Below are 55,968 nucleotides of genomic sequence, written 5' to 3' on the forward strand. Positions count from 1 at the left end.
GTTTCGGGATCGATTATGCCGATAACTGGGGGCATCGGGGAGCAACCCATTCGCTGGCTTTCGCCGCCGCTTTGGCCCTATTGGCGGTCGTGCTAATCCGCCCACAGCGCTATTTTCTGGCAGGTTTTTTCCTGTTTATCGCGATGGCGTCACACGGGTTGTTAGATACCCTGACAAATGGAGGATTGGGTGCGGCTTTGTTCTGGCCGTGGGATGAAACCCGTCATTTTGCGCCTATGACGCCCATCGCAGTGTCACCCATCGGCATATCGGATTTTATCTCCACACGTGGCATGAAAGTGTTACAATCGGAAGCTATATGGATATGGATGCCGCTGGTTATTCTGGTGACTATAGTCCTGGGTTTGAAGCAATGGAGAGCAAGATGGTTACGGCAAAATGGAACGGAGCAGTAATCGCGGAAAGCGATGATACCGTGGTGGTTGAAGGTAACCATTATTTTCCGCGGGACGCTGTAAAGGCGGATATGCTGACAGACAGCGACACGACCAGTTTTTGTCCTTGGAAAGGCACAGCTTCTTACCATTCTTTGGTGGTCGATGCTGAAACGAATCCCGACGCTGCCTGGTATTACCCGGAACCAAAAGAGGCCGCGAACGAGATCAAGGACCGAATTGCTTTCTGGAAGGGCGTGGAAGTATCCCTTTGATGTTTGGACGTATCTTTTTACCGCTTTTGCTGTTGGTCAACGTGAGTGCATGCAGTCCGCAATCGGAGAATAGTGACATGTCAGTCAAACCTGCACCGACATTATCCGGTCAGCCAGCCATTGTGATCGCGCATCGCGGCGCTAGCGGTAACGTAGTGGAACATACGTTGGAGGCCTATCAACGCGGGATTGATTACGGCGCTGATTTTATCGAACCCGATTTGGTTCTGACAAAAGATGGTGTGCTGGTTGCCAGGCATGAGAATGAAATAAGCGGAACGACAAACGTGGCTGACAAGCCAGAATTTGCTGACCGTAAAACTACGAAGTCCATTGATGGACGGGACTATACTGGCTGGTTCACAGAGGATTTTACGTTCGCAGAACTGAAGACCTTGCGCGCCAAAGAGCGGTTGCCGGACGTGCGGCCTGAAAACATGAAATATGATGGTCAGTTTGAAATTCCGACTTTTGAAGAAGTGCTAAAGCTGCTCAAAGCGCATGAGGCGAAAACAGGCGAGCGGATTGGCGTTTATCCTGAAACCAAACATCCATCATATTTCAGTTCTATTGGATTGGCGCATGAGGAACCGATGCTAGCATTGCTCAAGCAATATGGTTTTACCGATGCTGATGATCCCGTATTCATTCAGTCTTTCGAAGTTGGCAACTTGCGGGCGCTCAACGCAAAGACCAAGATTCGTCTGGTTCAGTTGGTCGCCGATCAGGGCGGCCCTTTTGATCTACCGGGTATTCGTTACACAGACATGGTCACGAGCAATGGTCTGGCGGAAATAGCCGAATATGCCGATGGAATTGGGCCATCCAAAAACCTCGTGATTCCGCGCCACATGTCAGGGCGTCTTGAAAATCCGACGAGCCTTGTTTCCGACGCTCACAAAGCAGGGCTTGTGGTGCATCCGTGGACGTTCCGCCTCGAAAATATATTTCTGCCCACCGAGCTTCAAGGTGGCGATACAGCATCCGCCAACGGCGATATCAAGGCGGAAATAAATACCTTTCTTGCGACGGGCATTGATGGATTGTTCAGTGATAATCCGAGAGAGGCATCTCAGGCCGCCGATCAGCTGCTTGCGGAATAATGACGCCGAACAGTGACCGCATAGATGATTACCGACACCGCCATTAAAACGGTCCCAACGATGAAGGGAGCGCCAGGAAAGTAATATCCCTGTTTGTCTGCATAAGCGCCAAATATGCCAGTCATCATTACTGGGCCGAAAATTGACGTCAGGCTGATCATGCTTGCTATCGCACCCTGTAATTCGCCCTGTGCATCCTCCTCTATACGCGTGCTCATCATCTGTTGCATGGCCGGAAAGGCGAAGCCGCTAGCGGCGCCAATAACGATACCAAGATAGACGAACCCGCTGGACGGGGCGAAGGCGAAGCAGAGATAGGCGGGCATTCCGAACATCAGGCTGATCAAGGCCGTCCGTCTCTCGCCGAAGCGCAATATCACGGGACCGGTTAAAACACCTTGGACAAGGGCCAACAATATTCCGAACAGCGCTACGCTGAACCCAATTTCCAATTTGCTCCAGTCGAATCGTTCGATCAGCCAGTAAGCCCATACGGCAATCTGGGCCTGGGCAGCCAGTTGGAGTACGAATATCGTGGATAAAAAACCGATTACCAACGGCGTTTTGGACATTTGCATGACGCTACCCAACGGATTGGCGCGCGTAATAGAGAAGCTTCTGCGCTTTTCCGGAGGCAGCGTTTCTTTGAGAATCATGATGCCAACGGCCGTGCCAACAAGCGCTAATATCGACGCAGCAATAAACGGCAGGCGATCTCCATATTCACCCAATATTCCGCCAAGCCCCGGCCCGATGACAAAGCCAAAAGCGCCTGCGCCGCCCAATATTCCGAAAAATTTTCCGCGTTCTGTCGGCTTTGCAACATCCGCCACACAGCTGTTCGCTGCCGCCCAGCTCGCACCCATGATACCGGAAATGATCCGGCCGATGAATAGCCAGACCAGATCAGGGGCCCAGGCCATGATCGCATAGTCGAGTCCCAGCAGGAATAATGTTGTCAGCAATACAGGTCGCCGGCCGAAACGGTCGCTCAAACCGCCGATCACTGGAGCAAACAGGAATTGCATCATTGCGTAAGCAAAGAGCAACCAACCGCCAATTTCTGCAGCACGGTCAATGGAGGCGCCGGTCAGATCGGTGATCAGCGAAGGCATGACCGGAAGTATCAAGCCGATTCCCATCATGTCGATAAACACAATGAACGCGACGAACAGCAATATGGACTGCGGCTTTCGGGCCGATGTCATAGGGAATTCCAATAGTTTGGAGGTGGAATGTGAAGGTGAGTCGCGAGAGACCTATTTGATGCCGCATTTTCCGAATAAACGCAACGCTGGCCTTATTGCATTGTGGGAGTTATGTATTCTGTCATGTCTACAACATTCACACTCGACACTTCGACCAGCCGTGCCAATCCGACTCCTAAACCGTTGAAACGGTTGACGGTTCCGGCCGTTCAACGCCGAAAGTTTGAGGGCAAAACGGAAGAGCCTTTGGTCATGTTGACCGCCTATACCGCCCGTACAGCCCAATTGCTCGATGCGCACTGCGACATGCTTCTTGTGGGAGATTCGCTCGGCCAGGTGATTTACGGTTTGCCGTCCACTTTACCGGTTACCCTTGATATGATGTGTAATCATGGCGCTGCAGTTGTGCGAGGGAGCTATCACAGTCTCGTTGTCGTCGATATGCCGTTCGGTTCTTATGAAAAATCACCGGAACAGGCGTTTGAATCAGCTAGCAGGATCATGGCGGAAACCGGATGCGCAGCGGTGAAGCTGGAGGGCGGCCAATCGATGGCTTCCACTATTTCTTTCCTGTCGCAGCGCGGCATTCCAGTTATGGCGCATATTGGTCTGACACCACAGGCCGTAAACGCACTAGGGGGTTATGCTGCAAGAGGCCGCACTCAGGAAGAGCATGAAAAGATCCTCGCAGATGCCACCGCGGTGGCCGATGCCGGTGCCTTTGCGATGGTTGCTGAAGGCGTGCTGGAGCCGATTGCCATTTCCGTGACCAAAAGCGTTGATGTACCGGTGATCGGCATAGGGGCTTCTGCCCAATGTGATGGTCAGGTGCTGGTGACAGAAGACATGTTGGGGATGTTCGAACGCACCGCGCGTTTTGTGAAACGCTACCACAATATTTCGGAAAATATCGAACGGGCTGCAGAAAGCTATGCAGAGGAAGTTCGAAACCGCAGTTTTCCAGGCCCTGATCAACTTTATCAACCGAAAAAATAGTATGAAACCCGTGTTTTAACAACCAATTGTTCAGCATTCGAAAATGGACGATATATTTGGACTTTTCATGAGCCATCGCTAAAGGACTAGCGATGAATTTTTGGGAGGTACATAGATGCTTCCTGCTGAAGAATAGAGATTGAAGGAGGCCAGGTTGGCCAAAGACGACAAAGATACCCCGGAAGAACAATCAGACCGTCAGGAACAGGTGTTCATGCGTGAGGTGGATGATGCTGTTCGAGAGGACGATCTGAAAAATTTCGGGCGCCGTTATGGCATCGGAATTGGTGTGGCTGTCGTCGTTGGGCTGGCATCGCTTGCCGGATGGATATTCTATAACAACAGTCTGGAAGAGGAATCCGGGCTTCGCAGTGAGGAATATGTTGCCGCTATCGATAGCGTGAAGCGTAATAACCTAGATGGTGCGGCAACGGCGTTAGAATCGCTGGAAGAAGCGAATCAGGAAGGATATAAAGCTGCGGCGAAATTGATGCAGGCGAATATTGCGCTGGAGAAACAGGACGCGAAAGCTGCCATTGCCGGGTATCAGGCGATTGTAGCTGATTCAGAGCTACCACAACCATTTCGTGATCTTGCGCTCATCCGTCAGACGACAGCTGAATTTGACACGCTGGAACCGCAGGCAGTGATCGACCGGCTGAAACCGCTCGCGGTGCCAGGCAATCCATGGTTTGGCAGTGCCGGTGAAATGGTTGCGTTGTCCTATTTGAATTTGGAAAAAACAGATCTGGCGGGACCGCTATTTGCGCAACTTGCGAAGGATGACAATGTGCCACCAACGATCCGGTCACGTGCTTTGCAGATGGCTGGAGTACAAGGGATAGATGCGGTTGAACTGGATACCGATGGTGAAATTAATCCCGCCGCCGAAATAGCAGATTCGGCAGCGAGTGAGGGAGAGACAGAGTAATGATTTCGGTTAAGAACAAGCATATTTCGAAGTTTTGTGCTGGACTGTTAGCTGTTTCCTTATTGTCCGGTTGCGCCGTTTTGGGTGGTGGAGACGACAAGAAAAAAGACACGCCGACTTTGGGCAAACGGACTAATATCCTGACCGGCGAAAGTGGAGCGGAAGTAGATCCAGCCTTGGCCGGTATCTCTGTTATCGTGCCGGCACCTCGCGCAAATACTGACTGGGCTCAATCCGGCGGAAATGCTGGAAAGTCGGTGGGACATATAGCGTTGGGTTCTGCCTCAACGCGTGTTTGGACCGCTGATGTGAGCGGAACCAACAAGCGGGAGCGTCTGGCTGCTGCCCCGGTGGTGTCGGGTGGGCGTCTTTTCGTTGTTGATACCCAGGCTATGGTGCATGCATTTGATGCCAAAACCGGTGCAAAAGTCTGGTCGACGCAGATCGAAGTACAAAGCGATGGCAAACCCTCTCGCTTTGGTGGCGGCGCTAGCGCCGCAGGTACGATGGTCTATGCCACCAATGGCGTTGGTGATGTCGTTGCATTGAATGCAGCAGATGGAAGTCAGGTCTGGAAAGTCCGGCCAGCGGGTCCGTTGCGCGGAGCACCGACGATCTCCAATGGTAATGTCTATGTCATGACTCAAGATAACCAGATTTATGCACTGAGTCAGGCTGATGGTGCGGTGCAATGGAATGAGGCTGGGACTGTTGGTCTGGCCGGTATCTTTGGTGTTGCTGCACCCGCAGCGGCGCAGGGCACGGTCATTGCCGGCTATTCATCCGGTGAGTTAACGGCCTATCGCTATGAAAATGGACGTAATCTGTGGAATGATGCGTTGGCGCGGACCAGCATTTCAACATCTGTTGCTACCCTGTCGGACATTGATGCTGATCCCGTCATTGATCGCGGACGTGTTTTCGCATTGGGGCAGGGCGGCCGGATGGCGGCTTACGAACTGGTCACGGGACAGCGTATCTGGGAGCTGAACATCGCTGGCATCGCAACTCCTGTGGTTTCCGGAGAATGGGTATTTGTGCTGACCGATGATGCGAAGCTTTTGTGCATCGCCCGACCGACCGGAAAAGTGCGGTGGATCAGTCAATTGGCGGCCTACCGCAACGAAGAAAAGAAGAAAAATCCGATCAACTGGACCGGCCCGGTATTGGCTGGCAATCGCCTGATTGTCGCAAGCACCGAAGGCGATCTGGTTTCTGTCTCATTGGAAGAAGGCAGCAGCACGACCTTGTTTGATCTGAAGCAAGGCGTATCCCTGCCTCCAATCGTAGCGGACGGAATGCTCTACATATTAGACAATAGCGGCCGCATTTCGGCGTTTCGCTAAGGATATCAGATAAGGAACGGGAACGGCTCCATGCTGCCCAATATTGCAATTATCGGGCGGCCCAATGTTGGCAAGTCTACGCTTTTCAACAGGCTCGTTGGCAAGAAGCTGGCGCTTGTCGATGATCGCCCTGGCGTGACACGTGACCGACGTGAGGGCGTAGCCAATCTGCTGGGGCTAGAGTTCAACATTATCGACACTGCCGGTTATGAAGATGAAGATGCAAAGAGCCTTCCCGGACGGATGCGACATCAGACGGAAATGGCGGTTTCCGGGGCGGAACTGGCCTTGTTCGTTATCGATGGTCGAGCGGGTCTGACACCGCTTGACGAAGAAATTGCCCGCTGGTTGCGGGGTTCCAAAACGCCAGTCGTATTGTTGGTCAACAAAGCCGAAGGCAAGGCTGCAGAATCGGGAATTTTGGAAAGTTATTCTCTGGGCTTTGGCGATCCGATTGCGCTGAGCGCAGAACATGGTGACGGCATTGCTGATCTGTTTCAGGCAGTGCGTCCTTATGTTGAGGCCTTTGAGGCCGCAGCACAGGACGAACCGGTTGATGAAGCGGCTCCCCTTAAATTGGCCATCGTGGGGCGACCCAATGCGGGTAAATCGACATTGATCAACAAGATGCTCGACGAGGACCGGTTGATTACTGGCCCTGAAGCGGGGATAACCCGTGATAGTATCGCTGTCGAATGGGTCTGGCATGATGATGCGCTGACCGAGGATGAAAAGCTTGATGGCATTGAACCGGATCGGCGGGTCCGGTTGATTGACACGGCTGGCATGCGCAAGCGTGCCAAGGTCAATGACAAGCTGGAAAAACTGTCGGTCGCCGATGCCAAGCGGGCGATAGATTTCGCTGAAGTCGTCGTGCTTCTGCTTGATGCCACAAAAGGACTTGAGGCGCAGGATTTGCGTATTGCTGACCAGGCTATTCAAGAAGGACGCTGTCTGGTCATTGCGATCAACAAATGGGATGTCGCGGAGGGGCCGAGCAAGCTCTTCAACGGCATTCGTGCGGCTCTCGATGATGGTCTGGCACAGGTACGAGACGTGCCGCTCATTGCTGTTTCTGCTTTTACCGGCAAAGGAATCGACCAGCTGATGAAAGCGGCATTCAATATCCGGCGGATTTGGTCGCAGCGGGTTGCGACGGGAAAACTCAACCGCTGGTTTGAAGATGCGATAGAGGATAATCCGCCACCGGCACCGGGTGGAAAGCGGATCAAGCTACGTTACATTACGCAGGCCAAGACAAGACCACCTTCATTTGTGATTTTCGGAACGCGTGTGGATGACTTGCCAGAAAGCTATCGCAGATATCTCATCAACGGTATCCGCCGCGAGCTGGGTTTTGGCGGTGTGCCGGTGCGGCTGATCATAAGATCTCCCAAAAACCCATATCATGATAAAGATTGATAGCTTGGTTCATTCTATCAATTCCGCGCTATGGTTAATTTTTTTTCCATGCTGATAACCAAGTCTTTACAGTTTGGGTTCTAAACTATCCCCTAGAAATATGTTTCTATTGTTTCTCTTAGGGATATGATCTTTGACGCAGCTTGATAGCGAACTGATTGACTGGGCGGTCTATAGCGAAACGCGATCTTCGCTTGGGCCTGATTTTGTACGCATATTAGGCTATTTCCGCGAAGATGGAGCGCAATCGATCGTCAAGATCGAAGCTGCTCTACGTGCCAAGGACGCAGCCCAGGTCGTCATGCCGGCGCACAAGCTAAAAGGAGAGTCGCTGCAATTTGGCGCGATCCGGTTGGCCGCTTTAGCCGAACTCATCGAAATGACCGCGCGGAAATGTGTTGAGCATCAACAGACACCGGACGAAATAATAGAGCAGGTTGTTGGCTTGCGCCCCCTGTTTGAGGAAACAATGCCAATATTGGAGCATGAAACGAGTCCGGTAGTACAGCGCCAGCCTGCGGAGGCTGGACGCCGTTCAACCGGTCTTACCAACCATCTCGGCTAGGGCTGAATGATTTACTCCGCCGGTTCTGACTGCAACTGGACATAGTTTTCGATGCCCATGCGCTCGATCATGTCAAACTGCTTCTCCAGCGTGTCGACATGCTCTTCCTCGCTCTCAAGAATTTCAGCAAACAAATCGCGCGTCACATAGTCGCGCACTTTTTCGCAATATTCTATGCCATCTTTTAGAGGTGGCAGTGCTTCGTGCTCCAGCGCCAAATCGGCTTTCAGGATTTCTTCCACAGATTCGCCGATTTTCAATCGACCCAGTAGCTGGAAGTTGGGCAGGCCATCGAGGAACAAGATCCGTTCAGCCAGCTTGTCGGCATGTTTCATCTCGTCGATGGATTCTTCATATTCAAACTTGGCCAATTTACTGACGCCCCAATTGTCGAGCATCTTGCTATGTAAGAAATATTGGTTGATCGCCGTCAGTTCGTTTTTCAGCGCTTCATTCAAATAATCAATGACCTTTGCGTCACCCTTCATGGCGTATTCCTTTTCGGTGGGTAAATCTGTTAGTTAGCGCTATACACGAGCGCAGCCCTGTAGGGAAGGGCTTGTTCCCAAGAAAAGCCAATTATTTCAATGATTTGATAAAGAGAATGCTAAGCGGTCGCAACTTCGTTTTCGATAATGGTTCGCGCAAACGACAGGCATTGGCCGCATTTTGGTTTCCGTCCGAGTTCGGCATAGACTTCGCTCGGCTTCTCAGACCCGTTGCGCACCGCAGCTCGCAGGTCTTTTTCCTTTATCGCATTGCAGACACAAACAACCATATGGGCTCCTTACACGACTCGTATAAGGCTAATGAGAATAGATCGCAATAGCAAAAACGCACTTGTTTAAGATCTGTTGATTTTCAATGGTTGAGTCTCCAACCGTGACAGCGATCTCCATAGCCATTCCAATGGACCATAGCGAAAGCGCATCAGCCATGGTTTGGACCAGAGCAGCATGATAATCCACGCGCTGGGCACGAACAGGTAGAGTTCGGCACGATCTATCTGACCATAAAGACCCAGGCCCCAGCCGTAAAAGATAAAGGTCATCAATATACTGGTGCCGATATAGTTGGAAAAAGCCATGCGTCCGGCGGCTGCGATCCGGTGCAGCAAGGGACTGTTGGAGAGTGCCTTGATCAGCAAAATGAATAAGGCCGCATAACCAATTGTCATCATCAGGCGCGATGGCATCGACCAGGCCATACTGCTGTTAAAGTCGATCAGCGGATCGAATTGATTTAATATCATCAAGGCCGCCAATGGAACCAGCAGCAAGAGGCCCATGAACGTGAAACCGATGCCGAATTTCTTATAGCGCGCTGTTTCCCATTCACCGGTCATGAAGCGTTTTTTGTAAAGCGCCATGCCGATCATCATGAACGGCAGAGTTTCTGGAAAACTCATCAACACCATACCGATTGGACCCCACCAGTGTTCGGCGAGTTTGTCCGCAAATATAGTTGTGTAACTACCCTGATGAATGGCGATATCTTTGGTCAGTGCAGATGCGCTGGTCGCGATGTCTTTCATTGCCTCCTGATATTCCATGTCCATGGCGGAACCGGGCCCAGCCTCTATTGCAAGAGCTTGGAGGTAGATCAGGCTGCCCGTGAACAGCAGAAAGACTACAAACCCTACGCAATAGATGAGCAATCCAATACGGATGAGCCGTTTGCTGTCCCAATGAGCCATCAGGAATGCGACGCAACCGATTATGGCATAGAGAAACAGGATATCGCCCCACCAGATCAGAAAATAATGCGCTAAGCCAAATAATGCCAACCAGAGCATGCGCGAATAGTGGACCTTCGCCGGATTTTCTCCTTTGGCTTGAGCGCGCTCGATGACCAGCATCATGCTCGCACCAAACAGAATGGTGAACAGCCCCCGCATCTTACCATCGATGAAGAGGAAAGACAGCAACCAGGCGATGACATCTGGTGTGTCCGTACCACCGTAAACGGAGGGGCTCATATAAGCCATTTCCGGCATGGAAAAGGCGATAATGTTCATCAGCAATATACCCATGACAGCAAAGCCGCGCAAAGCGTCCAGGGTTAAATAGCGTGTGGTTTCCGGGGCGTTCATTTTATCTCTTTCGCTGGATCAACCAGAATGGAATAGATATTTTCAAAGCCAGCTGGCAATTTGATCCAGCGGTTTTTTATATGTCGCATGAACGGGGATAGTGGCATCTGAGGCAGGCTTGCCGACCACCAGTACCATCATTGGTTTCTCATTGGCAGGCCGCTCGCAAAGCTCGTTTAGAAACTTCATTGGATTGGGCGTGTGGGTGAGGGTAGCGAGACCAGCATCATGTAGCGCGGTGATCAGCATGCCGGCGGCAATACCGACGCTTTCGTTGACATAGTAGTTTTGCTTCATCTCGCCGGGCATCATGCCGCCCTTACGCTGACCGAATATGACAATAAGATAGGGCGCTATCTCGAGAAACGGTTTGTCCGCATCGGTGCCGAGCGGTCCAAGTGCTTCCAGCCACTCGTCGCTGGCTTTGTTTTCGTAAAATTCTCGCTCTTCCTGTTCGGCGGCTTCGCGCAGCGCCTTTTTCTTGGCCGCAGACTCTATGACAGCAAAATGCCATGGCTGATGATTGGCGCCATTTGGCGCAGTGCCAGCAGCCAGTAATGCATTCTCGATCACAGCACGCGGAATGGCTTCATCACTGAAATAGCGGCAAGTGCGCCGCAATTTCAGGCTGTCATAAAAAGCTCTGGATCGTGTGACGCGTTCCTCGTCGGAATAGTCCGGTAGCTCGGTATAGGGCAGGGTATCATGGGGTTTCATCGCTGATTCCTTGGCGAATGTCAAATTTCAAAGTTCACACAAATCACACTCGATTTTGCCGGGCAAGCGCGAGCCGGATTGGTCTGCGCTGTCATAGCCATCAGCTGCATGGTAGGAAAGAAAATATCATTATTGACATTAATGTCAGTAGTCGTTATCAAGCTTATAACAATAGACAATAAAGCGATTCTTTTTATGACGACTTCTTCCCAAGCCATCTCTCCAGCGGATATGCCTCTTCTCAATCTTGAGCATTCCACGCCGGGCATCCGTCCGGTCAAGGCGTTTCGTCATTTCCGTAACCTGATTGCGGACAAGGAAGATACGGCGGAAGTATTCCACATTATTGAAGCGCTGGCGGGCAAAGCCTTTGTTCGTAATGCCAAGCGCTTTTTGAAAAGTCCGCATGCGCAGGAATTGATGGAGCGCAATGTCGATTTGCCAACCATGCTAGATAACCATGACAAGCTGCGGGAGCTTCCTGCCGACAGTCTGGGGCAGGCCTATGTTCGTTTTATGGAAAAAGAAGGCCTGACCGCTGCCGGACTGGTGGCTGAGTTTGACCGCTACGGCGCGAACTATGAAAAGCGCAACGATGTTACCGAATGGTTTGGCGACCGGATGCGCGATACGCATGATTTGCTGCATGTCCTGACCGGCTATGGCCGCGATGCTTTGGGCGAACAATGCGTGCTGGCCTTCACATATGGTCAGAATCCCAATCTTGGAATTCTATTCATTGCTTATGCCGGTGCACTGGAAATGAAGAAGCAGGCACCGTCCGATGCTCCCGTCCTGAAAGCCGTTCGCGAGGGGCAAAAACTTGGTAAGGCGGCCAAGAGGCTGGCTTATTATGATATTGAAAAGATACTGGCCATGCCGCTCGACGAAGCACGGGCCTTTTTGAATATCAGTGAACCGGTCTATTACAAGCAAGCCCATGCCGCTTATGAAGCGCAGGGAATTGATCCCTATAACTTGTTGGGTCAGCCTGCATAGGATTGAAAGGGCCACTATTGTGCGGCTTCAATTTTTTTGACCAATATGTCGTAGCCTTTGACGGAGCTTCCTATCTCCATCTCCGCTTTGTTCAGTCTTTCTGATGACTGCATGACTTTTTCTTCCAGCTGATTGGCGCGTGACCTGATTTGCGGATTGGTTCGGGACCATGTTCTCAGATCAGAAAGCGTCTGGTCGATCGCCTCTTGTGCGGCGGCAACTTCTGTTTTGGCGGCCTCGGCCTGATCGCGAACCTCTTTGGCTTGTAATTCAACCTCAATCCCGAATGCGCTAAAGCGGCCAATATTTGTCTTTCCCAATTGTTCTCCAAATTCGATTGGGAAGAACAGGAAAAAAACCAATATTCCCAAAACACACAAGTCGCGAATCAGCGTCAGTGCATTCTTGCCGATCTCTGTCCAGTGTAGCTCAGTCATATCACTGTCCTGTTGTTGATGTGATTACCCACATTGCTCTTAGGTGCTCTTTTGCTCTGGCATATTGCGAATTATCAGTTTTTGCCGCCGATCAGATGTTATAAATCCCCCATTGTGATCGGGCGGTGTTTAAGCGATAAACAATCCGGGTCGTCCGATTTTTCAAACCTTTGCGTTCAACGACGGGCCGCCGGTTGTGAGAGGGGACAAGATCATGGAGATACGGTTTTTATCCATTTTGATCGGCGCTGTGCTGCTGTCGAGTTGCGCCGAACACCGGCTCGTTGTGCAGCGCCCGAACCCTGACGGTGAACATGCGATAGTGAACAGCAAGGCCTATCTGCTTCCCCGGGGCCAGCCACGCAACGTTGCCGATTGTCAGACCAACCTGATCGATGAGGTGCGGGTAAAGACAAACTTCGGGCAATCGTTGATCACGGTGCTGACTTTGGGTTTCTATCAACCCGCTACCATCGAATATTACTGTGCCAAAGTGCCTTCAGATGAAGGTAGTACCGACGAATAGTCCGCGACATTCAGCCGGACGGGAGAAACATGATGTCCCCCAATCAAATCCAGGTGAACAATAATATTGAATGGGTGAACCATCACTTCAATATCAAGGTACCGATTGCCAAGCGGTTGAGAGTGCATAATGAAAACCCAACCCGTGCCTCCATGTCGGGAATGCGGGCAACGGCAGCGCGGTTGCAGGGGATTATCGCTGACGCCTTGCAGGCTGGAGTGCAAATACGAGCTTGCGGATCCCGCTGGTCCTTCTCTGATATACCGGCCGTCAAGGACGGTTGGGTAGTGGAAACTGCCAATCTCGACTGGACATTCAAGGTTGGATCGAATGATGTCGATGTGAACAGCGCCACGTCGGTCGATGACCTGTACCTGGTGCAGTGCGGGACCAATATTTCCAAGATTAACGAGCGGCTAGAAACCAAAACGCGTCGTCGTGCGCTGCGGACATCGGGGGCGAGCAACGGTCAGACCATTGCCGGTGCGATCGGAACTGGCGTCCATGGTTCGGCGATTGACGTGGGCGCGATGGAGAGCGAGGTTGCTGGTATCCAGATTTTGACGGCCAACCAGAATCTTTGGATCGAACCGGCCAGAGCACCCGTGATGACGGCAAACTTCGCGGGCAAGCTTGGCGCTACACTGGTCCGGGATGATGCCAAATTTGATGCTGCGATTGTCAGCCTCGGTGCTCTTGGTATTGTCCATAGCGTGATGCTGCGTTCTACAGGACGCTATCTGCTCAACTCGTCGCTGCTCCATATTCCCTATGGCCAACTGCAAGGCGCGCTGAACATGCTGGATTTCAGGGGGTCAGGTTTGCCGGACCAGACCCGTAGGCCTTATTTTTTCCAGGTAATCCTTGATCCCAACAAAATGGACATTGGGTATACGACGGTGCGCTACAAAGAATTGTGTCCGCCGGGATACCGACCGGATTATAACCTGAAATCCGAAGCAGAACCGGGAACCGATCTACCGCGCCTGATTGCATCGGCGATCAAGATGTTCCCGGACCTGCGCAATACGGCCACGAGCTTGCTGATCCAGGCAGAGTTGAAGGTGCGTTCCGACCGGCCGCATGAATGGCGACTGCCCGGCGAAACCTATAGTTTCACCAGTGCGCGAGAGGGGATTGCGAGTTCCGGTTTTGCTGTGCCGATTGCGCAGGTAACAACCGCGCTTGAAATTATGCGTCAGGCGTTTCTGGTCCACAAAAGCGCGCCTGTAGTGTTCACATGTCGCTATGCGCAAAAGTCGCCCGGTATGATGGCATTCACGCGCTATGATCCATGCTGCGTAATTGATATTGACGGCATCGACACGCCTGCGACGCGCAAGCTGATTACGCTGGCCGGTCAGCGGCTGGAGGCGGCAGGGATGCCGTTCACCCAGCATTGGGGGAAGATGCACGACCTTACCAAGGCGCGCGTGCGGCGCGGCTATGGCGGCAGCGTGGATCGCTGGAATCAGGTGCGCAATTTGCTGTTGCCCGACGCGGCAGAGCGCGATGCGTTTTCGTCGCCATTTCTGGATAGCGTCGGCTTGAATGCTTGAGCGGCTAGTCTTTCATCCAGTCGCGGAAGAAACTGTCGCTGGCTTCGCGGAGGTTGGCGACAGGAACAGCCTGTCCGTTCAAGACAAGCGCATCGCCTTTCACCCTACCGATTTTGGTGAATGGCACTTTTTCTGGATCTAGATCATCCTCGTTGCGATAGGTCACAATGTAGCGGCCTTGCGCCTCACTAAAGGCAAAAGCGCTGGTCATATCTTGGACTTCCGCACCCAAATTGCCTGCTAGCGCCATCTCGGCTAGCGCGACGGCAAGTCCACCGTCGCTGACATCATGAACAGCCGTCACTTTACCATCCTTGATCAACTGCCTGACCGTACGGCCCGTCAGGCTTTCATCTTTCAAATCGACCGTTGGCGGAGCTCCGTCTTCGCTACCATGAATTTCTCGCATCCAGAGCGATTGGCCCAGCTCCTCATAGTGGAAACCAATTGTAGCGATGTAATCGCCATCATTCTTAAACCCAATAGTCATCATTGTATCGAGATCATCAATCAACCCCACCGCGCCAATAGCAGGCGTCGGCAAAATCGCATGGCTCACACCATCGGCACCGGTGGTCTCGTTATACAGACTCACATTGCCGGACACGATTGGCATATCCAACGCTTCGCAGGCTTCGGCCATGCCTTCGATACAGCCGACAAATTGCGCCATGATATGCGGCTTTTCAGGGTTGCCGAAATTCATGCAATCGGTGGTCGCGAGCGGTTTGGCTCCGACAGCGGTCAGGTTGCGATAGGCTTCGGCGATGGCTTGTTTGCCGCCTTCGACGGGATCGGCCTTGCAATAGCGCGGCGTGCAGTCGGTGGTGATGGCGAGGCCCTTGTTGGTGCCATGCACACGGACGACAGCGGCATCGCCGCCCGAACGCTGTGCGGTGTCAGCGCCAACCTGACTGTCATATTGCTCCCAGATCCAGCGGCGCGAGGCGAGGGCGGGGCTTGCCATCATCTTGAGCAGGTCCGCACCAATATCGGTGCTTTCAGGAATATCACCCAGCGGTTTGGTGGCGACATGTGCCTTATATTCTTCCTGGGTCAGATGCGGCCGGTCATAAAGCGGAGCATCATCGGCGAGCGGGCCAAGCGGAATATCGCACACGGTTTCGCCTTTGTGGGTCAACACCATGCGGCGGGTGTCGGTCACTTCGCCAATCACGGCAAAGTCCAGTTCCCATTTGGTAAAGATCGCCTCGGCCATTTCCTCACGGCCGGGTTTCAGGACCATCAGCATGCGTTCCTGGCTTTCGGACAGCATCATTTCGTAAGCGGTCATCTCTGTCTCGCGGCACGGCACCTTGTCCATGTCGAGAATGATGCCGACCTCGCCATTGGTCGCCATTTCTACGCTCGAGCTAGTGAGACCAGCTGCGCCCATATCCTGAATCGCGACAATTGCATCGCTTGCCATCAATTCAAGACAGGCCTCGATCAGCAGCTTCTCCGTAAATGGATCGCCGACCTGAACGGTAGGGCGCTTCTCATCGCTATCGTCGTCAAATTCGGCACTGGCCATGGTCGCACCATGAATACCGTCGCGGCCGGTTTTCGATCCGACATAAACAATCGGGTTGCCAACACCGCTAGCGGCTGAATAGAAAATCTTGTCCGCATCAGCCACACCGACGGTCATCGCATTGACAATGATATTGCCGTCATAGGCTTCGTGGAAATTGGTTTCACCACCGACGGTTGGGACACCAACACAATTGCCATAACCGCCAATACCAGCAACCACGCCTTTGACGAGATGCTTCATCTTCGGATGTTCTGGCCGTCCGAATCGTAACGCGTTCAAATTGGCCACAGGACGCGCGCCCATGGTGAAGACGTCGCGCAAGATTCCGCCTACGCCAGTTGCCGCACCTTGATAGGGCTCAATGTAGGACGGGTGGTTATGGCTCTCCATTTTAAAGATCGCGGCCTGGCCGTCGCCAATGTCGATTACGCCCGCATTTTCACCCGGACCGCAAATCACCTGAGGGCCTGTCGTGGGCAGTTTCTTCAAATGCAGGCGCGAGCTTTTGTAGGAACAATGCTCGGACCACATGACCGAGAATATTCCAAGCTCGGTGATATTCGGCTCGCGGCCAAGCGCGTTTAATATGCGCTGATATTCCTCCTCATTGAGGCCATGTTCAGCGACAATTTCTGGTGTAATTTTTTCAGCGGTGCGCGAGGATGTCTGTGTCATGAAAACCCTTTAACGAGCCGTCCCGATTCCGCCTAGTGCGAATTATCAGTTTTGCAGAACCCATTGCATTTAATGCGTGAACATGGTTTCATAATGAAACTGAAATAGGTCGATGGCTGGAGCAAGTTATGGGAAAAGTGGTTTTGGTTATCGGTGCTGGTGATGCCATTGGTAGCGCGATCATGCGCGCTTTCGCCGACAAGGATTATACCGTTTGCGGCGCACGGCGCGGTGGCGAGAAGCTTGATCCGCTTGTCGAGGAACTCCGCAGCGCCGGTAAGCAGGCTCATGGTTTTTCCTGTGATGCTCGCAAGGAAGATCAGGTGGAGGCCTTGTTCGCCGATATCGAAGCCAATATCGGCCCGCTGGATTGCGTGGTGTTTAACGTCGGCGCCAATGTGCCGATGACAATCCTCGACACCAGCGCGCAGAAGTTTCTGAAAATCTGGGAAATGGCAACCTTTGCCAGTTTCCTTTCAGGACGTGAAGCAGCGCGCGTCATGACCAAACGTGGCCATGGTTCGATCATCTTTACCGGCGCAACCGCCAGTATGCGCGGGGCGGCGGGATTTGGCGCCTTTGCCAGCGCGAAGGGTGCGCTCCGCAATATGGTGCAAAGCCTTGCCCGCGAAATGGGCCCGCAAAATATTCATGTCGCCCATGTCGTGATTGACGCGGCCGTGGACACCGATTGGATCAAGGGCATGCTGCCGGATTATGAGGAGCGCAAAGCCAATGACGGCGTCGTCAATCCGGATGATCTGGCACAGAATTATGTGATGTTGCACGAGCAACCACGCAGCGCCTGGACTTTTGAAATGGACGTTCGGCCGTGGGCTGAAAAATGGTGATGACGCCGTTCTCGCGCACAGGCACAATGATAAGGAAACCCAGATGACCAAGACGATTGAACTTGTTTTCGATTTTGTAAGCCCCAATGCCTATCTGATCTGGCACCCGCTAAAGGCATTGGCCGAGAAACATGGTGCAAAAATTGAGGTGCTGCCGGCATTTCTCGGTGGAATGCACAAGCTAACCGGCAATGCGCCACCTTTTATCCGTGACGCGGAAGTAAAGGGCAAGAACGCCTACGCGATGCTGGAAATGAACCGCTTCATCGCCAAACATGGCATGACCAAATTTCAGATGAACTCGCATTTCCCATTCAACACCATAAGTTTGCAGAGGATGCTTGTCGCGCTGGAACCAGAGAAGCGCGCAACCTTTATCGAAACATTGCTGCCTGCAATTTGGGAAGAGCAGTTGGATGTTACGGATACAGAAGTGCTTGGTAAAATCCTTGCAGAAGGCGGTTTTGATGCGGAGGCGCTTTTCGCAAAGACACAGGATCCGGCAGTCAAACAGGAATTGATGGACAATGTCGAAAATGTTGTCGGGCGAGGTGCATTCGGCATTCCGACCATGTACATTGATGGTGAGATGTATTTTGGTAAAGAGCGTTTGATGCAAATTGATGAGCAGTTGGCAACGTGATCTTGACGCCGAGTCGAGGTTTTTAGGGGAAAACCAGCTTGTCAGAGCGACGCGAACATGCTGAAGAATCCCGCATGGAATCCCCTTGCAAAAAAATCTGCGCGATAGATGCGCCGAGCGGCCTTTGCGTGGGTTGCGGCCGCACCTTGTCAGAAATCGGGGAATGGGCATCCGCCACCGCAGACCGTCAGCAGGAAATATTATCGCTGCTTCCCGCCAGGATGCAGGATATTGGTAAAACTACCGACCAGTGATAGCCACTATGGGGCCATCAAATTCCTATTGATATACTGATGCAAGGCATCAACAAAGACACGGGTCTTAAAGGGAAGGTGTTGCCGGTTTGGGTAAACGGCATAAATCGCCCGATCTTCGTTTTTCGTCCTGTCTGTAAGAATGGGTTGCAGCTTTCCCGTCGCTATTTCGGAGTAAACCAGAAAGTGCGCCAGGCGAGCGATCCCCATACTTTGTAATGCAGCGGCTTTTACTGTGAGGCCAATGCCGGAAAAAATGCTGTTGACGCGGACAGTTTGTGCTTCATCGCCACCATCAAACGTCCATTGATCGTTTGTTTGACCTTTGGCGTGGATTGTCAGGCATCGGTGGTCGAGAAGGTCAAGCGGTGTGACTGGAGTTTCGTACTGTTCAAGATACTCCGGTGAAGCACAAACTACCCAAGGATCATCAATCAGTTTGCGTGCGATGAACGAGGTTTCCACAGGGCGTTCAAATAGCAACGCAACATCAACTCTTTCGTTCAACAGATTAATCCCGCCATCGCCTTGTAGCAGCATAACCGAAACTTCCGGATAATCCCGCGAGAATGTCTTGAGAAATGGCACCAGGACTTGCAACGAAAGCGCATCGGAGGCAGCGACGCGCAATACACCTTTTGGCACCGTGCTCATATTCCGTGCCGTGTCTTCGGCATCTTCGATGGCAGTCAGAATATTCTCGCATCGCTCAAACAAGGCGTTTCCAGCTTCGGTGAGTGATAAGGTACGTGTTGTCCGGTTAAACAGCCGGACGCCGAGCCGGTCCTCAAACCGGCTTATTTTTTTACTGACGCCGGATGAAGTCAGTCCAAGTCTGCGGCCCGCTTCAATGAAGCTGCCTGACTGCACGACTTCGGTAAAAACTGACATTTCGTTTATCGGGTACATGGTTGACAGCTGTCGCCATTAATGAATTATTGTCAACAATAATATTCCATAAAGTCCATTTATTCCGTGTAAGAAAAGCCCTATCTGACGGGCGATGAAGTGATCTGACCATAATGCAGCAAATGATTGTCATGATCTTCGCAGTAACCTTCCGGGTTGCAGTGAACGGCTCGGCCTTCCGCCCCCTACCGGCCGAGCCAATTCACTGCTGAAAAATTGATCAAAGAGATGGTGATCAGACCGGCTGACCGCGAACAGATGGGTAGGAACAGAGCATGGAAGACGAAGTGATTGCCTTGATAAAATCAGGTATGAAGCTGAAATGCGGGCATTGCGGACAGGGAAAGCTTTTCAGAGGCTATCTGAAATTTCATGACAATTGCCCAAACTGCCGCCAGGATTTAACTGTAGCCGATACGGCTGATGGCCCCGCCTTCTTCGTAGGTTTTTTCACGATGATTGTTTTTGCACCGATAATTTTGGTGATGGTTCAGTCGGCCGATACCATATTTGCGAAGATATTGGCTTTCATCATAGGCATCGTGCTGTGTTCGCTCGTTTGTCTGATCCTGTTGCCACCAGTCAAAGCGATATTGCTAAATTTGCAGATCAACTACGATTCTGGTGAGGGAAGCACTGATAAATAGCTAGTTTCTGGACGCCAGCATATTGGGGACAACATCCGGCCTTAGGCTTTCACGAACCTTATCACCAGATAAGCGGTTAGCGCAGCTGTCACACCTGTCGCGAACGTGCCCCATGCGATGTCATAGAGGGTGATTTTGGTCGACCACACCTTAAGCACTGCCTGACTGGTCAAATCATAAGTCGCATAGGCAATGCCACCGAATAGGGCGCCGTTAAGCAATGCAGTAGTCCATTGGCCATTTGCAAGTGCGGGTTTGACGCCAAACCATATGATCCCGAACAGATAGATCAGATAGAAGGCTAGTGCTGGCGCTTTGCGAAACTCGTCTGCCATGATTTCGCCGATCACTGGGCGATACAGACTATTCGCCATATTGCTGAGCCACAGGAAATCGAGGATGCCGAAAATGACGGCTGCGATAATATAGGCGATGACAAATTGGGTCATAGTGCTTCCTGTTTGTGGACTTTAATTCCTAGGCGTGTTTCAGTGTCCGTGTCCTGCTTACAAATGCCGCGGCAACCGATGCGACGGCGAAAGCGATCAATGCGGTTATCATCATTGTTTGGTCAGCGGCTTCCGGTTCGGGAGCAAACCAGTTAAATAACTGAAAAGCGAGCAGCAATATGGCCAGAAGTACTAAGGCCAGTTTAGACAGTGGAGCAGTTGATCGTGTTCGAAATACATAAAATGCAAGAGCACCAAAGGCGAGTATTAGCTCAAGCGGCATGGCGATGGCCGGATAGTTCCAAAGTCCGAAACCCAGATTGGGCGGTGATCCTGCCAATGTGAGATCCGGCGCATGTACCAGTAGATCGAGCAGCCAGTGGGACAAGACCACAAGGCCGCCGATGATGGCTCCGGTTTTGTTGCGGGTGATCAGCCAGATGAATAATGCAAAGCCCAAAGCCCAAACACCGCTGCCAATCAAGCTGTGTGTATAGGGCATATCGTATAGATCCAACGGGTTCATAACCGTCATCCCAGGCGTGATCCGGAAGTTTTCGATGCCGAAAATCGCTAGTCCGAAAAAGCCGAAATCGACAAGTTGCCCCGCAACAAACAATGTACCGAGGCCTGGTGCCTTTGGATGGGTTGCGGCGATCATTGCCGGTGCGTAGTGCCCGATAAACATAATGTTCTCCCCTGTTTTAGGAGACCGTAAACTTCATGCTGAAAAATAGCCAGATTGGGATCAGAATATCGAAACTGACGAATTTGAGCTTTCGAGGCCTTGACCGAAACCCAAAGCACCGTCATTGGAATGGCCATGAATGAAAGTGCCCAAAACATGTCGGACGACACAGCAGATTTGAATTTTGAAGATGCACTCAGGCGTCTGGAAGATATTGTCAGAAAACTGGAGAGCGGCGATGTACCGCTGGATCAGTCTATCGCACTTTATGAACAGGGCGAAAAGCTTCGCACACTTTGCCAGAAACGTTTGGAAGACGCCCAAGCAAAAATCGAGAAAATCACCCTCGACCGTGATGGCAAGGTTAAAGGCGTCACTGCCTTTGACGAAGACTGAAGGTGCCTGCCAATAACAATCTGGACCTGCAGCAGGAAATGAACCGTGTAGCAGCAGCGGTCGATAAACAGTTTGATCTGCTGCTGATGGTGCCGGATGATGCGCGCGCACAGCTTTTTGAAACAATGCGCCATGCTGCGATAGGCGGCGGTAAAAGACTGCGGCCGTTATTGGTTGTGGCAACATCGCGCCTGTTCAATGTCGATGAAACTTGCGCCTTGCGGGCTGCGACAGCATTGGAAGCATTACATGTCTATTCGCTGATACATGATGACTTGCCCTGCATGGACGATGACGATTTGCGGCGCGGGAAGCCGACTGCGCACAAGGCGTTTGGCGAAGCGCAGGCTGTTCTGGCAGGGGACGCGCTTCATGCGCTGGCATTTGAATTGCTGGCGGATGACGCTACCCATAGCGATCCGTTTGTTCGGGCCGAGATGGTAGCTTGTCTGGCCAAAGCGGCCGGACCATCAGGCATGGCGGGAGGACAGATGATGGATCTTGTCGCTGAAACCACGACATTTGATTTGCCGACTGTCACGCGATTGCAGCAGTTGAAAACAGGTGCACTTATAAGTGCCTGTGTCGAGATTGGTGCCATATTGGGCCGCGTCCCGGTTGAAGGGCGGACGGGATTGCGAGGCTATGCTCATGATCTTGGTCTCGCTTTCCAGATTGCCGATGACATTCTGGATGTTGAGGGTGACGAAGCGGTTGCTGGAAAAGCGCTGCATAAAGACGAAAAAGCTGGCAAACAGACTTTTTTGAGTCTGATGGGACTGGATCGTGCAAGGGACCAGGCGCAAATGCTGGTCAATCAAGCCAAGTCGCATTTAAACGGCCATGGTGAGGAAGCCAATTTGCTTCGTGCCATCGCAGAATTTACGGTGCAGCGGGACCGCTAGTCGCGGTACCAGTGAACCAAGGGGGAAGGTAATATGAGAGTTGGTGTTTATCCTGGGACTTTTGACCCGGTCACACTTGGGCACATGGATATCATTCAGCGCGGGACGCGACTGGTAGACAAATTGGTAATTGGTGTGACAACCAATCCTTCTAAATCCCCCATGTTTTCGCTCGAAGAACGGCTGGAAATGGTTCGCCGCGAAACAGCTGACTTGGGTGATGCGGTGGAGGTGGTCGCGTTTAATGCATTGCTGATGAAGTTTGCCCAAAAGCAGGGTGCCAGCGTGATCGTACGCGGGTTGCGGGCCGTTGCCGACTTTGAATATGAATATCAAATGGCCGGCATGAACCAGCAACTGAATGATCAGATTGAAACGGTATTTCTGATGGCCGATGTCTCCTTGCAGCCAATTGCATCTCGTCTGGTGAAGGAAATCGCTGTTTATGGCGGCGAAATTCATAAATTTGTATCGCCCAAAGTCTGTGAAGAAGTAGTCGCCCGAGTGGCAGAAACTGGCTTGAAGGGCGAACAATAAGCGGGCAATGGAAAGATGAAAATCGGATTTTGACAAGCAGTTCATTGCGGCGAAAGCATATCTCGTCCAATAGGCAGCAATATTATGATTGGGCGGGCAGATAAGCACCGCCGAAATGACCAAAGAATAGGTGAGTAGTTTAATATGCTAAGCAAATATATTGTTTCCCTTTTTGCTGCCGCCATGATCAGTACTGGCGCAGCGGCACAGGAACAAGCGGTGCCCGCTGAACCGGCTCCGGCGTCTGTGCCGGCAGAGGAAAATATCCTACATTTGGACTTGTCCACCGGCGGACGGGTCACAATACAGCTATATCCAGCCATGGCCCCCAACCATGTAGAACGGATCAAGACGCTCACGCGGCAGGGTTTTTATGATGGGATTATTTTCCACAGAGTCATTGAAGGCTTCATGGCTCAAACCGGAGACCCTACCGGTACCGGTACAGGGGGGTCAGAGCTGCCTGACCTAGAAGCTGAATTCCACGCATTTCCCCATTTGAGAGGCGTAGTATCCATGGCTCGGGCCGAGAGTGAAGACAGTGCGAATAGCCAATTTTTCATTGTATTTTATCCGCGATTTGCTTTGGACAAAAAATACACGGTTTTCGGCCGGGTCTCTGCCGGCATGCAATATGTCGATGCGATCAATCGCGGCGAGCCACCAGCGAGCCCGAGCAGGATTTTGCAGGCTTCAATTGCGGCTGACGGCAAAGCACCGCCAGCGCCTAGGTCTTTTGCGCCAATAGCTGAAAAAGAGATCACGATCGACGACCTGAACGCGCCGATTAACCCCTAGGCTTTCTCTATGCGCGTTGATCTTTTTGATTTTGCGCTTCCGCAGGAAAATATCGCGTTAAGACCCGCCGTGCCAAGAGACAGCGCTCGTCTGTTGCGCGCTTGCGGGCCAGAGCAATTGTCCGATCATCTCGTCTCCGAACTACCAAATCTGCTGTCAAAAAACGACATATTGGTTTTCAACGATACCAAAGTAATCCCGGCTCAGCTGGAGGGGCGTCGCGGCGAGGCGAAGATAGGTGCGACATTGCATAAGCGCGTCGACCTGAGGCGTTGGCAGGCTTTTATTCGTAACGCCAAAAGACTGAAGATTGATGATGTCATAGACTTTGGCCAGAACGTTCTGGCGCGGGCCGAAGAAAAATATGACGACGGGAGTTTCCTGCTCCACTTTCTTGGTGACGAACCTGTCGAGCTTCTGCTGGGAAGAGCAGGGAGCATGCCGCTGCCGCCTTATATTGCGAGTAAACGTGACATCGATGAACGCGATGCGGAAGATTATCAGACAATGTTTGCCCGTGAAAAAGGAGCCGTCGCGGCACCAACGGCTGCGCTGCACTTTACCGACGGTTTGATGAAAGCCTTGAGCGAGGTTGGTGTGGGTCAAGAAACACTTACTTTACATGTTGGCGCAGGAACGTTTCTTCCGGTGAAAGTGGACGAAACTGATGATCATCGGATGCACAGTGAATGGGGTCGGATCGATTCTGACGTGGCCGATCGTCTCAATCAGGCGCGGCAGAATGGTGGCCGCGTAATTGCCGTCGGAACGACCAGCTTGCGCTTGTTGGAGAGCGCGACCGGAGAGGATGGCATCATTCAGCCTTTTGCCGGGGACACCGACATTTTTATCACGCCCGGCTATAAGTTTCGCGCCATTGATGGCCTGATGACCAATTTCCATTTGCCAAAATCAACTCTGTTCATGCTGGTCAGTGCGCTGATGGGGCTTGAGACTATGCAAGCGGCTTATGCCCACGCGATTGCGCAAGGGTACCGATTTTATAGTTACGGGGACTCAAGCCTGCTGCTGCCAGATAAGAGTTAGTTACCTACTCGCCTCGGCTTTCCTGTCCAGCAGCCGTGTTCGTTCTCTTTTCAGTGCTTCTAGGTTTGCAAAATCTGGTTCAGTAATCTTGGTCGTCTCAAATAGCATGATCGAACTGTCAACACTGGCGAGCGCGGTGTCATAATCATCCCGCTTTTTGGCGATAGACGACTGGATCAGATTGGCAAGAAACAGGAGCATGTCCTGCATTGGATATTCCCTTTTTCCAGCAAGCGCTTCTATCTTTTTCGCAGATTGTATTGCGTCATCATATTCCGCTTCCAGACTAGCCTGATATTCCTTGGAGCCGCGATATTCTGGTTTCTCCCGCATCAAAGCGCGTCGAGATCGTCGGTGATCACGGGCAATTTCCTTCGCTTCTCTATAGGTCTGAAAACCTTCAAGTAACGGCCAGCAATTATAGAGCGCAATCATCATCGCTTCACCTTCGGTCGCCTCGCAGCTTCGCAGGTCATCCCGATGCTTTGCTTCTATGACTATGGTTTTGGGGTCCGTGCTCATAATGCGCCTCAGAACACTGACATCTCGTTTCTCTGGTGCGGTTACTTGCTCAGTTTGATCTGTTTCCGAGCCAGATACTTGTGAAGGGAGTTGAGAAGATGGCGGCATATTAGGAAAAGAGGAAGTCTCCGGTTCGGCCTCCCGTGCGGACACTTGGGCAGGAAGAATGGAGGCAGCAAATAGTGCCCAGGTAAGGCGGATTGAGATTTTTTTCATGAAGCCGACCCTCAGTGTCTGCTTCATTATAGTCAAGCGCGAATAGCGGTGCTGAAAGAAAAAGGGCGGCCCCAAAGGAACCGCCCTTTCAAAATCTGATATGCTAAAAGCTTAACCCTCAGCAGCTACCGGCACTGGCGGATCATTGTCGGCCACTTCGGTCAGCGAACCGCCTTGGGGCTCACATTCGCCTGCTTCTGTATATTTCCAGGCATTGCCCTGATAATCAACAACCGATGTACCGGCACAGCTTGTACCTTCGCCAGCGGCACAATCATTTTCGCCGGCTTTGGCGATACCGAAACATTTTTCTTTTTCAGCGGCCGCAACTTCGGTGACTTCTTCACCTGCTGCTTCGGCGCCTTCTGTTGCTTCGCCGGCACCGCCGGAACAGGCGGAAAGAGCTGCAGCTGCGATCAGCGCAGTTGCCGCTGAACCTAATTTCTTTGTCTTCGTCATAAAATACTCCCGATTTTGGTCTTTGAAAAACTGCTACCATCCTGCACAGTTATTGAGGGATTCGTACAGAACGGCCCTTTGGTTACACCATAAGGCAAAAAACGCAAAATTCTTTGTTTTTTCGAACCTTAGTTCGCTGATTAGGATGATTTTAATGGCCGACCGTTTTTCTTTTTCGATCGACGCCACGGATGGAAAGGCGCGTACCGGAAAAATTACGATGCAACGCGGAGATATCCGCACACCGGCGTTTATGCCGGTCGGTACGGCGGCCACGGTCAAGGCTATGAAACCCGATACGGTTCGTGCCACCGGCGCGGATATCATCTTGGGAAACACCTATCATCTGATGTTGCGACCGGGTGCAGAGAGAGTGGCAAAGCTCGGTGGTCTGCATAAATTTATGAATTGGGAACGGCCCATTCTGACCGACAGTGGCGGCTATCAGGTGATGAGTCTCTCTGATCTTACGAAGATGAGCGAAGATGGCGTGGAGTTCCAGAGTCATCTGGATGGATCCCGCCATATGCTTACACCGGAGCGGTCGATGGAGATTCAGCGGCTGCTTGGCAGCGACATCGTCATGGCGTTTGACGAATGCACCAAAAATGGCGCGACCCGAGAGGAAGCCATGTTGTCTATGGAGCGTTCCATGCGCTGGGCCAAACGATCCCGCAATGGCTTTGACAGCGGCCAGGATCATGCAGCAAAGGCAGCGCTTTTCGGAATCCAGCAAGGATCTCTCGACAAGGATATCCGTGCGGCTTCAGCCCAGGCCCTCATCGAGATCGGCTTCGATGGCTATGCCATTGGCGGACTGGCCGTAGGAGAGGGGCAGGAGGCGATGTTCGATGTTCTCGATTACGCGCCGGGCCAACTACCCGAAGATAAACCGCGCTACCTTATGGGTGTCGGCAAACCGGATGATCTCGTCGGCGCAGTGGAGCGCGGAGTGGATATGTTCGATTGTGTGCTGCCCAGCCGGTCTGGCCGCAACGGGCAGGCGTTCACGGCCAGCGGGCCGATCAATATTCGCAACGCAAAATTTGCCGAGGATCTGAAACCATTGGATACAGACTGCACCTGCTCGGTTTGCCAGACTTACAGCCGCGCCTATCTACATCACTTGATCCGGTCCAAGGAGATATTGGGCGCCATGCTGATGACCGAGCATAATATTGCTTTTTACCAGTCGCTTATGGCCGGAATGCGAGAGGCTATTGCAGGTGGCGCTTTTGCGGCCTTTGCCAGCAACTTCCGGGGGAAATATCTTCGGCAATGATCAAAGGCCTGCCTGAACCCACCAGCCTGAAAGAAGCCATGAAGCGTGCGCAGGACCATGCGCCCTATCTGTGCATGGCTATGGAGGTTCAACCCGAACTTACGGCATTGCTGGATGGAGAGGATTTGAATGCCGCCTTTGCATTTGTAAAGGAGGCGGGCACCGGTGCTGAAAATGTTCGCCAGAAGCTAAGGCGGGAGAAGCGGGCGCTGGCACTGACCTTGGCAATTGGTGATTTGGCGGGACAGTTAAGTTTGACGGATGTGGTCACGCAACTTTCGGATTTTGCTGACCGATCACTGGATGAGGCGTTAGCGGATATCTATGCTACTCGCTATCCGGATGCCGACGCCGCTGGTTTTGCTGTCATTGGTCTGGGAAAGCATGGCAGCCGGGAACTGAACTATTCATCCGATATCGATCCGATTTTTATCTACGATCCGGAAAAAATCCCCACGCGTGGCCGCGAAGAACCAAGTGATGCCGCGCGCCGGATTGGTCAGCAATTGGTCGATGCGCTGAATACCCGGGATGCCGATGGCTATGTTTTCCGCGTCGACATGCGGTTGCGCCCATCGCCGGAAGTCAGTCCAGTCGCATTGCCCGTTGAAGCCGCGATCAGCTACTATGAGTCCAGCGCGCTTGCTTGGGAGCAGGCGGCGTTTATTCGCTCGCGATTTGCGGCCGGTGACGCGGACTTGGGTCGTTATTTTCTGGAGACAATCAACCCGTTTATTTGGCGGCGTTCGCTGGACTATGGTGCTATTCGGAATATTGGCGCGGTTTCGGTGCAAATTCGCGACCATTATGCAGCTGGTCAAAAATTCGGGCTCGGCTATGATCTGAAGCGCGGGCGCGGTGGTATCCGGGAAGCCGAGTTTTACGCGCAAATGCACCAACTTATTTTTGGCGGACGCGAACCGGAACTGCGGGTGCCAGCAACGCGAGAGGCGTTAAGCGCATTGGCGGATGCTGGAAGGATCAAAGCAGACAAGGGCTCGACATTGTCTGAATCCTACGAACTGTATCGCGTCATCGAACATCGCCTGCAGATGGTCAATGACCAGCAAACCCATAGCCTACCTGATGATGAGGCTGGGATGGACCGAGTGGCGAAGCTTCATGGATTGGATCAGGGCATTGATCTGTTGGCACTGCTGGAACCATCTGTCGAGGCGGTTGGCGCGATTTATGATGAATTGATCGATTCCGACGACAGCGATGTGTTGCCGCAAGCCGATCAGGCTTTGGTGGCGGCGCTGGAAAAAAGAGGTGTCGCACAAACCGGTATTTTCGCCGATAAAATCAAGCGGTGGCGCAGTGGCAAAGTCACGGCGCTGAGAAGCCCCGCGGCTGTGGAGTCTTTCGAAGCCGTATTGCCGGATATGATTGAGGTTATTGCCGGATCGCCGGACCCGCAGCAGGCTCTCATTCGACTGGACAGCCTGATTGACAAATTGCCGACCGCAATCAACTTCTTTCGTATGCTGGAGGCCCGCCCGGGGCTTCGGGAAATGCTCAGCCGTATTTTGAGTCATGCGCCGGTTCTGGCTGACGAATTGTCCCGCAGAACCGAATTGTTTGAAGGATTGATCGATACAACCGCCTTAGATCTGCCGCCGTCTGTTGATGAGCTGGCAGAGCAATTTGCCCGTCGCGAAGACGGTGATGACTATCAGATGCTGCTCGACAGGGTGCGGGCGCGGGTGGGGGAGAAGCGCTTTGCTCTGGGTACCCAGCTTATCGAATCCCGTCACGATCCGCTGGCGATTGCTGCTGGCTATGCCCGTGTTGCAGAAGCCGCGATCCGGGTGCTGACCGACGCTACCATATCGGAATTTGAAGAAGCTCATGGCAAGATTGAAGGCAGCGAAATACTGATACTTGCGCTTGGTCGGTTGGGTGGGGAAGCATTGACTCATGCCTCCGACCTGGACCTGATTTTCCTGTTTACGGGAGACCACAGCGCAGAGTCCGGCGGTCGGCGGCCCCTGGGTGGCACGCAATATTTCAACCGGCTCGCGCAGCGTATCGTCGCGGCGCTATCCGTGCCCACAGCAGCGGGACCGCTTTATGAAGTGGACACACGCCTAAGGCCCTCCGGAACGCAAGGCCCAATGGCTGTGACAGTCGAAAGTTTCTATAAATATCAGCAGGAAAGCGCCTGGACTTGGGAGCATATGGCGCTAACAAGAGCGCGCCCTGTCTATGGTAGCGCAGCGGCCTGCGATCAGTTGCAGGACCAGATCGAAACCATTTTACAGAAAGAGCGAGAGCCGGAAACGCTGCGCAAGGCGGTGCGAAAAATGCGACTGGACATTGTCGAACATAAACCGCCGAAAGGGCCGCTGGATACCAAGCTGATGGAGGGTGGTCTGGTGGACTGGGAATTTATCATTCACTTCCTTCAGCTCAAAACCGGAGAGGCCCTGCATCCGCAATTGGGATTGGCCGCTCGCGGGTTGGTCGTTGGCGGACATTTGAACGAAAACATGGTTGCCGCTCATGAGCTGATGACGCGGTTGCTGGTGGCTTTGCGATTAATGTCACCGACCTGCGACTATCCGCCGGAGACAAGCCGAGAACTGATCGCCAAAGCGGCGGGCCAGGAAAACTGGGATGCCCTTTTGAACGGGTATGATGCGGCCCGGCAATGCGTTATTGAAGAATGGAATCGGCACTTGCGGCCGGACCCTCATGAAATATTAGGAGACATAATATGATAGAAGCTGGTGAACAGATGCCCGATATGGACCTGACTGCGCCTGATGGCAGCACGGTGAAACTGTCCGATTATCACGGCAAGAAGCTGGTGCTGTTTTTCTATCCAAAGGCCAGCACACCGGGATGCACCACGGAGTCCAAAGACTTCTCGGCTTTGTTGCCAGAATTCGAAAAAGCAGGCGCCGCAGTGCTGGGTATGTCCGCAGACAGTCCGAAGCGTCAGCAGAATTTCATCAATAAGCAGGAACTGACTGTTGATATCGCGTCTGACGAAAGCACCGGGTTTCTTGAGAAAATAGGCGTCTGGGCGGAAAAGAAAATGTATGGCAAAACTTATATGGGCATTATTCGCTCGACCTTTCTAATCGGGCCAGATGGCAAAGTTTTGCAATCCTGGCCGAAAGTGAAGGTCAAAGGGCATGCCGAAGAAGTGCTCGCGGCGGTGCAGGCCGTTTAGGGATCTCGAGTTTGAACATCGCAACAGCCATAGAGTCATCGGCGGGCGAAGCTGTGCGGCACGTGCTTATGACGGCGGACCCAGCCGCAAAGGTCATGGCCGCTCGCCATGCCACCAGAGAATGGCGGCAGGGCAGGTTGGAACCGGTTTTTGAGGTACCAATGCCCGAAGTCCCAAACCGGCCCGATCGGCCTGAACTGCTTCGGCCAGGCCAGATGCCGCGACGCGGGAAGGGAACGTCGGTAACCAAGCGCATCGCGCTGATCCACGCGTTGGCCCATATCGAATTTGTCGCGATTGATCTGGCCTTTGACATGATCGGGCGATTTGGAGCCGAATTTCCGGATGAATTTGCTGACGACTGGTTTCGTGTCGGCGCTGAAGAAGCGATGCATTTTGTACTTTTGGACCGGCGATTGCGTGAAATGGGCAGCTTTTATGGTGATCTGCCGGCTCATGACGGCCTTTGGGATACTGCAAAAGAGACAGCCTATGATGCTTCCGCAAGGCTTGCGATCGTCCCGATGGTTCTGGAAGCGCGTGGTTTGGATATCACGTTAGACACGGTCGAACGCTTCAAGACACAGGGTGATCCGCTGACCGCGAAAGTATTAAATCGAATTTATCACGACGAGATAAATCACGTCTTTTTTGGAACAAAATGGTTTGAATATTGCTGTGAACGGCAAAAAACCGACCCTCATCGCCACTGGAAAAATCTTGTAAAAACGCACTTTAGAGGCGGCTTGAAGCCTCCATTCAACGACTCGGCGCGCCTTGCAGCCGGTTTAACCCAAGAATATTATCTTGGTATTGAATAATTAACCAAAATAAACCTACTTCTGTGCTCACAGGAACGGGGCAGACTTTCTGTCAAAATTTAGAGCCGGGATGTTTTTTGGTTCGTAGTAGCAGGATTCGATCAGTTTATGACCGATAGTGTAGTAGGTTTGTATCAAGGGGTTGTGAAAAAAGTCACAGCAGTTGCGATTTTAGGATCGGCAATAACTTTTTCTTCCACAGCAATGGCAGCCGAGGCAGCGGATGCGGACTCAAGTCTTCCGCTTGATGTCCTCAAAGGCAAAACGGATAGCTCCGACAATGTTCTGGGTGAAGCAGATCCGGCCTTTCGGCTCCTTTTTAACAAATGGTCTGGTCAAGGCAAAAAGCAACCCGTCAAACTGACCATTCCTTCCCGCAAACCCGTTGAAAATTATAGACTAACCAGTTCTTTTGGTTTCCGGTCTGATCCCTTCAAAGGTCGCCGCGCCCGTCATAAGGGCATTGATATGGCTGGACCAGTGGGTACGCCAATCTATGCGACAGCCGATGGCATTGTTGGCCGCTCCCAATGGGTTCGCGGTTATGGCAACTATATTGAAATCAATCACGGCAATGAAATTCAAACACGCTATGGTCACATGTCGCGACTGAATGTCAAAGCCAATGCCCGCGTAAAGAGCGGCGATCTTATCGGCTTTATGGGCTCTACCGGCCGTTCAACCGGTAGCCATCTGCACTATGAAGTGCGTATCGCGGGCGAAGCGGTTAACCCGGTTCCGTTCATGCAATCAAATGATTTCCTGCTGGCAGAAAAGGCGACGCCGGGCGTTGCACTTGGTGGTCCGGCCGAGTAATTTCATTCCGATACACCTTTGGGAGAGGGTGCCTAAGAGGGCTGGTGACGCTGAAACGCTTGCCGGCCCTTTTTAATTCCCAGCTTCTTTTGACAGGGGGCTATGCAATCCCTATCTTAAGCTTATGACCCAAACAGCAGAACAAACCCCTTCCCAGGACATCATCCTGACCCCCAACGCGGCCAAGCGTGTGGCTGCTATTGCCGATAAGCAAGAGAAACCGGCGATATTGCGTCTGGCGGTGGAAGGTGGCGGTTGTTCGGGCTTTCAATATCGTTTTGGCTTGGCTGAAGAAGTAGAGTCTGATGATGTTGCCGTTCAGGAATCCGGTGTGACGCTGGTCGTCGATGAAATCAGTCTTGATCTCGTTCGCGGAAGTGCAGTGGACTTTGTTGAATCCCTGGGTGGTAGTGCGTTTCAGGTGACAAACCCCAACGCGGCCTCTGGTTGTGGTTGCGGCTCCAGCTTTTCTATCTGATTGTTGCATCGGTGAGAATAGCGAGTTTTAACATTAACGGCATAAAAGCGCGCCTGCCGCGCTTGCTCGAATGGCTCGAAGAGACCAAGCCGGATGTCGCCTGTTTGCAGGAAATTAAAACGCAGGATGAGGGCTTTCCAGCTACGGAATTTGAGAAAATTGGTTATGGTGCCATCTGGCATGGCCAAAAGAGTTTTAACGGTGTGGCTATATTGACCCGGGATCAGCAACCCGACGAGACCAAACGCGGCCTTGATGGCGAACCGGAAGACGAACATAGCCGTTACCTTGAAGCCAATGTGAAAGGTAGCAATGGCCAGACGGTGCGAGTGGCGAGTATTTATCTCCCCAATGGCAATCCGCAGCCGGGTCCCAAATTCGATTTCAAACTCCGCTGGATGAAGCGCTTGCGCAATCGTGCGACTGAAATCTGGCAGGAGGAAATTCCTGCGGTCTTGGCAGGTGATTACAATGTCATCCCGCGCGATAATGACGTGTTTTTGGTTAAGGCGATGGAAAATGATGCCTTGATGCAGCCGGAAAGTCGGCAGGCCTATCAGCGGATCGTTAATGACGGCTGGACGGACGCGCTGGGTGTTACTTATCCTGCAGGCAAAATCTGGACCTATTGGGACTATCGCAGCGGTGGTTGGCAGCGCGATCAGGGGTTCCGGATTGATCACCTGCTTCTCAGCCCTCCGGCTGCTGATCAGCTTACCCGTTGCGGCGTTGATAAAGAACATCGCGGGCGAGAAAAGGCCAGCGATCATGCACCAACCTGGATTGAACTCAACATCTGATGCGCGCCTTGCTGGCTAGTCTGGCCATTTCTGCGGGGCTCTATTTTGCAATCGTGGCATTGGCTTACAGTTTCCAGCGTGATCTGCTCTATTTTCCCAGTCAAACCGTTCTTTCAGAGAAGCAATTGGAGGAGGCGGACTTTGAAGCTGTAAAAATCGCGTCAAAAGGCGCCGCCGAACTATTGTCTCTGTGGCGCCCTCCTGCCGATCCGACGAAACCGGTTGTCATCCACTTCCATGGCAATGCCGGTTCGCTAGCGGTGCGCTTGCCCATTTATCAGGCGATGGCGCAAGATGGCGCAGGCGTGCTGGCTGTCGGATATCCGGGTTATGGCGGCAATCACGGCGTGCCGAGCGAAGAGGCCTTCTACGCGGCGGCACAGGCCCATTATGACTGGTTGCTCGTCCAGGGCTATGGTGCTGACCGGATTGTCATTGCGGCTCAGTCTCTGGGGACCGGTGTGGCGATATGGCTCGCATCCCGCAACGAAGCGTCTGGGCTCATTCTGGAAGCGGCCTATACCGGCATGGATGAGATGGCCCAGCGACAATTCCCGGTCTTACCGGCGAAACTGCTGATAAAAGACCGTTATCGTTCCATCGAGCGGATAGCTCAAATTGATATGCCGCTAATCTGGATACATGGCACGAATGATGAACTGATACCCTTTGCGATGGGACAAAGACTGTTTGACGCTGCCAAAGAGCCCAAAATCGCGCAGCCAATTAAAAATGGCGGGCACAATGATCTTTGGATGCGCGGGATTGACGCAATGGTGCGTGATGGAGCCCAGCGTTTTGTGTCCGGAGGCTAACTTTCTGGCTGAGGAGTTGATGCCCTCTGCCACTCCCGCAACATGTTATAGGCCACGGCGCTGGCCGGACCGTCACCCGTCAGCGCAACGGCAGCATATTGGAGTGATGCCGGGTCGATCATTACGAAAGCTTTTATCCCCGGCATCCCGCCTGCATGGCCAATCCAGATAGCCGATTCACCCTCAGGCCCCGGTGCTCGCATGGCCATGACGCCAAGTCCGTAAAACATGTTCTTGTCAAACATAGGGTAGAGGGTCGAAAACATTACATCGCGCGTGTCAGGGCTAACCAGATCCCCATTTAGAAATGCACGCCAGAAAAGAACCATGTCTGAAGATGTTGCAGCCATTGGTCCGGCCGCGCCTGGCGTACGGATATCAGACTTTTGATCGCCACTTGGTCGAGGCCCAGCTATGTCTGATAAATTATCATCTACCTTGACCATATAGCTGTTTTTAAGACCAATTTTATCGATGATCTTGTTCTGAATAATCTGTGATAACGGTTGTCCATAAACCTGTTCTGCAATTTTACCGAGAAACAGATAGCCGGTGTTGGAGTAGCGCCAATATTGCCCCGGACAGAAAAGCGGGCCGTGTTTTTTGAGGATCCTGATACTGTCTTTCAGGCTGAGCGCTGCTGGCTGGTTTTTGGCGGCGTCCCGATCTTCATTTGCACTGTAAAGGCCGGAGGTGTGATTGAGCAGCATTCTGACGGTGATCAAGTCACCATTGGGCACGCCATCAATCCAGTTAGACAGTTTGTCGTCCAGCGACAGACGGCCATTTTCGACCAGCTGCATAATAACTATGGCAGTAAAGCTCTTGCCAACACTGGCCCAATAATGGAGTTTCTCAGAGCCTTGCAAACCTTGTGTTTTGGTCCAGATGGAGCCAGTTTGATTGGCCATGGCAACAGTCAAGCTGGTTGCTTTGGACTTTGTCAGCATGTCCGTGAACAGGGCTGTAAAAGCGTCTTGGTACGTTGGCGATTGACTTGGAGATGCTGCGACCATGGTGGGTATCGCCACCGAAATCGGAGCCGGGCCGGCATATTTCATTTCGGCGGAGCATTTTTCTGGTTTTTTAGCAAGAACCTGAATGGGCAGGGCTACTAATGCAGCGGTTAGAACAAGGCGAGAAACAGCTTTGAAAGCAATCATATGATTTTCTCTTGAAAAAAGCGGGGCAGAGTTGCTTTGATGCCTAATATGATTGGGCTGAAACCGGGATGAATGGGTCGGTTAAATTGCTTTCTCATAAAGTGTATAGACCCGATTGATTTTGGACTCGATGGCGTCGGCAATTGCCACCATCCCCTTATTATCATCCAATATCCATCCGATTTCCCCGCGCGTCGCGCCATAGTTGGCAACGGCTTCCCGGCGGATATATTCGATCATCATAAATGCCATTTGACTGGCCATCCGACTGTTTTGCAAATCCTTGACGACACCCATTAGCGGTACGCGCATGGTCGGCGACGTCGGAAACTTAAGCCACCAAAGGAGTTTGGCCCAGTTGAACGGCAGCAAACTGCCTTTCATTTTTTTAATTCGGTCATTGAGGTCGGGTAACGACATCATAAAAGCTACCGGTTTGCCTTCCAGTTCGGCGATCATGATCAGGTCTTCATACACAATCGGCTTCAATTTGACGCCAACATGGTCAATCTCATGATCTGTCAGCGGAACAAATCCCCAATTGTCCGACCAGGCATCATTGAGGATATTCATGATGATTTTGGCATCGCGGTCAAAATGTCTCTTATCGACTTTGCGCAATCTCAGCTTGCTGCTGCGTTCTCCGGATTTCACAATTCGTTCAATGAGCGGCGGGAAACCGTCTGTGATGGGCAGATCATAGGTGATCAGTTCTTTTACGCTCTTGTAACCGTCTGCCTCAATCCAGCCTTGATATTCTGCCTTATGATGCCCCATCATCACGGTCGGGCTATGATCATGCCCCATGGTGAGCAGGCCGGGCTCGTCCCATACAGACAGGCTCATGGGGGCGATGATGCGATGCATGCCTTGTTCTTTCAACCATTTTTCCGCTGCAGTGATCAATGCTTTTGTCGTCGCTTCATTCTCTGCTTCCAGCAGACCCCAATTGCCTGTGCCGGGTCCCAGGCCCTGTTCGACGGGCTGTTTTAAAGCCAGATGATCGATATGTGCGCTAATCCGGCCCACGATTCTTCCATCCTGTTCTGCGAGGAAAAGTTGGACCGTTGCATGTTCAAAAAAAGGGTTCTTTTTGGGAGTCAGAAGTGCGTAAACCTCAGATTTTAGAGGCGGCACCCAATGCGGATCATTTGCATTTAAACGATAGGCCAGTTCGACAAAGCTTTTGAGCTGGGCCTTGGTGGTAACGGGTTTTATGATTATATGCGACGACACTGTAATTATTTGCACCTTTTGCGTGATAATTTGCACTTAGCTTTGCCATGCTGTGGCGTTATTCAGACTAGCATGTCAAGCGCTTGGGCCTGTCTCGTCTGTGTTGAAGGCCGGAGCGAGAAGCCATAGCAATGCCATCATCTCGCCATGATGTACTGCTGTAGGCATCACATTACGAAGACAGGATATTATGAAACATTCTCCCCCTCAGGCCACAGACGCCGCGAAAGCCCAGGCTTTTGATGATAATGAGCTGATCCGCACTGCCGCGAAAGTCACCCGTGACCTCAATGCGGTTCGCCCTGTAATCTATTGGTCGGATTTGCTGGTGTCCACTATTGTGGGCTACGGCGCCATGGTTGCTGCGATCATGTTGAACAATGTCGGTCTGGCGATACTGGCAGGTATTGTCTCGGTTTTGGCGCTTTATCGGGCCGGCAGTTTCATTCACGAACTGACCCATATCCGCCGCGGGTCGTTGCCGGGCTTTCGCTTTACGTGGAATGCCCTGATCGGTGTGCCATTGTTGCTTCCGTCTTTCATGTACGAGGGTATTCACAGCCTCCATCATGCTCGCACGCGTTATGGCACCGTCGAAGATCCGGAATATTTGCCGCTGGCGCTTATGAAACCCTACACCGTGCCATTGTTTGTTCTGGTATCGGCATTGGCACCGATTGGTCTGTTCATCCGTTATGCGCTGCTGGCGCCGCTTTCCGCCGTAATTCCGCCCCTGAGAAAGGTGGTAGTGGAACGTTATTCCGGTTTGATCATCAATCCGGAATTCCGTCGCCGTCCACCTGAGGGCGAGTTTAAAAAGCAGTGGTATGCGCAGGAAATTGCGGCAAGCATCTGGGCCATTGTTGTCTTGAGCGCCGTGGCTACTGGGTTTTTGCCATTAAGAGCATTTTTGATTGCTGTTGCGATTGCCGCGGGCTCGGTGGTGCTCAACCAGATTCGCACGCTGGTTGCTCATCTCTGGGAAAATGATGGCGAAGTCATGAGTGTGACCGAGCAATATCTCGACAGCGTCAATGTTCCACCTCCCGGACTTCTGCCAGCTTTGTGGGCGCCAGTTGGACTGCGCTATCATGCGTTACACCACTTGTTGCCGGGCGTTCCTTATCATGGGCTGGGTGAGGCACATCGGCGTATTGCCGAAGCGTTGCCGAAAGGATCGACTTACTATCGGGCCAATCATACCAGCCTATGGGGTCTGGTGATGGGATTGGTGCGGGGCAGTTCTGGTCACGCGGCGTCGAGCCAGTCAACCGCCGCCAACTAAGCCTATTCTTCAGTTCTTATCAGTACTGTTTCGCCGATCAGGAAGAACAGAATGAACGGCGCCCAGGCCGCCAATATCGGCGGGTAGGCGCCAATTGTTCCCATGGCCAGCGAGAAGTTATCTGCGACAAAATAGGCAAAGCCAAGCGCCATCCCGAGTACCGCGCGGACGAATAACTGTCCTGATCGCGCCAGACCAAAAGCGGCCACTGCGCCAAGTAGCGGCATCAATACCGCAGACAAGGGCCCTGAAATCTTGTGCCATAGACTGGCCTCCAGCGCCATTGTTGGCCGCCCCGCCTCTTTCAATTCCGCAATGGCGGATCTCAACTGCGGGAAGGACAAGCCATCTGCTTTAACATCGGCAAGCGTGAACTGGTCAGGGCGCAAAGTATCGCCGACTGTGATGCTGTCCCTTTTTTCCTCCGTGCCGGTCAGCACGTTAAACTGTGTCACCCCCGTCACGGTCCAGGATGACCCAGTGAACCGTGCTTCGTCACCCTGCATCAGGTTGCGCAGGCCGCTGTTGGTCCGGTTATAGACAGTTATGTCTTCCAGAACCACATCCGTACCGCGGCCGGTTACGGTCTTTGCGTTGATCAGATTGTCTCCGTCTTTGACCCAAACGTTGGTCCGGACATTGCTCGCGGCCGGTACTGGTCCATAATCAACCTTCTCCCAGGCTGAGAGCTTGGCTGTAGCCGGTGCCACGACAATTTCATTGAACAGAAAAGATATAATGGCGACGAACAGGCTCGTAATGATTAAAGGCGCCAGAATCTGATGCGCGGAGAGTCCGCCAGCCTTCATCGAAATAACTTCGCTATTCTGGTTTAGCGTCGCGGCAGTTATGATTGTACCCAACAGCACTGCAAAGGGTAAAAAACGTTGGATGAGCTGTGGTGCCCGCCAAGTGACGTAAGTCCACAGTTCACTCTGCCCATTTCCTTCCTGTGCGAGAATGCGCCCGCTTTCACCGAGTAGGTCCAGCGCCTGCAACACCAGCACCAAAAGCGCGAGCACGGCCAAGGTTCGTAACATCAGCATTTTTGCCATGTAAAGGGCGAGCGTTCGCGACGGGAAAAAATCCATGTCTATGCATCTCCGTTCATGTCGCTGAGGCCATTAGGTCTAATCCCGAACATCGGCGCGCTTTCGATTGAAATTGAGAATGCTTTTGAACACACCACCAAATTTTGAAAAAGCCTTTTCCAGTGCAGCGATTGGCTGTCCGCCGGGAACATTCGCGACCATATGATACATCCAGATAATGAGCCCGCCGAACAGCGCGAATGGAACCCACAGAGCGATAATGGGGTCAACAATGCCGAGCGCTCCCAAGTCTTCGCCATATTGGTTGACCTTGTGATAAGTCACGATCATTACGATCGAAATGAAGACACCAAGCGCGGAATTGGATCTTTTCGGCGGTATTGCCAAGGCCACAGCCAATAGCGGCATCAACAACATCATGACCACTTCGACCATCCGGAAATGGAAGTTTGCGCGGCTTTGATTGCGCTCGGTCTCGGAGCGGTCTTGATCCAGTCCCACTCTGACAAGCTCCGGAATTGTATATTCCAAGTCAGCACCACCTCTCGATCGAAAGGCTTCGATATCCGGAAGGTCGATAGGAAGATCATGGCTGCTAAAGCTTAATATCCTCGGTTTTTCGTAAGTTGGCGCATCATGGATCAGCACACCTTGAGACAAACGCAATATGATTGTATCGGGATCATCAGTCGCCAGAAACTGGCCATTTTCTGCGGTTACGGATACGATTTGACCGGATTTGTTTTCAGCTCGGACAAACATACCGCTTAATTTGGTTCCGTTATCACGGCTTTCTTCGATCCGCATCGTCATTCTGGAGCCCAAATTGGTGAATTCACCGACTTTTATCGACGCTCCCAGCGCACCGGAGCGCAATTCGAAGCGCAGTTCTTCATAATAATAGCGCGACAGCGGCTGGATGAATCCGACCAATGCAAGATTCACCAGCATCAGTGACACTGCGAACATGTACGGCACTTTCAAAAGACGGGCATATCCCTGACCAACCGCCCGAAAAACATCCAGTTCGGAGCTTAGAGCCAGTTTTCGAAAGGCTAGCAATATTCCCAGCAGCAGGCCGATAGGAATTCCGAGTGAGAGATATTCTGGAATAAGGTTCGCCAGCATTCGCCAGACTACACTGACCGGGCCGCCTTCCGCTGCAACAAAGTCAAACAGTCGCAACATCTTTTCGAGTACGAGCAACATCGCCGCGATAACCAGCGTGCTAAACAGCGGAACGGCGATCAAACGGGCTATGTAGCGATCAGTGGAACTGAGAAATTTCAACTTATCGTCGCCCTCTTACCATGTTTCTGCCGCAAATCATTTTCATAACCATATTTATATCAGGGGGTTGATTCTCTATCCGCCGCAGTTTGAACGCGGGTATAACGACTAGGAGTATTTTCGTCATGTTGAAAATTGCTGCGTCTTTTGCGCTTTCAACCGCCCTTTTGGCCATGCCAGTATCGGCAGCGACCGCTGGACAGAAAATTTCGAATGATTTGAGCAGATGTCAGGCCGGAAATGGTCCTGCCGTCCTGGTGAATATAAGTGGCGTCAAGGCGGCATCCGGAAAAATCCGGGTACAAAGTTATCGCGGGACCAAGGCAGAATGGCTAAAGAAAGGCGCCTGGATCAACCGGATTGAAGCGCCGGCAAAGAACAACAATATGACCTTTTGTGTGCCCGTCCCGTCCAGTGGGATGTATGGCATTGCCGTGCGCCATGACGTGAATGGCAATGGCAAGACCGATATTTCCAAAGATGGTGGCGGTATGTCGAACAATCCGAGCATCAATATCTTTAACCTGGGGAAACCCAGTTACAAGAAGACCAAATTTGCGGTCGGTGACGAAGTGAAATCTATCAGTATCAAAATGAAATATCTGTGATGGGCAGATATTAAAGAGAAACAGGCAATCGAATAATGGCCAATGTAGCGCTACTTTCTAACCCAAATTCCACGGGCAACCGTGCGATATTGCCGGAAGTGCGCTCTTATTGCGTCAAAAACTGCGATGTTTTCCACTATGAGGTGGACGCTGTTGACGAGATCACCAAGGCGCTGCAAACCATCGCCAGAGTGAAACCCAAGGTTCTGGTGATTAACGGTGGTGATGGCACAGTTCAGGCCGCTCTTACAGAATTGTATCAAGGCGGACATTTTGGTGACAATCCGCCGCCAGTTGCCGTACTGCCCAATGGCAAAACCAACTTGATCGCCCTGGACCTGGGCGCAGAGGGTAATCCGTTAAAGGCGCTGGAACGTATTGTCGAAATGGCAAAACATGATCTGCATGAGCATCTGGTCGACCGCGAACTGATCGCCTTGTCCGATGGCAACAAAGATAGCAAGGTCGTGCTCGGCATGTTCCTTGGCGGCGCTGGCCTGTCGGAGTTTATTCTTTATTGCCGTCACAAAATTTATCCTCTGGGTCTGCCCAATGCGGCTTCCCATGTTTTGACGGTTTTTGCGGCGCTGGCCTCGGTTCTGTTTGGAATAAGAGCGAAGTTTTTGCCGAACCGGCCTTCACCGATCAGTATTTCGCTGATCAAAAAAGGGCAATATCAAGGCAATTTTGCAATTTTGATCGTAACGACACTGGAAAAGCTATTGTTGATGCGCCGTTTTACACGTTCGCGGAGTAGACGCGGACGCCTGCAATTTATGGCGATCGACCAGAAACCGATGGTGCTGGTCCGTTTCATCCTGTCAGTGTTATTTGGCCGGCTCGGTAAAACCGTGCAAAAAGGTATTCATCTCGAGCAGGGCGACATGATCCGGATTGAAGGCAAGAATAGCAATGTTGTTATGGATGGCGAACTGTTTCGCGCAAAGGAAGGCCAGCCGATTGTTTTGAAATCAACCAAGCCGGTATCTTTCCTTCGCCTCGCTGCTTAGGCTATCATCCGCCGGGTGAATCATCTGAAACCCCTTGTAGAAGAGGAGCTGGCAGAGCCGGTTGATCCTCGTGTATCTGCTTTCGCAGAGGCGGTCGCTGCGCAATATGGCGATGCGTCCCGCGCGGTGCTCTTTTATGGTTCTTGTCTTCGCACGACGGAGCTCGAAGGGCAGATGCTGGATTTCTATCTGATCGTTTCCAGCTATGAAGAGGCCTATGGGAAAAGCTGGCTGGTGCGCGCGAACGAGCTGCTGCCGCCGAATGTGTTTCCGGCCGAGCATGATGGGCTGGTCGCCAAAATTGCAGTGCTGAGCGAAGAGGATTTTCACAAGTTAAATGGACTGAAGGCCAGCGCTGTGAGTGTATGGGCGCGCTTTGCGCAGCCATCACGTCTGGTCTGGTGTACCGACGAGGCAGCGCGTGAAAAAGTTGTGGCGGCGATTGCCTGTGCCCCCGTGACGCTGTTTGAGCTCACCTTGCCGGTGCTGGGAATTCAGCCGCAGGCGCCCATACTGATCTGGCATCGGGGTTTCGAGCTGACTTATGGGGCAGAGTTACGAGCCGAACGGGCCAATCGCCCTGGCTCCGTCGTTGATGCTGATCCCGAGCGCTATCAACGATTTGGTCTTGCCACGATGGTGACCCTGCAAGATCAGGATCCATCAGAATCTGGTGAGCTGTCGACCGCAGAAGCCGAGAAACGCTGGAAGGCGCTGCGCCGGAATGGCAAACTCTTGACTCTGGCTCGGCTGGCAAAAGCGTCTGGAACCTATGCTGGCGGGATTGATTACCTTGCATGGAAGATCAACCGCCATGCCGGTACCAACTATGTGATCAAGCCATGGCAGCGCAAATGGCCGATACTGGGGGCGCTCACGATGTTGCCGCGACTAATTGCTGGTGGTGCGATTAAGTAATGTTGCTTAAAATCAGAAATATATTGCCCCTGCTTTCAGGCGTTGTCTTTCTTGGGACATTCTGGTTTTTAGATAAGGCTGGGCATTTGGGTTTTCTGGATTGGGCTTCTCCAAAAGAGAGAGACTATGTCTTCATTGGGGTTCTGGTGAGCTATTTCCTTTTTGCGATCATTGTAGATCGAGCTTACGTCAAGATTATCAAACGGAAATATGGTGTGAATCCACATAAATTGAGTTGGCGAGAGCGAAGGCGTCGGGATGGCTTTCTGTTTTGTCCAAATTGCTTGGGTGCTACTCTTGAGATTCCGAAAGACAAGAACCCTAAATCAATGGTCGTATGTCAAGATTGTCGATCGAACATTGGACCGTATGATGAGATTGGTGAATTTTTCGAAGAGGTTAGGCCGGATTTGTTTAAGAGTCTCAATCCGTTAAATCGCCTCCGATAGCTAGCGATCCTTATATTCGGGCTTGCGCTTGCTGAAAAAGGCTTTGGCGGCTTCGCGGCTGTCCTCGGTCATGCTGAGCATGGCTTGCTGTCGGTCTTCAATCGCCATGGCCGCTTCAAAACTCTGAGCGTCGATATTGCGGTTAAGAGCATCTTTGGTCAGACGCAGGCCCATGGGCGCTGTATCGAGCATTTCTTCCGCGAGAGAGAGACCGGTGCTGACCAATTTGTCTTCGTCAGCAACTTCGCTGATTAGCCCCAGTTTCTCAGCGCGTTCAGCATGAATGAAACGGCCGGTCAGAAGCAATTCCGATGCGAGCGAAGATCCGACCAGCCGCGGCAGGAAATAACTCGATCCCATATCGCACCCGCCCAAGCCGATTTTTATATAGGCCGCGTTCATTTTCAGGCTGGGTGCGCCATAGCGGACGTCACTGGCCAGCAGCAGAGAAAAACCGCCGCCGCAGGCCGCGCCCTGAGCCAATGATATGATCGGCTGCGGACATTGCCGCATAAGTTGCATGACCGTGGCGATGGATCGCTGCGTCCGCCAGATATGTTGAACCTGCCCACGTGAACCATCATTTTTCCAGGCGCCGATATCTAGGCCTGCGCAAAAGGCTCGTCCTTCTGCGCGAAACAGCACGACCCGGATATCATGCCGGTCCTGCAGCCCTCGAAAATAGTCTTGCAGCGCGAAGATCATGTCTTCGTTCATCGTATTGAGCTTGTCCGGCCGATTGAGCGAGAGAATCTCAATCGCTCCGCGTTGTTCTATGAGGATGGGGTTGGTCATTTGTCGAGTTGGTAACGTACCGAAGTTTCAAAGTATCCGACCACAGTATTTCCTTGGGAATCGCGTGCAGGCTTAAAACGAGCTCCTTTTTTCAATTGTTCACATGCGTTATTATCGAGGTTTGCAAACCCACTTGATTCAATAACTTTACAATCAGAGACACGGCCTTTTGTAGATACTTCGAGTTGAACTTTTACCGTACCTTCTTCTTCAAATCTCCGAGATGAATATGGGTAACCATCAATAACCCAAGAATCGCCTTTATCGCCAGACTGATTTTGCGCGTTCAGCCCATTTACTGGCATGAATGCTGAAAAAAATAATATGCAGGATATTGGTACTGAAACTCTCACCTAAATCGCTCCAACCGCTTTGCCAGCTGCCTCAAACATGCCCAGGATCTGGTCGACCTGCTCGGTCGTATGCTCGGCACAAAGCGAGCAGCGCAGCAAGGTCATGTTTGCCGGTGTTGCCGGTGGCCGTGCCAGATTGACGTAGAGGCCTTCTGCAAGCAGGGCCTGCCACATCATCGCGCCGCGTTCGAGGTCGGGCATGATGACCGCGATAATCGCGCTTTGTGCTTCCGGCGTGCCGAGTTCAAAGCCCAGATCGCGCAAGCCTTTGTGGAGCTTCTTGCTGTTTTCCCATAAATGCGCGCGCTTGTTGCCGCTGTGCATCAGCTTGCGGATCGAGGTGCTGGCTGTCGCCATTACGCTTGGCGGCAGCGACGCCGTGAACACATAGGGACGGCATACCAGCCGCATGATTTCAAATTTCGGATGGTTGGAGACACAGAAGCCGCCGACGGTGCCCACTGATTTGCTGAACGTTCCGATAATGAAATCGACATCATCGATAACGCCTTGCTCTTCACAGACGCCGCGGCCATTCTCACCAATAAATCCCATCGAGTGCGCTTCATCAACCAGCGTCATCGCACCGTTTTCCTTGCAGATACGGATCATTTCCTTGAGTGGAGCCACATCTCCAAGCATCGAATAAACGCCTTCGAGCACGACCAGCTTGCCAGCGTCCGCGGGCAACCGCTTCAACCGTTTTTCCAGTGCTTCGACATCATTGTGGCGGAACGCTACAATTTCTGCATTGCCCATGGAACAGCCGTCATAGATGGACGCATGGCTGTCGATATCCAGAATAACATAATCACCCTTGCCGGCCAGCGCTGAGATAATTCCCAAATTTGCTTGATAGCCGGTGGAAAAGACCATCGCATGGTCCATTGCGTAAAACTCTTTGAGTGCTTCTTCGCAATCCTTGTGCGGGCTGTATGTGCCGTTGAGCACGCGGCTGCCTGTTGTTCCGGAGCCAAAATCCTTGAGCGCCTGCAGTCCCGCCTGCTGAACATCATCATCAAAGGTCATGCCCATATAATTATAAGTGCCAAGCAGGATGGTTTCCTTGCCATTGCAAATGGCTACCGTTGGTGACTTCACCTCTTCCATGACGAGGGAGAAGGGATCTTTCACACCCGTTGCAAGCAGGGTTTCGCGTTCCTGAATCAGGGGATCATATTTACTCAGAAGATCGGTCATTATACTCTCGTGTTTTCGTCATTCTGAAACAGGGTCAGCATGACGATAATGGTGTTATTGATCCATCAACTTGGCAACGGCATCGGCAAGTTGACCGACATTTTCGATTTCGGCCTGCATGTTCATGGTAATGATAATATCAAATTCATCTTCCACTGCAGCGACAAAATCCATCACCGTCAGGCTGTCCCACTCCAGATCTCCTGCAAAGGTGGTGTCGTCTTTCAATTCGACGCCCTTATTGTTGAATGGTCCGATCAAGGCTTCCACCTTGGCCATAATTTCTTCGCGACTTGCCATGTTTAATTCCCCAATATTCCGGCCTGCTTTCTTCAAACAACCTTTGCCAATGTGAAGCCCCCATTGGCAAGCGAATAAGGCCGAAACAGGGCACAAGGGTGGGCATATGCGCCGCAACTTGCCCAATTGCGCCGATTATGTCACTCTCGCGGCGCATCGGGTCGCGCCTGTGCGGAGGGTGAAACATGACCGAGGACCGAAAATGGCCGGATGAAGTCATCCAATTGCTGCGCACGACCCAGCAACATCATGTTCAACTCAGTCTGATGGCCGACCACAAGGCCAATATGCTGATTGGCGCGACGTTTGTGGTTTTCACACTGGCGATTGGTCAAAGCCATGCGAGCAGCTTTTCCTTACCTCTGCTGATATTAGCGATTTCGGCATTTTGCGCGGCTGGCCTGGCCGCAATAGCCGTCATGCCAGCTACAAAAATAAGGGCGGGTGCCAATCCCAACATGCTGTTCTTTGGCGCGTTTTCCAAAGTATCGGAAGACGAGTTTAAGGATCAGCTTTTGTCGGAGAATTTCATCGATCAGGAAACTGTTTATCGGACCATGTTGCGTGATATTTATCAAATGGGAGTGGTACTGGAACGCAAGAAATACCGCTATCTAGGCCTCGCATACCGGGTGTTCTTGCTTGGCTTATCAATGACCTTCGTGACATATCTGGCGGAGCAGTTTTCCGGACCGCTGCTTTAAGGTCATTCTATTCCCAGTTGAGCCAGAGCTCCTCAATCGCCCAGACCACGCCGCCGCGCATCGCACCTTGTGGTTTGTCTGGATCAAGTCGAAACTGGCCAATTTCACGGAACCAGGTTTCGTAGAAAATATGCAGTTCCATCCGTGCGAGATGCAGCCCCAGGCAAGTATGAATGCCTGAGCCAAAAGCGCCATGGCGATAATGCTTGCGATCCACCGAAACGGTCATCGGATCTTCGTTGAGTTTGTCCTCCCAACCGATCATTGCGAGCGGGCAAATGATCTTTTCACCTTTGGACAGTTTCTGGCCGCCCAATATCGTGTCTTCATTGATCTGGCGGGGCAGATTGACGAAGCTGTAGCGGCGCAGCAATTCTTCGGTAACATCGGGAATGCAATCGGGATTGTCGATGATTCTTGTCTGCAAGGCTGTGTTTGTCGCCAGATGCTTCATGCTGAAACTGAGTGCATTGACCACAGTGTCCAGCCCCGCGAGAAATAGGAGATGCGCGATCGAGAGCAGCTCTTCGAAAGTAAGTTCGCGCCCGTCAATATCGGACCGGATGATATGACTCATCATGTCATCCTTCGGGTCCGCCTGACGCTCTTTCACAAATTCCGCCAGCATCGCGACAATCTTCTGTTGAACCTGCGCAACTTCGGGCGTGCCAGCCAGTTCAAAATTCTCGTTCACCAGCGCGCGAAACTCATCAAATCGGTCAAGCGGCAGTCCCAGCATTTCCATGAAAACCGATACCGGAAAGCGCGACCCGACCGCGTCTATAAATTCACAACTCCCATCCGTTTTAACTGCACCGATAAGCCTGTCTGCCCATTGCTGAATCCGCTCTTGCAGGGGCGCAATTGCCTTTTTTTCGAAAAACGGCCGCATCATCTGGCGATAGGGGCGGTGTTCTGGCGGATCGAGAGACAGCGGGATTGTTTTGGGTATGTTCTCGATATGGGGAATTGAGAAATTCTCGTTGGAAAAGATATTCGGCTTGCGCAGCAAGTCGATCATCATGTCGCCGTCAGTGACAATCCAGTGCCCCCCATTTCTGGGTGTCCAGAACAGGGGAGGCGCTTCGTTTTTCAGCGCCAGAAAGGCGTCGTGCACATCCACCTTGATTGCCGGTTCGCCATATATGTCGAAATCATGAGTGGGCACGTAATCGCGCACCGCTGCATTGCTTTCCATAACATCGTCTCCCAGACTGCAGTTATGCGCCGGTTTTGAGAGAATGGCAGCTAGTGATTTTAGGAGGCGTCAGAGCCAGTCATTCTGACGATACCATTTTGCGGTATCTTTCAACCCTTGCCGCGTCTCGATTTGCGGCGTCCATAATTCGGGCGGCAGGCGCTTGGCGGGATCGACCGTCCAGTCATCATGACAGAAATAACTGACGCGATCTTCGGTAAGCTTGGCCTTGTCACGGCGGAAAAAACGATCGGCCTTTGCACCAAATTCCAACAGAAATCTTGGTGTTGCTATTGGTTTAATCCGTCTGCCAATCGCCCATCCAACGGCTTTGGCGAAGCTGGTCTGGGTCCAGCCGCCGGTCTTGCCGTCGTCCACCTCAAAAATCTGGGTAGTCAGATCTTCATGTTCTGGAATGATCGTCATCAGAGCGCGGGACAGGTCGTCAACATGGATCGCCGATAGCCGCCCGTCGGCATCGGGGGGCAGGGTGATAAAGCCGGTTTTTGCCATCTTGAACAGCTCCAGCATTTCCCTGTCTCCGGGTCCGTAAATGGCAGGAGGCCGGATGATCGTCCAATCGAGTCCGCTGGATGCGACGATCTTTTCCGCTCTGGCCTTGGTATCGCCATAGATAGACAGCTTTGGCAAGGTCGCCGCAAGCGACGAGACATGAATGAGGCGGTTGCATCCCGCTTTCTTGGCCGCCTCTACGACCGCCAAGGTGCCAGCGACATTGCCAGCTTCAAAGCCTTCTCGCGTTGGGGCATTTACAACCCCGGCAATGTGGATCACTGCATCTGCCCCCGTGCACAGCACGCTAAGGCTGGCCGGGTTATCCAACGCACCGCGCACCCACGTCACATTGGGGCGGTCATCCTGTGTCTGGCGTGTGAGGGCGCGTACGGGAAAACCGGCGCGCACCGCTAGGTTGAGCAGATGGCTACCCACAAAACCGGTCGCACCGGTGATTGCCAGAGTTGGTTTCGTCCGCATGCGGTTACCTGTTCATGCCCGGCTTCACACCAGCACCATCTGGTTACGGTGCACCACAGCACTGCGCGGAGCGTAACCGAGCAAGGCTTCGAGTTCCGAGCTGCGCCGCCCGATAATCTTTACGCAGTCCAGTGCATCATATTCGGTCAGCCCGCGCGCGATTACCTGACCATTGGGATCCGTAATATCCACAACATCGCTGCGCTCAAATCCGTCAGTTACCGAGACGATGCCAGCGGCGAGTAGGCTGCTGCCGCCCTTAAGCGCCGCCGCAGCGCCAGCATCGATCACGATCGTGCCTGCCGAGGTAAGCCGGCCGCCAAGCCAGCTTTTACGGGCATTTTTGCCTTCGTTTGCCTTGAACAAAGTTCCTTTGCTGCTGGCTTCATAGCGCTCTAGCGGATGGTCTTTGCGTCCTGATATGATGGACAGCGAAATCCCGGCCATATTGGCAATTTGTGCCGCTTCCAGTTTTGACGTCATGCCGCCGGAGCCCAGCCCGGATGAAGAGCTGCCATCAGCCATGGCCAATATATGCTCGTCGACCTGCTCAACAGTGCTGATCAACTGGTCTTTATCGGTGCTATCCGGACTCCGGTCATAAAGGCCATCAATGTCGGAGAGCAAAACCACATGATCTGCGCCTGCGGCTTGCGCCACCCGTGCAGCGAGCCGGTCATTGTCGCCAAAGCGGATTTCATCGGTCGCAACGCTGTCATTTTCATTGATTACGGGTACGGCGCGTTTGTCGACCAGTCGGTCAAGTGTGGCCGTTGCGTTCAGATAGCGCTTGCGATCTTCCATATCGTTCAGTGTCAGCAGCATCTGCGCCGCGGTGATGTCATGTTTTGCGAGCAATTCGGACCACAGGCTGCTGAGTGCAATTTGCCCGACCGATGCCGCGGCCTGAGCATCAGTCAGATTGGCGCGTCCGCCTTTTTCAAAACCCAGTTTGCGTGCACCCAATGCGATGGAACCGGACGATACGATAATGACAGACGCGCCAGCCTGGTGGCGCTTCGCAATATCCGTAACCAGTGTTTCCAGCCAAGCGCGCCGCGCCGCTCCATCGGAATCGATTAGAAGTGATGAGCCAACCTTTACGACAATCTTCTTCTTGTCCTGCAAGCTCACAGCGGTGACCAGTCTGCTTTTTCCTCCTCATCGCCATCGCTATCGCTGGCGAGTTGGTCAGCCTTTTCGATTGAGCTATTTGCCCCGACTGCTTCAAGTACTTTGTCAAGTACCGCATCCATGCCTTGGCCCGTCGCACCTGATAGTGGCAACACTTCCGCTGCGCCCGCGGCAAGCAGGTCATCAGCAATTGCGTCCATTAGCTCGTCATCAAGCAGATCGGCCTTGTTGAGCGCTAGTATCTGGGGCTTTTCGGACAAACCGCCACCATATTGTTCCAGCTCTTTGGTCACGGTTTTCCACGCAGCTACAGGATCATCGCCGGTTGCATCGATCAGGTGGAGTAGCACTTTGCAGCGCTCAATATGACCGAGAAACCGGTCGCCGATGCCGGCCCCTTCGGCAGCGCCATCAATCAAGCCGGGAATATCCGCGAGAACAAATTCGCGGCCCCTGTGCTGGACGACGCCCAATTGTGGATGGATAGTAGTAAAGGGATAAGCGCCCACTTTGGCTTTTGAATTGCTGACAAAGTTGATCAGCGTCGACTTGCCTGCATTGGGCAGGCCGACCAAACCGGCATCGGCAATCAGTTTGAGCCGCAGCCAGACCGCCGCTTCTTCGCCCGGCTCACCGGGTTGATGCTGTCGGGGCGCGCGATTGGTCGCGCTTTTATAGCTGGCATTGCCGCGGCCACCGATGCCGCCTTCGAGAAACAGCTCTTCCTGTCCTTCGCGGGTGAAGTCGAGCAGCACATGTTCCTTGTCTTCGGACAGGATCTGCGTGCCGACCGGTACTTGGATGACTCGATCTTCACCGCCCGCACCGGTGCGATTGCGGCCAGCGCCACCTTTGCCGCGCTGTGCTTTTATATGCTGGGTATAGCGAAAGTCGATCAGGGTGTTGAGACCTTCGACCGCTCTGAAGATAATGTCGCCGCCTTTGCCGCCGTTGCCGCCGTCCGGACCGCCATATTGAATATATTTCTCACGCCGAAAACTGACAGCGCCAGGGCCGCCCGCGCCCGAGCTCACATATATTTTGGCTTGATCTAAGAAATGCATGGTTGTGCATTTAGGGAAGGGCGAAGGGAATAGCTAGAGGCTTGATTACCCAGTCCTATCACCGGCGGCCTCATCCGCAGATTTTCACTCCGCCGCCTGCAATTGCTCCATTTGGGTTACGCGTGGATCATTGGGATGGACCCATTCTTCACCGATCACCTGTTTCACTGCGAGCTCGTCCGGCACGTTATCGAGACCGATCATCTTGTCGCAGGTCTGATGAAAACTGTAGATACGCGCTTCCTGATAGCTCAAAGGCACACTCTTGAACCCGTCGCTTTCCATGGATTTCTGGATCATCTCGCCAAATTGCGTGTCTTCCAGGATGATCGGGCTCATATCCCTGCCATTCGGCTTGCTCTCATTCGGTACTGTCCACAGGTCTGGCGCTGGACCGTCCCCCCAGTCCAGCGCCATCGTGACGAGTTCCAACCGGGTTGTATTCAGCCCGGTCGGCCAGAAAACCAAAGGCGGTATAAAATAATTGGATAGTGGTGACACCCAGTTGGGGAACATGGTGTAGCTTTGCGTGCAGGTGCGGCCCAGTTCGCCGACCGTATCAATCTCTTGCCATTCCGGGGGAGAGTCAACGGCTCTGACATGCTCGCGGTCGGTTTCCTGCGGGGCAGGGGCCAGCATCCGGGCATGGCCATTGGGGAAGATGGTGTTCACATTGCGCTTGCTATCGACCAGTGGTGCGACGGTTTCGGGATGGATGAAGGGGACGTGATAGACCTCCATATTGGCTTCCATCGCCACCTTCCAGTTGCAGTTGAGGTCAAAGGAGTGGCGCGCGGCGAGTTTGATCTTGTCGAACTGAAATTCTTCCCAGTCATTCCAGACTGGGCCAAGCCATTCCCTTAGCGGCATTGCATCATCATCAAAGTTCACAAAGATTACATTGCCCAACATCTCGCATTTGACCGGGATCAGGCTGCGGCAACTAAAGTCGAAATCGGCAGGGAAATCCTGTTTTTCGGGTACACCGACCAGCGTGCCATCGGTCTTGTAGGTCCAGTTATGGTAACCGCACATCAAACGCGGCGAGCGGCCTTTTTCTTCTGTAACAACCGGCGCTCCGCGATGTCGACATGTGTTGTAAAACGCCCGTACTTCACCGTCCATACCATGGACAATTATAACCGGAGTCCCGGTATTTTCCCATTTCATGAAACATCCAGGTTCCGGGATTTCATCAATATGCGCCGCGAATAGCCAGCTTTTTTTCCAGATATGCCGTTGTTCCAGATCATAATATTCCTGGGAGGTATAGCGGCCCGCCGGAAGATCAGGCAGAGGCGGAAAACCGTCCGGCGGCGCAGAGCGCGATGCTTCCCACTCCATCAGGCGCTTCATTTGCGCTACATAAGCTGGATCCATTGGCATCAGTCTATTCATCTCTCCCGATATCGCCTCATGGCACGGCGATGACCACGTGGTCGATTGACAATAGTGATAGAGGAAAGACACCGGCGCTATGGTATCAAAATCGGCGGCGAAAACCATGAGACCTGTTCATTGGAAAGTCTTGTCACGTGGTCTCGGGGCGTGACTATCAGTGGTTCTTTACTTTAAGATTTCTGCGAATACCCGGGTCAATAGTTTGTGGGAGGACATATTGAACGAAGAAGAAGATACAGAGAGTGTTCCAGGTAATGATAACTCCAGTTATTCTGATGTCACCCATCTCAATTTCACAGCGCATATCGCCGAGCAAAACAAATTACGATCCGAATACTTCAAAGACCTGACACTTGGCGACCCTATTTGGGATGTTTTGCTGGATATTTATGTTTCGGAAAAAACGGATCGATCAACGACAATTGACGCGATATCGGACCGTCAGGAGAGATCGAAGTCCTTGTGTCAAAGATGTGTAGATTACCTCCTCGAACGTGATGCAGTTTTTGAGAATTTCAATCGCTATACCGCGCCGAAATTTCGCTATCTTGCCAGCGAGAAAACCAAGCAGCAAATCGCTGCTTGGCTCAACAACTGTCTGGCGTCAGCGCCGTGATTTATTGTACTTGAAGGATACGCTTTTTTTGATAAACGCTGGTTTTGACTGCCTTACGTCCTCACCAGGTCCATGCTGATTGCTTTTACTGATGCTGATGTGCGATCATGCACGCCCAGTTTGGTAAATGCACGGCGCATGTAACTGTCGATAGAGCTTTCTGATAATTTTAGAATTGTACCAATTTCGGAGTTTGACTTTCCTTTTGCGGCCCATGCAATGATCTGCATTTCTCTCTTGGATAAAGACTTGTCTATTCCATAGAGATCGGATGTTAGCTGACAAAAGCGCAAATGCGCCATCTGCGCAAAAATGTGGCATTGCAATCCAGCCTCGCTGTCCATGAGCCGCTTGCTATTGGGCTTGCCGTAGGAGGCCAGTCCGTTACGAGACTGTGGTCCGAAAACAGGAAATATCCAACCCTCGTCAATATCTGCGCTATTGGCGTCTTGCTTAAGATTTTCGAACAGTTGTCGGCTGTTCGTTAAATTGGCAATTTCGGTCCAGCGAAATGCCGAGCCTTTTGAAAGGCTGTTCTCGGTTGTGATATGACCCTGTTCGATCAGTCCTGTGATGGCGAATTTCTGGAATTGTTCATCTGAGAGACCAACATATCTAATAATGGTATCGGGATGTGTTGGCTTTCTGTGGGGTGGCGGGCAAGCATATACAGTGGCTCGAAATCCATATTGTCGAGCGATTTTCAGAACATATTTCCATAGTCTGGCCGGGTTGTCACATTGATCTAATTTGCCAATTTCATTGAAGGTTAGCATTGGTCCTCACTTGCAACAATTTGAAGCATATCCACAGATTTTCCTCTGGTCTGCCCCGCGATCCCGTGGCGTTCTTTTGGGCATGGTGGTCTTCAATTGCGTCTGATCAATTTGGCATTTGATGATCAGGGCGCCAAATATTGCCCTTCGATCCCCACAGATCTCGATATTCATTGCTCTATTCCGGAATATTTCACAGCCTGTTAGAAATTTTGGTCAAGTCTTAATTTACCAGACAATGATTTGTGGCGGCGGAGCGGTAGCTTGTCTGGATTAACTCAGCTAACATTTTGAAAATAAGCCTTTAAGTGATTGAAACATGGTCATGGTTAAGGTGGTAAAATCCCCTAGTAATCATGAATGTTGACAGAAACGCCTTGCTCCAGCTATTAAGTATCCACTGGATACATAAAAAATAGACGAAAATTTAGAAGGAAAAATCATGTCCCCTCATGAAGTAAAAACACGTTTCGGAACATCGCGGCGCAAGGTTCTTGGCGCTTCGATGCTGGGTGCTGGAACAATGCTTGCTGGCATTGGCGCCAGCGCCGCCGGTGCGACCCTGAAGTCAAAAGGCAATATCTTGTTGGATCGCGTTCCGGATATGCCCAAGGGGCTTTTCGATGCGGTCAACTTCCCGTTGATCGAAGCAATTCACGGTCGCCGGTCACGCCGATTTGCGCGCGGCGCATCCATCCCGGATGGTCCGCTGGCCTATACGTCCAAGCAAAAGCCGGAAGCTTTGTCTGAACTGGAGCAAATGTTGCTGCTCACAACGGTTGCAGGCAATACCGGCTGGTCCAACCTGATCCCCCATAATCCCAAATATCTGCCCCACATCCCCAATTATGCCGGGGCCGCTGGCGGACGGACTTTTCCGTCCTGCGCGGGGTTCCAGATTACCGAGTTTTTCTACACTGACGACAAAGGCGTCTACTTCCTCCCCACCCGTGACATGCCAGCGACGAGCGCGACCAAGCCCAATGGCGAGACGGATCTCAAAGCCTATCTTGACGCGCACAAATCGCGGATCGCGAAGATCGCCGATGGCCGCCTGAACATACCGACAAAGGCTGAGCATATGGAAATGCACAATGAATGGTGCGCCAATGTTCCGGGCAGTACGATGATCTTTCCGGTCGCCGATCTCGCGCAGCATATCATCATGGCTTTGTGCTATTTCGTTCAGGGCGGCGTGTGCATCTATGACGACGTGAATAATCGCCCGATCCCAGGTCTGGAGAAGTTCAAACATCTGGTTGATCTGGAGAACCCGTACCCAATGACTTATGTCGAGCAGGTCAGCGCGAATGAAGTGACGGTCGAATTGTCCTGTTCCTGTTATGCCGGTGCGCTAATGCTTCAGGCCATGGGGCTTGGCGGCTGGATGTATGACGGCCTCAATCCATTCAGCGTGTTGGGCGCAAGCGGTGATCCCGACGTTCCCGGCCTGGGCTTCCGTTTTGATATGTTGCCCAATGAACCTTTGCCACATGTCACCGGACTGGAAGGCATATTGGAAGGGCATTGTCAGCCCCATTTCAAGGATATGCGCGCCGCCGTTGTGTCTGTAGTTGAACGCAAATTTGGAAAAGGCGGACCATTTAACGCCAGCACGCCGGGTCACTATAAAGAAACCGACGCCGTGCGTCGAAGCGCGGCACCGATCGATGACGAATTCATTGATTGCGTGGCGACCATGGCGCAATATGTTCAGGACACATTTGGCCGGTTCCCTGCCAAAGTGCCGGCTATTCTGACGCTGATGTACCTTCAGGCGCACAAGCTCGATACCGGTTTCTATGACACCTATTTTGATCACGGCGCCTATCTGAAAACCCATGCGGATCACCAGAAAAACTGGGCATAGGTCTGGCGCGACCCAAAGGAATACGGATATGATACGTAAAAGCCTGATGCTGATCTACGCTTTGGGTGCCTATGCCCTGAGCATGGCCGCGCTTGTCTACATTATGGGTTTTCTGATCGACTTTGGCGTGCCGAAGGGGATAAGCGGCCAAAGCGCAATGGATGACGAATCCCTTGCGCTTTGGCCCGCCATATTAGGCAATGCTGGCCTGATCGCGCTTTTCGGTTTGCACCATTCGATTACTGCGCGGACG

63 protein-coding genes and 1 pseudogene (2 of these 64 only partly in view) are annotated in these 55,968 nt (G+C 52.3%); 36 read left to right on the forward strand and 28 right to left on the reverse strand.

Annotation, left to right across the window (positions count from 1 at the left end; all coding sequences use genetic code 11):
* From DK507_RS11800 to DK507_RS11810, 3 genes are all read left to right on the forward strand, one after another.
* A protein-coding gene (locus DK507_RS11800) for a metal-dependent hydrolase (protein WP_109356578.1) crosses the window boundary here: on the forward strand, positions 1-416 show its 3' portion. It extends 136 nt beyond the left edge of the window; the window shows 416 of its 552 coding nt (coding positions 137-552); its start codon lies beyond the left edge, outside the window; the stop codon is at positions 414-416.
* On the forward strand, positions 386-670 hold the full coding sequence (locus DK507_RS11805) for a DUF427 domain-containing protein (RefSeq protein ID WP_109356579.1): 285 nt from the start codon (positions 386-388) through the stop codon (positions 668-670). Before DK507_RS11800 ends, DK507_RS11805 begins: the two co-directional genes overlap by 31 nt.
* A gap of 77 nt (positions 671-747) precedes the next feature.
* The gene (locus DK507_RS11810; RefSeq protein WP_109357649.1) at positions 748-1,773 is read left to right on the forward strand and encodes a glycerophosphodiester phosphodiesterase; all 1,026 of its coding nucleotides are present in this window, start codon (positions 748-750) and stop codon (positions 1,771-1,773) included.
* Here the strand turns inward: DK507_RS11810 and DK507_RS11815 are convergent.
* Entirely contained in the window at positions 1,755-2,981 is a 1,227-nt protein-coding gene (locus DK507_RS11815) for a TCR/Tet family MFS transporter (RefSeq protein ID WP_109356580.1), read from the reverse strand. The two genes, DK507_RS11810 and DK507_RS11815, sit on opposite strands and share 19 nt — an antisense overlap.
* Before the next feature lie 123 nt (positions 2,982-3,104).
* On the opposite strand from DK507_RS11815, the gene panB reads away from it, so the two are divergent.
* The 5 genes from panB (at position 3,105) to DK507_RS11840 (ending at position 8,241) form a co-directional block, all read left to right on the forward strand.
* Complete coding sequence (gene panB / locus DK507_RS11820; protein ID WP_109357650.1) at positions 3,105-3,977, forward strand: 3-methyl-2-oxobutanoate hydroxymethyltransferase; 873 nt, start codon at positions 3,105-3,107, stop codon at positions 3,975-3,977.
* A gap of 154 nt (positions 3,978-4,131) precedes the next feature.
* On the forward strand, positions 4,132-4,908 hold the full coding sequence (locus tag DK507_RS11825; protein WP_254054361.1) for a tetratricopeptide repeat protein: 777 nt from the start codon (positions 4,132-4,134) through the stop codon (positions 4,906-4,908).
* A complete protein-coding gene (locus DK507_RS11830; protein ID WP_109356581.1) occupies positions 4,908-6,254 on the forward strand; it encodes a PQQ-binding-like beta-propeller repeat protein in 1,347 nt (448 codons plus the stop codon). Before DK507_RS11825 ends, DK507_RS11830 begins: the two co-directional genes overlap by 1 nt.
* Positions 6,255-6,284: 30 nt before the next feature.
* A complete protein-coding gene (der, locus tag DK507_RS11835; RefSeq protein ID WP_109356582.1) occupies positions 6,285-7,676 on the forward strand; it encodes a ribosome biogenesis GTPase Der in 1,392 nt (463 codons plus the stop codon).
* A gap of 133 nt (positions 7,677-7,809) precedes the next feature.
* Entirely contained in the window at positions 7,810-8,241 is a 432-nt protein-coding gene (locus DK507_RS11840; protein ID WP_109356583.1) for an Hpt domain-containing protein, read from the forward strand.
* Positions 8,242-8,252: 11 nt separating this feature from the next.
* Here the strand turns inward: DK507_RS11840 and bfr are convergent, their stop codons facing one another.
* The 5 genes from bfr to DK507_RS17975 form a co-directional block, all read right to left on the reverse strand.
* Positions 8,253-8,729: a bacterioferritin gene (bfr, locus tag DK507_RS11845; RefSeq protein ID WP_109356584.1), complete on the reverse strand. Its 477-nt coding sequence runs from the start codon at positions 8,727-8,729 to the stop codon at positions 8,253-8,255.
* A gap of 119 nt (positions 8,730-8,848) precedes the next feature.
* Positions 8,849-9,019 (reverse strand): bacterioferritin-associated ferredoxin, encoded by a 171-nt coding sequence (locus tag DK507_RS11850; protein WP_108810468.1) that lies wholly within the window; start codon positions 9,017-9,019, stop codon positions 8,849-8,851.
* A 66-nt stretch (positions 9,020-9,085) separates the two neighbouring features.
* Positions 9,086-10,333 (reverse strand): DUF418 domain-containing protein, encoded by a 1,248-nt coding sequence (locus DK507_RS11855; protein WP_109356585.1) that lies wholly within the window; start codon positions 10,331-10,333, stop codon positions 9,086-9,088.
* A gap of 42 nt (positions 10,334-10,375) precedes the next feature.
* The gene (locus tag DK507_RS11860; RefSeq protein ID WP_109356586.1) at positions 10,376-11,050 is read right to left on the reverse strand and encodes a nitroreductase family protein; all 675 of its coding nucleotides are present in this window, start codon (positions 11,048-11,050) and stop codon (positions 10,376-10,378) included.
* Positions 11,051-11,070: 20 nt separating this feature from the next.
* Positions 11,071-11,268 carry a hypothetical protein gene (locus tag DK507_RS17975; RefSeq protein WP_109356587.1) on the reverse strand — a complete coding sequence of 66 codons (198 nt, stop codon included), beginning with the start codon at positions 11,266-11,268 and terminating at the stop codon, positions 11,071-11,073.
* A gap of 13 nt (positions 11,269-11,281) precedes the next feature.
* On the opposite strand from DK507_RS17975, the gene DK507_RS11870 reads away from it, so the two are divergent.
* Positions 11,282-12,049 (forward strand): Coq4 family protein, encoded by a 768-nt coding sequence (locus DK507_RS11870; protein ID WP_109356588.1) that lies wholly within the window; start codon positions 11,282-11,284, stop codon positions 12,047-12,049.
* A gap of 14 nt (positions 12,050-12,063) precedes the next feature.
* Here DK507_RS11870 and DK507_RS11875 read toward each other — a convergent pair whose 3' ends face one another.
* Complete coding sequence (locus DK507_RS11875; RefSeq protein WP_109356589.1) at positions 12,064-12,486, reverse strand: hypothetical protein; 423 nt, start codon at positions 12,484-12,486, stop codon at positions 12,064-12,066.
* Positions 12,487-12,700: 214 nt separating this feature from the next.
* Here DK507_RS11875 and DK507_RS11880 point away from each other — a divergent pair, with 214 nt between their 5' ends.
* Positions 12,701-13,012, forward strand: a complete 312-nt coding sequence (locus tag DK507_RS11880) for a hypothetical protein (RefSeq protein ID WP_109356590.1) — start codon at positions 12,701-12,703, stop codon at positions 13,010-13,012.
* Between the two features lie 29 nt (positions 13,013-13,041).
* On the forward strand, positions 13,042-14,571 hold the full coding sequence (locus tag DK507_RS11885) for an FAD-binding protein (RefSeq protein WP_109356591.1): 1,530 nt from the start codon (positions 13,042-13,044) through the stop codon (positions 14,569-14,571).
* A gap of 4 nt (positions 14,572-14,575) precedes the next feature.
* On the opposite strand, the gene purL is transcribed toward DK507_RS11885, so the two are convergent.
* Positions 14,576-16,783 carry a phosphoribosylformylglycinamidine synthase subunit PurL gene (gene purL, locus DK507_RS11890; RefSeq protein ID WP_109356592.1) on the reverse strand — a complete coding sequence of 736 codons (2,208 nt, stop codon included), beginning with the start codon at positions 16,781-16,783 and terminating at the stop codon, positions 14,576-14,578.
* Between the two features lie 128 nt (positions 16,784-16,911).
* Between purL and DK507_RS11895 the strand changes: the two genes are divergently transcribed.
* Genes DK507_RS11895 through DK507_RS11905 form a run of 3 tightly spaced genes read left to right on the forward strand, consistent with a single transcriptional unit; the run spans position 16,912 to position 18,531 of the window.
* Positions 16,912-17,634: an SDR family NAD(P)-dependent oxidoreductase gene (locus tag DK507_RS11895; protein ID WP_109356593.1), complete on the forward strand. Its 723-nt coding sequence runs from the start codon at positions 16,912-16,914 to the stop codon at positions 17,632-17,634.
* Positions 17,635-17,677: 43 nt separating this feature from the next.
* Positions 17,678-18,277, forward strand: a complete 600-nt coding sequence (locus tag DK507_RS11900) for a 2-hydroxychromene-2-carboxylate isomerase (RefSeq protein ID WP_109356594.1) — start codon at positions 17,678-17,680, stop codon at positions 18,275-18,277.
* A 38-nt stretch (positions 18,278-18,315) separates the two neighbouring features.
* Entirely contained in the window at positions 18,316-18,531 is a 216-nt protein-coding gene (locus DK507_RS11905; protein ID WP_216822385.1) for a DUF1289 domain-containing protein, read from the forward strand.
* Positions 18,532-18,537: 6 nt separating this feature from the next.
* Here the strand turns inward: DK507_RS11905 and DK507_RS11910 are convergent, their stop codons facing one another.
* Positions 18,538-19,248, reverse strand: a complete 711-nt coding sequence (locus DK507_RS11910) for a substrate binding domain-containing protein (RefSeq protein WP_254054362.1) — start codon at positions 19,246-19,248, stop codon at positions 18,538-18,540.
* A gap of 18 nt (positions 19,249-19,266) precedes the next feature.
* Positions 19,267-19,440, reverse strand: a pseudogene (locus DK507_RS18235) (LysR family transcriptional regulator); the annotation flags it as partial.
* Positions 19,441-19,715: 275 nt separating this feature from the next.
* Between DK507_RS18235 and DK507_RS11915 the strand changes: the two are divergent.
* Positions 19,716-20,087, forward strand: a complete 372-nt coding sequence (locus DK507_RS11915; RefSeq protein WP_109356596.1) for a DUF983 domain-containing protein — start codon at positions 19,716-19,718, stop codon at positions 20,085-20,087.
* A gap of 41 nt (positions 20,088-20,128) precedes the next feature.
* Here the strand turns inward: DK507_RS11915 and DK507_RS11920 are convergent, their stop codons facing one another.
* Positions 20,129-20,536 carry a DUF2177 family protein gene (locus DK507_RS11920; RefSeq protein WP_109356597.1) on the reverse strand — a complete coding sequence of 136 codons (408 nt, stop codon included), beginning with the start codon at positions 20,534-20,536 and terminating at the stop codon, positions 20,129-20,131.
* Between the two features lie 28 nt (positions 20,537-20,564).
* Entirely contained in the window at positions 20,565-21,224 is a 660-nt protein-coding gene (locus DK507_RS11925) for a hypothetical protein (RefSeq protein WP_109356598.1), read from the reverse strand.
* 135 nt (positions 21,225-21,359) lie between these two features.
* On the opposite strand from DK507_RS11925, the gene DK507_RS11930 reads away from it, so the two are divergent.
* The 5 genes from DK507_RS11930 (at position 21,360) to queA (ending at position 24,907) form a co-directional block, all read left to right on the forward strand.
* On the forward strand, positions 21,360-21,620 hold the full coding sequence (locus tag DK507_RS11930; protein ID WP_254054363.1) for an exodeoxyribonuclease VII small subunit: 261 nt from the start codon (positions 21,360-21,362) through the stop codon (positions 21,618-21,620).
* Between the two features lie 38 nt (positions 21,621-21,658).
* The gene (locus DK507_RS11935) at positions 21,659-22,525 is read left to right on the forward strand and encodes a polyprenyl synthetase family protein (protein ID WP_109357654.1); all 867 of its coding nucleotides are present in this window, start codon (positions 21,659-21,661) and stop codon (positions 22,523-22,525) included.
* 33 nt (positions 22,526-22,558) lie between these two features.
* Complete coding sequence (gene coaD, locus DK507_RS11940) at positions 22,559-23,062, forward strand: pantetheine-phosphate adenylyltransferase (RefSeq protein ID WP_109356599.1); 504 nt, start codon at positions 22,559-22,561, stop codon at positions 23,060-23,062.
* A 144-nt stretch (positions 23,063-23,206) separates the two neighbouring features.
* Positions 23,207-23,860 (forward strand): peptidylprolyl isomerase, encoded by a 654-nt coding sequence (locus DK507_RS11945; protein WP_109356600.1) that lies wholly within the window; start codon positions 23,207-23,209, stop codon positions 23,858-23,860.
* Positions 23,861-23,869: 9 nt separating this feature from the next.
* On the forward strand, positions 23,870-24,907 hold the full coding sequence (queA, locus tag DK507_RS11950) for a tRNA preQ1(34) S-adenosylmethionine ribosyltransferase-isomerase QueA (RefSeq protein ID WP_109356601.1): 1,038 nt from the start codon (positions 23,870-23,872) through the stop codon (positions 24,905-24,907).
* On the opposite strand, the gene DK507_RS11955 is transcribed toward queA, so the two are convergent.
* Together DK507_RS11955 and DK507_RS11960 are read right to left on the reverse strand one after the other, a co-directional pair.
* The gene (locus DK507_RS11955) at positions 24,908-25,429 is read right to left on the reverse strand and encodes a hypothetical protein (protein WP_109356602.1); all 522 of its coding nucleotides are present in this window, start codon (positions 25,427-25,429) and stop codon (positions 24,908-24,910) included.
* Between the two features lie 327 nt (positions 25,430-25,756).
* Entirely contained in the window at positions 25,757-26,104 is a 348-nt protein-coding gene (locus DK507_RS11960) for a DUF2282 domain-containing protein (RefSeq protein ID WP_109356603.1), read from the reverse strand.
* A 154-nt stretch (positions 26,105-26,258) separates the two neighbouring features.
* On the opposite strand from DK507_RS11960, the gene tgt reads away from it, so the two are divergent.
* From tgt to DK507_RS12000, 8 genes are all read left to right on the forward strand, one after another.
* Complete coding sequence (gene tgt / locus DK507_RS11965) at positions 26,259-27,386, forward strand: tRNA guanosine(34) transglycosylase Tgt (protein WP_109356604.1); 1,128 nt, start codon at positions 26,259-26,261, stop codon at positions 27,384-27,386.
* Positions 27,383-30,109 carry a bifunctional [glutamate--ammonia ligase]-adenylyl-L-tyrosine phosphorylase/[glutamate--ammonia-ligase] adenylyltransferase gene (gene glnE / locus DK507_RS11970; RefSeq protein WP_109356605.1) on the forward strand — a complete coding sequence of 909 codons (2,727 nt, stop codon included), beginning with the start codon at positions 27,383-27,385 and terminating at the stop codon, positions 30,107-30,109. The genes tgt and glnE overlap by 4 nt, the downstream gene beginning before the upstream one ends.
* Positions 30,106-30,567 carry a peroxiredoxin gene (locus DK507_RS11975; protein ID WP_109356606.1) on the forward strand — a complete coding sequence of 154 codons (462 nt, stop codon included), beginning with the start codon at positions 30,106-30,108 and terminating at the stop codon, positions 30,565-30,567. The genes glnE and DK507_RS11975 overlap by 4 nt, the downstream gene beginning before the upstream one ends.
* An 11-nt stretch (positions 30,568-30,578) precedes the next feature.
* Positions 30,579-31,388: a ferritin-like domain-containing protein gene (locus tag DK507_RS11980; protein ID WP_254054364.1), complete on the forward strand. Its 810-nt coding sequence runs from the start codon at positions 30,579-30,581 to the stop codon at positions 31,386-31,388.
* 108 nt (positions 31,389-31,496) lie between these two features.
* On the forward strand, positions 31,497-32,204 hold the full coding sequence (locus tag DK507_RS11985) for a M23 family metallopeptidase (RefSeq protein WP_254054365.1): 708 nt from the start codon (positions 31,497-31,499) through the stop codon (positions 32,202-32,204).
* A 124-nt stretch (positions 32,205-32,328) separates the two neighbouring features.
* A complete protein-coding gene (erpA, locus tag DK507_RS11990; protein ID WP_109356608.1) occupies positions 32,329-32,682 on the forward strand; it encodes an iron-sulfur cluster insertion protein ErpA in 354 nt (117 codons plus the stop codon).
* An 11-nt stretch (positions 32,683-32,693) separates the two neighbouring features.
* On the forward strand, positions 32,694-33,482 hold the full coding sequence (gene xth, locus DK507_RS11995) for an exodeoxyribonuclease III (protein WP_109357656.1): 789 nt from the start codon (positions 32,694-32,696) through the stop codon (positions 33,480-33,482).
* Positions 33,482-34,297 (forward strand): alpha/beta hydrolase, encoded by an 816-nt coding sequence (locus DK507_RS12000; protein WP_109356609.1) that lies wholly within the window; start codon positions 33,482-33,484, stop codon positions 34,295-34,297. The genes xth and DK507_RS12000 overlap by 1 nt, the downstream gene beginning before the upstream one ends.
* On the opposite strand, the gene DK507_RS12005 is transcribed toward DK507_RS12000, so the two are convergent.
* Positions 34,294-35,460 carry a serine hydrolase gene (locus DK507_RS12005; protein ID WP_109356610.1) on the reverse strand — a complete coding sequence of 389 codons (1,167 nt, stop codon included), beginning with the start codon at positions 35,458-35,460 and terminating at the stop codon, positions 34,294-34,296. The genes DK507_RS12000 and DK507_RS12005 overlap by 4 nt on opposite strands.
* Positions 35,461-35,541: 81 nt before the next feature.
* Positions 35,542-36,696 (reverse strand): GNAT family N-acetyltransferase, encoded by a 1,155-nt coding sequence (locus DK507_RS12010; protein ID WP_109357657.1) that lies wholly within the window; start codon positions 36,694-36,696, stop codon positions 35,542-35,544.
* 190 nt (positions 36,697-36,886) lie between these two features.
* Between DK507_RS12010 and DK507_RS12015 the strand changes: the two genes are divergently transcribed.
* Positions 36,887-37,981, forward strand: coding sequence for a fatty acid desaturase (locus tag DK507_RS12015; protein WP_109356611.1), 1,095 nt, complete (start codon positions 36,887-36,889; stop codon positions 37,979-37,981).
* 2 nt (positions 37,982-37,983) lie between these two features.
* Here the strand turns inward: DK507_RS12015 and lptG are convergent, their stop codons facing one another.
* Both lptG and lptF read right to left on the reverse strand, forming a co-directional pair.
* On the reverse strand, positions 37,984-39,078 hold the full coding sequence (gene lptG / locus DK507_RS12020) for an LPS export ABC transporter permease LptG (RefSeq protein WP_109356612.1): 1,095 nt from the start codon (positions 39,076-39,078) through the stop codon (positions 37,984-37,986).
* A gap of 33 nt (positions 39,079-39,111) precedes the next feature.
* The gene (gene lptF / locus DK507_RS12025; protein ID WP_109356613.1) at positions 39,112-40,323 is read right to left on the reverse strand and encodes an LPS export ABC transporter permease LptF; all 1,212 of its coding nucleotides are present in this window, start codon (positions 40,321-40,323) and stop codon (positions 39,112-39,114) included.
* 173 nt (positions 40,324-40,496) lie between these two features.
* On the opposite strand from lptF, the gene DK507_RS12030 reads away from it, so the two are divergent.
* From DK507_RS12030 to DK507_RS12040, 3 genes are read left to right on the forward strand one after another with little or no spacing between them, the layout of a single operon-like run.
* Positions 40,497-40,931, forward strand: coding sequence for a DUF2141 domain-containing protein (locus DK507_RS12030; protein WP_254054441.1), 435 nt, complete (start codon positions 40,497-40,499; stop codon positions 40,929-40,931).
* Between the two features lie 35 nt (positions 40,932-40,966).
* Positions 40,967-41,941, forward strand: a complete 975-nt coding sequence (locus DK507_RS12035) for a diacylglycerol kinase family protein (protein WP_109356615.1) — start codon at positions 40,967-40,969, stop codon at positions 41,939-41,941.
* Positions 41,942-41,956: 15 nt separating this feature from the next.
* A complete protein-coding gene (locus DK507_RS12040; protein ID WP_109356616.1) occupies positions 41,957-42,859 on the forward strand; it encodes a hypothetical protein in 903 nt (300 codons plus the stop codon).
* A gap of 449 nt (positions 42,860-43,308) precedes the next feature.
* Here the strand turns inward: DK507_RS12040 and DK507_RS12050 are convergent, their stop codons facing one another.
* From DK507_RS12050 to DK507_RS12065, 4 genes are read right to left on the reverse strand one after another with little or no spacing between them, the layout of a single operon-like run.
* Positions 43,309-44,103 (reverse strand): enoyl-CoA hydratase/isomerase family protein, encoded by a 795-nt coding sequence (locus DK507_RS12050; protein ID WP_109356618.1) that lies wholly within the window; start codon positions 44,101-44,103, stop codon positions 43,309-43,311.
* A complete protein-coding gene (locus DK507_RS12055) occupies positions 44,100-44,456 on the reverse strand; it encodes an energy transducer TonB (protein WP_162559030.1) in 357 nt (118 codons plus the stop codon). Before DK507_RS12055 ends, DK507_RS12050 begins: the two co-directional genes overlap by 4 nt.
* Complete coding sequence (locus DK507_RS12060; protein ID WP_109356620.1) at positions 44,457-45,656, reverse strand: aminotransferase class I/II-fold pyridoxal phosphate-dependent enzyme; 1,200 nt, start codon at positions 45,654-45,656, stop codon at positions 44,457-44,459.
* A 54-nt stretch (positions 45,657-45,710) separates the two neighbouring features.
* Complete coding sequence (locus DK507_RS12065) at positions 45,711-45,956, reverse strand: acyl carrier protein (RefSeq protein ID WP_109356621.1); 246 nt, start codon at positions 45,954-45,956, stop codon at positions 45,711-45,713.
* Positions 45,957-46,141: 185 nt separating this feature from the next.
* Between DK507_RS12065 and DK507_RS12070 the strand changes: the two genes are divergently transcribed.
* Positions 46,142-46,660, forward strand: coding sequence for a Pycsar system effector family protein (locus tag DK507_RS12070; RefSeq protein ID WP_109356622.1), 519 nt, complete (start codon positions 46,142-46,144; stop codon positions 46,658-46,660).
* A 7-nt stretch (positions 46,661-46,667) separates the two neighbouring features.
* Here the strand turns inward: DK507_RS12070 and DK507_RS12075 are convergent, their stop codons facing one another.
* The 5 genes from DK507_RS12075 to DK507_RS12095 form a co-directional block, all read right to left on the reverse strand.
* The gene (locus DK507_RS12075; protein WP_109356623.1) at positions 46,668-47,858 is read right to left on the reverse strand and encodes a cytochrome P450; all 1,191 of its coding nucleotides are present in this window, start codon (positions 47,856-47,858) and stop codon (positions 46,668-46,670) included.
* 69 nt (positions 47,859-47,927) lie between these two features.
* The gene (locus DK507_RS12080) at positions 47,928-48,854 is read right to left on the reverse strand and encodes an NAD(P)-dependent oxidoreductase (RefSeq protein ID WP_174209042.1); all 927 of its coding nucleotides are present in this window, start codon (positions 48,852-48,854) and stop codon (positions 47,928-47,930) included.
* A 24-nt stretch (positions 48,855-48,878) separates the two neighbouring features.
* A complete protein-coding gene (gene proB / locus DK507_RS12085) occupies positions 48,879-49,988 on the reverse strand; it encodes a glutamate 5-kinase (protein WP_254054366.1) in 1,110 nt (369 codons plus the stop codon).
* Positions 49,985-51,052 (reverse strand): GTPase ObgE, encoded by a 1,068-nt coding sequence (gene obgE, locus DK507_RS12090; RefSeq protein ID WP_109356625.1) that lies wholly within the window; start codon positions 51,050-51,052, stop codon positions 49,985-49,987. Before obgE ends, proB begins: the two co-directional genes overlap by 4 nt.
* 84 nt (positions 51,053-51,136) lie before the next feature.
* Positions 51,137-52,450, reverse strand: a complete 1,314-nt coding sequence (locus DK507_RS12095) for an aromatic ring-hydroxylating dioxygenase subunit alpha (protein WP_254054367.1) — start codon at positions 52,448-52,450, stop codon at positions 51,137-51,139.
* A 220-nt stretch (positions 52,451-52,670) separates the two neighbouring features.
* Between DK507_RS12095 and DK507_RS12100 the strand changes: the two genes are divergently transcribed.
* Positions 52,671-53,069 carry a hypothetical protein gene (locus DK507_RS12100; protein WP_162559031.1) on the forward strand — a complete coding sequence of 133 codons (399 nt, stop codon included), beginning with the start codon at positions 52,671-52,673 and terminating at the stop codon, positions 53,067-53,069.
* Positions 53,070-53,122: 53 nt separating this feature from the next.
* On the opposite strand, the gene DK507_RS12105 is transcribed toward DK507_RS12100, so the two are convergent.
* Positions 53,123-53,845: a LuxR family transcriptional regulator gene (locus tag DK507_RS12105; protein WP_109356627.1), complete on the reverse strand. Its 723-nt coding sequence runs from the start codon at positions 53,843-53,845 to the stop codon at positions 53,123-53,125.
* A 442-nt stretch (positions 53,846-54,287) separates the two neighbouring features.
* Here DK507_RS12105 and DK507_RS12110 point away from each other — a divergent pair, with 442 nt between their 5' ends.
* Entirely contained in the window at positions 54,288-55,715 is a 1,428-nt protein-coding gene (locus DK507_RS12110) for a hypothetical protein (protein ID WP_216822386.1), read from the forward strand.
* Between the two features lie 28 nt (positions 55,716-55,743).
* Positions 55,744-55,968, forward strand: the 5' end (the start) of a protein-coding gene (locus DK507_RS12115; RefSeq protein WP_109356628.1) for an isoprenylcysteine carboxylmethyltransferase family protein. 570 nt of this gene lie beyond the right edge of the window; 225 of the gene's 795 nt are visible here — the first part of the coding sequence; the start codon lies at positions 55,744-55,746; its stop codon lies off the right edge, out of view.

It is taken from the genome of Sphingorhabdus sp. EL138, assembly GCF_900258045.1.
Classification (GTDB): Bacteria; Pseudomonadota; Alphaproteobacteria; order Sphingomonadales; family Sphingomonadaceae; genus Parasphingorhabdus.

Coding starts and splice junctions, on each gene's coding strand:
- DK507_RS11805 (WP_109356579.1), top strand. CDS start 386: ATGGTTACGGCAAAATGGAACGGAGCAGTAATCGCGGAAAGCGATGAT.
- DK507_RS11810 (WP_109357649.1), top strand. CDS start 748: ATGTCAGTCAAACCTGCACCGACATTATCCGGTCAGCCAGCCATTGTG.
- DK507_RS11815 (WP_109356580.1), bottom strand. CDS start 2,981: ATGACATCGGCCCGAAAGCCGCAGTCCATATTGCTGTTCGTCGCGTTC.
- panB (WP_109357650.1), top strand. CDS start 3,105: ATGTCTACAACATTCACACTCGACACTTCGACCAGCCGTGCCAATCCG.
- DK507_RS11830 (WP_109356581.1), top strand. CDS start 4,908: ATGATTTCGGTTAAGAACAAGCATATTTCGAAGTTTTGTGCTGGACTG.
- der (WP_109356582.1), top strand. CDS start 6,285: ATGCTGCCCAATATTGCAATTATCGGGCGGCCCAATGTTGGCAAGTCT.
- bfr (WP_109356584.1), bottom strand. CDS start 8,729: ATGAAGGGTGACGCAAAGGTCATTGATTATTTGAATGAAGCGCTGAAA.
- DK507_RS11850 (WP_108810468.1), bottom strand. CDS start 9,019: ATGGTTGTTTGTGTCTGCAATGCGATAAAGGAAAAAGACCTGCGAGCT.
- DK507_RS11855 (WP_109356585.1), bottom strand. CDS start 10,333: ATGAACGCCCCGGAAACCACACGCTATTTAACCCTGGACGCTTTGCGC.
- DK507_RS11860 (WP_109356586.1), bottom strand. CDS start 11,050: ATGAAACCCCATGATACCCTGCCCTATACCGAGCTACCGGACTATTCC.
- DK507_RS17975 (WP_109356587.1), bottom strand. CDS start 11,268: ATGGCTTGGGAAGAAGTCGTCATAAAAAGAATCGCTTTATTGTCTATT.
- DK507_RS11870 (WP_109356588.1), top strand. CDS start 11,282: ATGCCTCTTCTCAATCTTGAGCATTCCACGCCGGGCATCCGTCCGGTC.
- DK507_RS11875 (WP_109356589.1), bottom strand. CDS start 12,486: ATGACTGAGCTACACTGGACAGAGATCGGCAAGAATGCACTGACGCTG.
- DK507_RS11880 (WP_109356590.1), top strand. CDS start 12,701: ATGGAGATACGGTTTTTATCCATTTTGATCGGCGCTGTGCTGCTGTCG.
- DK507_RS11885 (WP_109356591.1), top strand. CDS start 13,042: ATGATGTCCCCCAATCAAATCCAGGTGAACAATAATATTGAATGGGTG.
- purL (WP_109356592.1), bottom strand. CDS start 16,783: ATGACACAGACATCCTCGCGCACCGCTGAAAAAATTACACCAGAAATT.
- DK507_RS11895 (WP_109356593.1), top strand. CDS start 16,912: ATGGGAAAAGTGGTTTTGGTTATCGGTGCTGGTGATGCCATTGGTAGC.
- DK507_RS11900 (WP_109356594.1), top strand. CDS start 17,678: ATGACCAAGACGATTGAACTTGTTTTCGATTTTGTAAGCCCCAATGCC.
- DK507_RS11915 (WP_109356596.1), top strand. CDS start 19,716: ATGGAAGACGAAGTGATTGCCTTGATAAAATCAGGTATGAAGCTGAAA.
- DK507_RS11920 (WP_109356597.1), bottom strand. CDS start 20,536: ATGACCCAATTTGTCATCGCCTATATTATCGCAGCCGTCATTTTCGGC.
- DK507_RS11925 (WP_109356598.1), bottom strand. CDS start 21,224: ATGTTTATCGGGCACTACGCACCGGCAATGATCGCCGCAACCCATCCA.
- DK507_RS11930 (WP_254054363.1), top strand. CDS start 21,360: ATGAATGAAAGTGCCCAAAACATGTCGGACGACACAGCAGATTTGAAT.
- DK507_RS11935 (WP_109357654.1), top strand. CDS start 21,659: ATGAACCGTGTAGCAGCAGCGGTCGATAAACAGTTTGATCTGCTGCTG.
- coaD (WP_109356599.1), top strand. CDS start 22,559: ATGAGAGTTGGTGTTTATCCTGGGACTTTTGACCCGGTCACACTTGGG.
- DK507_RS11945 (WP_109356600.1), top strand. CDS start 23,207: ATGCTAAGCAAATATATTGTTTCCCTTTTTGCTGCCGCCATGATCAGT.
- queA (WP_109356601.1), top strand. CDS start 23,870: ATGCGCGTTGATCTTTTTGATTTTGCGCTTCCGCAGGAAAATATCGCG.
- DK507_RS11955 (WP_109356602.1), bottom strand. CDS start 25,429: ATGAGCACGGACCCCAAAACCATAGTCATAGAAGCAAAGCATCGGGAT.
- DK507_RS11960 (WP_109356603.1), bottom strand. CDS start 26,104: ATGACGAAGACAAAGAAATTAGGTTCAGCGGCAACTGCGCTGATCGCA.
- tgt (WP_109356604.1), top strand. CDS start 26,259: ATGGCCGACCGTTTTTCTTTTTCGATCGACGCCACGGATGGAAAGGCG.
- glnE (WP_109356605.1), top strand. CDS start 27,383: ATGATCAAAGGCCTGCCTGAACCCACCAGCCTGAAAGAAGCCATGAAG.
- DK507_RS11975 (WP_109356606.1), top strand. CDS start 30,106: ATGATAGAAGCTGGTGAACAGATGCCCGATATGGACCTGACTGCGCCT.
- DK507_RS11985 (WP_254054365.1), top strand. CDS start 31,497: ATGACCGATAGTGTAGTAGGTTTGTATCAAGGGGTTGTGAAAAAAGTC.
- erpA (WP_109356608.1), top strand. CDS start 32,329: ATGACCCAAACAGCAGAACAAACCCCTTCCCAGGACATCATCCTGACC.
- DK507_RS12000 (WP_109356609.1), top strand. CDS start 33,482: ATGCGCGCCTTGCTGGCTAGTCTGGCCATTTCTGCGGGGCTCTATTTT.
- DK507_RS12005 (WP_109356610.1), bottom strand. CDS start 35,460: ATGATTGCTTTCAAAGCTGTTTCTCGCCTTGTTCTAACCGCTGCATTA.
- DK507_RS12015 (WP_109356611.1), top strand. CDS start 36,887: ATGAAACATTCTCCCCCTCAGGCCACAGACGCCGCGAAAGCCCAGGCT.
- DK507_RS12030 (WP_254054441.1), top strand. CDS start 40,497: ATGCCAGTATCGGCAGCGACCGCTGGACAGAAAATTTCGAATGATTTG.
- DK507_RS12035 (WP_109356615.1), top strand. CDS start 40,967: ATGGCCAATGTAGCGCTACTTTCTAACCCAAATTCCACGGGCAACCGT.
- DK507_RS12050 (WP_109356618.1), bottom strand. CDS start 44,103: ATGACCAACCCCATCCTCATAGAACAACGCGGAGCGATTGAGATTCTC.
- DK507_RS12060 (WP_109356620.1), bottom strand. CDS start 45,656: ATGACCGATCTTCTGAGTAAATATGATCCCCTGATTCAGGAACGCGAA.
- DK507_RS12065 (WP_109356621.1), bottom strand. CDS start 45,956: ATGGCAAGTCGCGAAGAAATTATGGCCAAGGTGGAAGCCTTGATCGGA.
- DK507_RS12070 (WP_109356622.1), top strand. CDS start 46,142: ATGACCGAGGACCGAAAATGGCCGGATGAAGTCATCCAATTGCTGCGC.
- DK507_RS12075 (WP_109356623.1), bottom strand. CDS start 47,858: ATGGAAAGCAATGCAGCGGTGCGCGATTACGTGCCCACTCATGATTTC.
- DK507_RS12080 (WP_174209042.1), bottom strand. CDS start 48,854: ATGCGGACGAAACCAACTCTGGCAATCACCGGTGCGACCGGTTTTGTG.
- obgE (WP_109356625.1), bottom strand. CDS start 51,052: ATGCATTTCTTAGATCAAGCCAAAATATATGTGAGCTCGGGCGCGGGC.
- DK507_RS12095 (WP_254054367.1), bottom strand. CDS start 52,450: ATGAATAGACTGATGCCAATGGATCCAGCTTATGTAGCGCAAATGAAG.
- DK507_RS12105 (WP_109356627.1), bottom strand. CDS start 53,845: ATGCTAACCTTCAATGAAATTGGCAAATTAGATCAATGTGACAACCCG.
- DK507_RS12110 (WP_216822386.1), top strand. CDS start 54,288: ATGTCCCCTCATGAAGTAAAAACACGTTTCGGAACATCGCGGCGCAAG.